General features: G+C 66.5%; 49 protein-coding genes. 18 read left to right on the top strand and 31 right to left on the bottom strand.

From position 1 onward, the window contains the following. Positions 1-272: 272 nt before the first annotated feature. From DU475_RS04925 to DU475_RS04915, 3 genes are all read right to left on the bottom strand, one after another. The gene (locus DU475_RS04925) at positions 273-1,877 is read right to left on the bottom strand and encodes a hypothetical protein (RefSeq protein WP_164630984.1); all 1,605 of its coding nucleotides are present in this window, start codon (positions 1,875-1,877) and stop codon (positions 273-275) included. 37 nt (positions 1,878-1,914) lie between these two features. Beyond that, on the bottom strand, positions 1,915-3,207 hold the full coding sequence (locus DU475_RS04920) for an adenylosuccinate synthase (RefSeq protein WP_013504161.1): 1,293 nt from the start codon (positions 3,205-3,207) through the stop codon (positions 1,915-1,917). 293 nt (positions 3,208-3,500) lie between these two features. Then, complete coding sequence (locus tag DU475_RS04915; protein ID WP_013504162.1) at positions 3,501-3,812, bottom strand: PilZ domain-containing protein; 312 nt, start codon at positions 3,810-3,812, stop codon at positions 3,501-3,503. Between the two features lie 390 nt (positions 3,813-4,202). On the opposite strand from DU475_RS04915, the gene DU475_RS04910 reads away from it, so the two are divergent. From DU475_RS04910 to DU475_RS04900, 3 genes are all read left to right on the top strand, one after another. Continuing rightward, the gene (locus DU475_RS04910) at positions 4,203-5,027 is read left to right on the top strand and encodes an aldo/keto reductase (protein ID WP_164630982.1); all 825 of its coding nucleotides are present in this window, start codon (positions 4,203-4,205) and stop codon (positions 5,025-5,027) included. 444 nt (positions 5,028-5,471) lie between these two features. Then, the gene (gene ybaK / locus DU475_RS04905) at positions 5,472-5,948 is read left to right on the top strand and encodes a Cys-tRNA(Pro) deacylase (RefSeq protein WP_164630980.1); all 477 of its coding nucleotides are present in this window, start codon (positions 5,472-5,474) and stop codon (positions 5,946-5,948) included. A 156-nt stretch (positions 5,949-6,104) separates the two neighbouring features. Next, on the top strand, positions 6,105-7,034 hold the full coding sequence (locus tag DU475_RS04900; protein WP_013504165.1) for a DMT family transporter: 930 nt from the start codon (positions 6,105-6,107) through the stop codon (positions 7,032-7,034). Positions 7,035-7,056: 22 nt separating this feature from the next. On the opposite strand, the gene DU475_RS04895 is transcribed toward DU475_RS04900, so the two are convergent. Next, positions 7,057-7,470 (bottom strand): DUF1330 domain-containing protein, encoded by a 414-nt coding sequence (locus DU475_RS04895; RefSeq protein ID WP_047308641.1) that lies wholly within the window; start codon positions 7,468-7,470, stop codon positions 7,057-7,059. Between the two features lie 234 nt (positions 7,471-7,704). Here DU475_RS04895 and DU475_RS04890 point away from each other — a divergent pair, with 234 nt between their 5' ends. Next, positions 7,705-8,610 carry a DMT family transporter gene (locus tag DU475_RS04890; protein ID WP_164630978.1) on the top strand — a complete coding sequence of 302 codons (906 nt, stop codon included), beginning with the start codon at positions 7,705-7,707 and terminating at the stop codon, positions 8,608-8,610. Positions 8,611-8,625: 15 nt separating this feature from the next. Here DU475_RS04890 and DU475_RS04885 read toward each other — a convergent pair whose 3' ends face one another. The 3 genes from DU475_RS04885 to mbfA form a co-directional block, all read right to left on the bottom strand. Further along, the gene (locus DU475_RS04885) at positions 8,626-10,722 is read right to left on the bottom strand and encodes a methyl-accepting chemotaxis protein (protein WP_164630976.1); all 2,097 of its coding nucleotides are present in this window, start codon (positions 10,720-10,722) and stop codon (positions 8,626-8,628) included. Positions 10,723-11,038: 316 nt separating this feature from the next. Then, complete coding sequence (locus DU475_RS04880) at positions 11,039-13,231, bottom strand: methyl-accepting chemotaxis protein (RefSeq protein ID WP_164630974.1); 2,193 nt, start codon at positions 13,229-13,231, stop codon at positions 11,039-11,041. A gap of 132 nt (positions 13,232-13,363) precedes the next feature. Beyond that, a complete protein-coding gene (gene mbfA / locus DU475_RS04875; protein ID WP_013504170.1) occupies positions 13,364-14,335 on the bottom strand; it encodes an iron exporter MbfA in 972 nt (323 codons plus the stop codon). A 174-nt stretch (positions 14,336-14,509) separates the two neighbouring features. Between mbfA and DU475_RS04870 the strand changes: the two genes are divergently transcribed. Next, positions 14,510-15,868: an esterase-like activity of phytase family protein gene (locus tag DU475_RS04870; protein ID WP_164630972.1), complete on the top strand. Its 1,359-nt coding sequence runs from the start codon at positions 14,510-14,512 to the stop codon at positions 15,866-15,868. 195 nt (positions 15,869-16,063) lie between these two features. Here DU475_RS04870 and DU475_RS04865 read toward each other — a convergent pair whose 3' ends face one another. The 14 genes from DU475_RS04865 to DU475_RS24035 form a co-directional block, all read right to left on the bottom strand. Continuing rightward, a complete protein-coding gene (locus DU475_RS04865) occupies positions 16,064-16,402 on the bottom strand; it encodes a hypothetical protein (RefSeq protein WP_164630970.1) in 339 nt (112 codons plus the stop codon). 83 nt (positions 16,403-16,485) lie between these two features. Then, on the bottom strand, positions 16,486-18,171 hold the full coding sequence (locus tag DU475_RS24040; protein ID WP_013504173.1) for a methyl-accepting chemotaxis protein: 1,686 nt from the start codon (positions 18,169-18,171) through the stop codon (positions 16,486-16,488). 244 nt (positions 18,172-18,415) lie between these two features. Further along, positions 18,416-20,101 (bottom strand): methyl-accepting chemotaxis protein, encoded by a 1,686-nt coding sequence (locus tag DU475_RS04850; RefSeq protein WP_013504174.1) that lies wholly within the window; start codon positions 20,099-20,101, stop codon positions 18,416-18,418. A 242-nt stretch (positions 20,102-20,343) separates the two neighbouring features. Next, complete coding sequence (gene serA, locus DU475_RS04845; protein ID WP_013504175.1) at positions 20,344-21,933, bottom strand: phosphoglycerate dehydrogenase; 1,590 nt, start codon at positions 21,931-21,933, stop codon at positions 20,344-20,346. A 201-nt stretch (positions 21,934-22,134) separates the two neighbouring features. Continuing rightward, positions 22,135-23,307 carry a phosphoserine transaminase gene (locus DU475_RS04840; RefSeq protein ID WP_164630968.1) on the bottom strand — a complete coding sequence of 391 codons (1,173 nt, stop codon included), beginning with the start codon at positions 23,305-23,307 and terminating at the stop codon, positions 22,135-22,137. A 248-nt stretch (positions 23,308-23,555) separates the two neighbouring features. Continuing rightward, on the bottom strand, positions 23,556-24,857 hold the full coding sequence (locus DU475_RS04835; protein WP_013504177.1) for a methyl-accepting chemotaxis protein: 1,302 nt from the start codon (positions 24,855-24,857) through the stop codon (positions 23,556-23,558). After that, a complete protein-coding gene (locus tag DU475_RS04830) occupies positions 24,835-25,359 on the bottom strand; it encodes a PAS domain-containing protein (protein WP_013504178.1) in 525 nt (174 codons plus the stop codon). Before DU475_RS04830 ends, DU475_RS04835 begins: the two co-directional genes overlap by 23 nt. A gap of 171 nt (positions 25,360-25,530) precedes the next feature. Beyond that, positions 25,531-26,001, bottom strand: coding sequence for a GNAT family N-acetyltransferase (locus DU475_RS04825; protein ID WP_164630966.1), 471 nt, complete (start codon positions 25,999-26,001; stop codon positions 25,531-25,533). A gap of 8 nt (positions 26,002-26,009) precedes the next feature. Further along, positions 26,010-26,609: a glutathione S-transferase family protein gene (locus DU475_RS04820; protein ID WP_164630964.1), complete on the bottom strand. Its 600-nt coding sequence runs from the start codon at positions 26,607-26,609 to the stop codon at positions 26,010-26,012. A 47-nt stretch (positions 26,610-26,656) separates the two neighbouring features. Next, complete coding sequence (locus DU475_RS04815) at positions 26,657-27,448, bottom strand: outer membrane protein (protein ID WP_047308668.1); 792 nt, start codon at positions 27,446-27,448, stop codon at positions 26,657-26,659. 145 nt (positions 27,449-27,593) lie between these two features. Next, the gene (locus DU475_RS04810; protein ID WP_013504182.1) at positions 27,594-28,439 is read right to left on the bottom strand and encodes an outer membrane protein; all 846 of its coding nucleotides are present in this window, start codon (positions 28,437-28,439) and stop codon (positions 27,594-27,596) included. Between the two features lie 318 nt (positions 28,440-28,757). After that, on the bottom strand, positions 28,758-30,023 hold the full coding sequence (locus tag DU475_RS04805; protein WP_142883472.1) for an MFS transporter: 1,266 nt from the start codon (positions 30,021-30,023) through the stop codon (positions 28,758-28,760). A gap of 170 nt (positions 30,024-30,193) precedes the next feature. Then, entirely contained in the window at positions 30,194-31,546 is a 1,353-nt protein-coding gene (glmM, locus tag DU475_RS04800) for a phosphoglucosamine mutase (protein WP_013504184.1), read from the bottom strand. Positions 31,547-31,748: 202 nt separating this feature from the next. Continuing rightward, entirely contained in the window at positions 31,749-31,910 is a 162-nt protein-coding gene (locus DU475_RS24035) for a hypothetical protein (RefSeq protein ID WP_185966153.1), read from the bottom strand. A 163-nt stretch (positions 31,911-32,073) separates the two neighbouring features. On the opposite strand from DU475_RS24035, the gene DU475_RS04795 reads away from it, so the two are divergent. The 3 genes from DU475_RS04795 (at position 32,074) to DU475_RS04785 (ending at position 34,872) form a co-directional block, all read left to right on the top strand. After that, positions 32,074-33,213, top strand: a complete 1,140-nt coding sequence (locus DU475_RS04795) for an alpha-hydroxy acid oxidase (RefSeq protein WP_142883473.1) — start codon at positions 32,074-32,076, stop codon at positions 33,211-33,213. Between the two features lie 186 nt (positions 33,214-33,399). Next, complete coding sequence (locus DU475_RS04790) at positions 33,400-34,215, top strand: enoyl-CoA hydratase/isomerase family protein (protein WP_142883474.1); 816 nt, start codon at positions 33,400-33,402, stop codon at positions 34,213-34,215. Between the two features lie 27 nt (positions 34,216-34,242). Continuing rightward, entirely contained in the window at positions 34,243-34,872 is a 630-nt protein-coding gene (locus DU475_RS04785) for a trimeric intracellular cation channel family protein (RefSeq protein ID WP_164630962.1), read from the top strand. 31 nt (positions 34,873-34,903) lie between these two features. Here the strand turns inward: DU475_RS04785 and DU475_RS04780 are convergent, their stop codons facing one another. From DU475_RS04780 to DU475_RS04750, 7 genes are all read right to left on the bottom strand, one after another. Then, complete coding sequence (locus DU475_RS04780) at positions 34,904-35,743, bottom strand: shikimate dehydrogenase (RefSeq protein ID WP_164630960.1); 840 nt, start codon at positions 35,741-35,743, stop codon at positions 34,904-34,906. 99 nt (positions 35,744-35,842) lie between these two features. Next, positions 35,843-37,594 carry a SulP family inorganic anion transporter gene (locus DU475_RS04775; protein ID WP_164630958.1) on the bottom strand — a complete coding sequence of 584 codons (1,752 nt, stop codon included), beginning with the start codon at positions 37,592-37,594 and terminating at the stop codon, positions 35,843-35,845. Positions 37,595-37,634: 40 nt separating this feature from the next. Continuing rightward, the gene (locus tag DU475_RS04770) at positions 37,635-37,904 is read right to left on the bottom strand and encodes a helix-turn-helix domain-containing protein (protein WP_013504191.1); all 270 of its coding nucleotides are present in this window, start codon (positions 37,902-37,904) and stop codon (positions 37,635-37,637) included. A 170-nt stretch (positions 37,905-38,074) separates the two neighbouring features. Further along, positions 38,075-40,126, bottom strand: coding sequence for an elongation factor G (locus DU475_RS04765; protein ID WP_164630956.1), 2,052 nt, complete (start codon positions 40,124-40,126; stop codon positions 38,075-38,077). A 213-nt stretch (positions 40,127-40,339) separates the two neighbouring features. Next, the gene (locus DU475_RS04760; RefSeq protein ID WP_164630954.1) at positions 40,340-40,813 is read right to left on the bottom strand and encodes a DUF992 domain-containing protein; all 474 of its coding nucleotides are present in this window, start codon (positions 40,811-40,813) and stop codon (positions 40,340-40,342) included. 243 nt (positions 40,814-41,056) lie between these two features. Then, entirely contained in the window at positions 41,057-41,578 is a 522-nt protein-coding gene (locus DU475_RS04755; RefSeq protein ID WP_164630952.1) for a DUF992 domain-containing protein, read from the bottom strand. 126 nt (positions 41,579-41,704) lie between these two features. Continuing rightward, the gene (locus tag DU475_RS04750) at positions 41,705-42,907 is read right to left on the bottom strand and encodes a pyridoxal phosphate-dependent aminotransferase (protein WP_164630988.1); all 1,203 of its coding nucleotides are present in this window, start codon (positions 42,905-42,907) and stop codon (positions 41,705-41,707) included. 400 nt (positions 42,908-43,307) lie between these two features. Between DU475_RS04750 and DU475_RS04745 the strand changes: the two genes are divergently transcribed. From DU475_RS04745 to DU475_RS04720, 7 genes are all read left to right on the top strand, one after another. Further along, positions 43,308-43,961, top strand: a complete 654-nt coding sequence (locus DU475_RS04745) for a glutathione S-transferase family protein (protein WP_164630950.1) — start codon at positions 43,308-43,310, stop codon at positions 43,959-43,961. Positions 43,962-44,099: 138 nt separating this feature from the next. Beyond that, positions 44,100-44,252: an HtrA2 peptidase gene (locus DU475_RS04740; RefSeq protein WP_246700240.1), complete on the top strand. Its 153-nt coding sequence runs from the start codon at positions 44,100-44,102 to the stop codon at positions 44,250-44,252. Between the two features lie 110 nt (positions 44,253-44,362). Then, a complete protein-coding gene (locus DU475_RS04735; protein WP_164630949.1) occupies positions 44,363-45,526 on the top strand; it encodes a PQQ-dependent sugar dehydrogenase in 1,164 nt (387 codons plus the stop codon). Between the two features lie 221 nt (positions 45,527-45,747). Beyond that, positions 45,748-46,596, top strand: coding sequence for a lyso-ornithine lipid O-acyltransferase (gene olsA / locus DU475_RS04730; protein ID WP_164630946.1), 849 nt, complete (start codon positions 45,748-45,750; stop codon positions 46,594-46,596). A gap of 320 nt (positions 46,597-46,916) precedes the next feature. Further along, positions 46,917-47,858: an aldo/keto reductase gene (locus DU475_RS04725; protein ID WP_013504201.1), complete on the top strand. Its 942-nt coding sequence runs from the start codon at positions 46,917-46,919 to the stop codon at positions 47,856-47,858. Positions 47,859-48,150: 292 nt separating this feature from the next. After that, on the top strand, positions 48,151-48,360 hold the full coding sequence (locus tag DU475_RS24030) for a cysteine-rich CWC family protein (protein ID WP_080964199.1): 210 nt from the start codon (positions 48,151-48,153) through the stop codon (positions 48,358-48,360). Continuing rightward, entirely contained in the window at positions 48,357-49,064 is a 708-nt protein-coding gene (locus tag DU475_RS04720; RefSeq protein WP_164630944.1) for an HAD family hydrolase, read from the top strand. The genes DU475_RS24030 and DU475_RS04720 overlap by 4 nt, the downstream gene beginning before the upstream one ends. Here DU475_RS04720 and DU475_RS04715 read toward each other — a convergent pair. Further along, positions 48,991-49,674 carry a TetR/AcrR family transcriptional regulator gene (locus tag DU475_RS04715; RefSeq protein WP_502706839.1) on the bottom strand — a complete coding sequence of 228 codons (684 nt, stop codon included), beginning with the start codon at positions 49,672-49,674 and terminating at the stop codon, positions 48,991-48,993. The two genes, DU475_RS04720 and DU475_RS04715, sit on opposite strands and share 74 nt — an antisense overlap. An 81-nt stretch (positions 49,675-49,755) precedes the next feature. Here DU475_RS04715 and DU475_RS04710 point away from each other — a divergent pair, with 81 nt between their 5' ends. Beyond that, positions 49,756-50,547, top strand: a complete 792-nt coding sequence (locus DU475_RS04710) for a crotonase/enoyl-CoA hydratase family protein (RefSeq protein ID WP_164630940.1) — start codon at positions 49,756-49,758, stop codon at positions 50,545-50,547. Here the strand turns inward: DU475_RS04710 and DU475_RS04705 are convergent. Then, positions 50,535-51,230 (bottom strand): glutathione S-transferase family protein, encoded by a 696-nt coding sequence (locus tag DU475_RS04705; protein ID WP_164630937.1) that lies wholly within the window; start codon positions 51,228-51,230, stop codon positions 50,535-50,537. The two genes, DU475_RS04710 and DU475_RS04705, sit on opposite strands and share 13 nt — an antisense overlap. 297 nt (positions 51,231-51,527) lie before the next feature. Then, positions 51,528-53,513, bottom strand: a complete 1,986-nt coding sequence (locus DU475_RS04700) for an alkyl/aryl-sulfatase (RefSeq protein WP_164630935.1) — start codon at positions 53,511-53,513, stop codon at positions 51,528-51,530. A gap of 215 nt (positions 53,514-53,728) precedes the next feature. Between DU475_RS04700 and DU475_RS04695 the strand changes: the two genes are divergently transcribed. Together DU475_RS04695 and uvrB are read left to right on the top strand one after the other, a co-directional pair. Next, positions 53,729-54,781, top strand: coding sequence for a hypothetical protein (locus DU475_RS04695; RefSeq protein WP_164630933.1), 1,053 nt, complete (start codon positions 53,729-53,731; stop codon positions 54,779-54,781). Positions 54,782-54,840: 59 nt separating this feature from the next. Beyond that, on the top strand, positions 54,841-57,671 hold a 2,831-nt coding region (uvrB, locus tag DU475_RS04690; protein WP_246700239.1), incomplete at its 3' end, for an excinuclease ABC subunit UvrB.

Genomic DNA, 57,671 nt, shown 5'->3' with positions numbered 1-57,671 from the left:
GCCCGAGCAGTGAACGAACGCCACGCGCGCCCCTCTCCACCCGCCGTCATTCCGGGATGCGTGCGAGAGCACGCAGACCCGGAATCTGGAGATTGTAGCGAAGGAAGATGCAGCGGGCGCGCGGCCAGCGCCGCGCGATGCGACCTCAAGATTTCCGGGTTCGCTCGCTAACGCGAGCGCCCCGGAATGACTCTGTAGGTCGAACCGCAACTTGAAGGAATGGAAGCACGCAGGCCCCGCGCAAAAAGGCGCGGGCGCCCTACCCTTGCTAACTACTCGCCCCACGCCTTGAACGCGTCGTTGAAGGCGCGTTCGCCGGGGCCGCCTTTTTCGATCGCGATGATGGCGCGACGGCCGTTGCCATAGACGATCGGCACGTCGAACCAGGAGCGCTCCTTGAGGAGTTGCAGGTTGCGCGAGCGATCGGCTTCGACGTTGCTGAGGCCGACCAGGAAGAAGCCGTCGGTGACCTTGACGGCGAGGCCGGCGAGCGGCGTGCCGCGCGACTGCTCGTTGGACTTCATCAGGATGCCCGGCACGTTGGACACCCCGCCGCCCTGGAAATCGGCCGGCAGGATGAAGGTCAATTCCGCCGTGTGGCTGGCAGGCAGCGACGTGTCGGTATTGCGGCGGAACGACATCGTCATCTTGAACTGCCGCTCCGGCACCTCGATGTCGGCGCGCACCGCGATGTCGCCGCCGCCCTTGGCGCTGGCGCCCTTGACCTGCTCGGTCTTCCACACCACCGAGCCGACATACTGCTTGCCCTTCGGATCGTTCGGATCCTCGTCGTACAGCACCACACGCTGCGCCACCGGCGCGGCCTGCTCGGTCGACGGCTGGCCGACCCGATCGGTGATCTTCGGCCGCTCGGTCGACGGCGCCGGGGTGGCGGGCGCCGCGGTCTGGGTCGAGGGCGAGCGCATCAGCGACATCAGACTCGACACCACGCCCGGTCCCCAGACCAGACCGGCACCGATCAGCATCGCCACTACACCGATCACCAGCGCACTGCGGACCGGGAATTTCCATGGCGCGCGGGCCGGCTTGCGCTTGGGCTCGGCCGGCGGCCGCATCCCGGCCGGCGGCGGCGCATAGCGCGCGGCTTCGTCGATCGATTCGTCGTAGGCGTAGGGCGCGTCCGGATCGGAGCGGTTCTCCATCGTCGGCTCGAGCCGATCGAATTCCGGCGACGGCGCGACGTTGGCGTAGGTCTTCCGCGCCGCTCGATTGGCCTGAGCCGCTGCGTTGCCGAGGCCGTCGAGATCGGCAGTGACGTCGCGGAAGCCGCGCAGGCCGGGCGAATTGGCCGGCGGCGGCGGCTGGTTCGGCGGCGCACCGCGGCGCGGCGGCGTGGCGGGAGCACGGCCGGACAGCGGCGGCTCCGGCGGAATCGGCGGCGGATCGACCCGGAGGGTGCGCGACGGACGCTGCTCGGCGGGCTCTTCCGAAATCGGCTCATCGTCCGGCGCACGCGGGCGCACCGACGACGGCAACTCCGGCTCCGGCATCGAATTCGGCGCGGCGCCGCGATTGACCTGCGGCGGCGGATCACCGGGACGGCCGAGCGGCCGGCTGGAGGCACGCAGCGCATCGCCCGGGCGCGGCGCATCGCCGGGACGGCCGCGGCCCTTCAACTCGGCGCGGGCGGCATCGCGGGCGCGCTGCGCGGCTTCGGACTCGACCTTGCGCACCGCCTCTTCGAGCGCCAGACGCTCGCGGGTGATTTCCGATTCGGTCAGCGGAGGCTGCACGCCGCGCAACTGGGCGATCAGCGCCGCACGCGCGCGTTCGTAGATCGCACGCCGCTGCTCGCCCGGAGCACTCGGGTCCAGGCTCGAAATAGCGCGTGCGATCAGCGGATAGTAATCAGCCATCTCGACTCAATTTACGATGTCTTTCGGTAACACCTTATTAAGCCTCGAACGGATTCTGCACCAGAATTGTATCTTCGCGCTCCGGGCTGGTGGACAACAAAGCCACCGGACAGCCGACCAGTTCCTCGATGCGGCGGACGTATTTGATCGCCTGCGCCGGCAGCTCGGCCCACGAACGGGCGCCCGCGGTCGGCTCCTTCCAGCCTTCGATGGTCTCGTAGATCGGCTCGACCCGGGCCTGGGCGCCCTCGCCGGCCGGCAGATGGTCGATCTCCTTGCCGTCGAGACGATAGCCGACACAGACCTCGACGCTGTCGAAGCCGTCGAGAATGTCGAGCTTGGTCAGCGCCAGACCATGGATGCCGCAGGTCCGCACCGTCTGCCGCACCAGCACCGCGTCGAACCAGCCGCAGCGCCGCTTGCGCCCGGTGTTGACGCCGAACTCCTTGCCGCGGCGGCCGATCTCCTCGCCGATCTCGTTGAGGAGCTCGGTCGGGAACGGGCCGGCGCCGACGCGGGTGGTGTAGGCCTTGCAGATGCCGAGCACATAGCCGACCGCACCCGGGCCCATGCCGGTGCCGGTCGCCGCCTGCGCCGCCACCGTGTTGGACGAGGTGACGTAAGGATAGGTGCCGTGGTCGACGTCGAGCAGCGCGCCCTGTGCGCCCTCGAACAGGATACGCTTGCCCTCGCGGCGCTTGATGTCGAGCAGCCGCCACACCGTCTCGGCGTAAGGCAGAAGCTGCGGCGCCATCGCCATCAGGTCTTTCAGGATCGCGGCGCCGTCGAATTCCGGCAGATTGAAGCCGCGGCGCAGCGCGTTGTGGTGCGCCAGCAGGCGGTCGATCTTTTGCGGCAGCGTGTCCGGATCGGCGAGGTCCATCAGCCGGATCGCGCGGCGACCGACCTTGTCCTCATAGGCCGGGCCGATGCCGCGCTGGGTGGTGCCGATCGCACCGGCCTTGGCGGCGTTTTCGCGCAACGAATCGAGCTCGCGGTGCAGCGGCAGAATCAGCGTGACGTTCTCGGCGATGCGCAGATTGTCCGGCGAGATCGAAACGCCCTGACCCTGCAGCTTCTTGACCTCGTCGAGAAACGCCTGCGGATCGAACACCACGCCGTTGCCGATCACGCCGAGCTTCGACGGCCGCAGCACGCCCGACGGCAGCAGCGCCAGCTTGTAGGTCTCGCCGTTGATCACCAGCGTGTGGCCGGCATTGTGGCCGCCCTGGAAGCGGGCGACGATGTCCGCCTGCTCGGAGAGCCAATCGACGATCTTTCCCTTGCCTTCGTCGCCCCACTGGGCGCCGACCACGACGACATTGGCCATTTCGAGAAGGTTCCCCTGCCACTCTACCGGATGAAGCACGATCGCGGCGCGCCGGTGGCGACGATGACCGATCGGGCTCGCGCGCCCTGGCAATCGCGACCGCGGCCGCTCGCACGCGAGGCACGGCACCGGATATCGGAAGCCGGCCTACGACGCAAGCGAAAGGCCCACGCTACGCCACTGCAACACATTGTATCCCCTCTGAAATCCGCCGCCGTCTGGGATGAGGGCAGCACCCGGCACGCTGCGGCGCAGCGGCCGTCCCTGACCCAGGACAAGATACCGCTACGACTTCAAACGTGTGCCCGCAAACCTGGTGCCCGTCTGGCACCTTTGTGGACGGCGATGAAGCGTACCCCGATGGTATCGCCCTCCACCCGGACCAGCTCGCAGCGCCGATACGCCTTGCCGTTCGGCGTCAGCACCAGGAAGAATTCGCGCAGGTTGAGCCCGGCCATCGAGGTCTTCAGAATCAGCTTCGCGCCGGTCTGGGAGATGTCGGCAATGGCGCATTCGCGATGCCAGGTGCCATCGACGCCGATCATCACCGAATCGAGCGCGGCTTCGAACTTCACGCGCGGGTCTTTGCGGTCGCCATAGGTCACGCTCGGCTCCGTGCAATTCTTGGCGCCGCGACAACGTCGTCGCGGCCAATCGTCTTGCTTTGAAATCCTCGAACCGACGGACCGACGAGCCGCCCAGGGACTCGGGCTCGACAACCGACGACCGGCTCCTGGAACAACTACCCCCATCAGTTGTGGCGGATCGTATTTCACAACCACTTCTGATTGGTAAAATCCAATGCAGATGTCGGGCATTCGCATTCACGATGCGTTGACCTTATCTCCGGCGCCGGGCGCCTTTCCTCCGGGTGACGAGGCCGACCGGTCGCGCCGTCCGATCAAATCAGGACCGGCTCGGCGCACCTTGGGATTTGACGCGGTTCTTCAAGCGGGCTGGAGTCGCATTCACGCCAAGACGCTCCAGGAGACGACATGGACGGCATCAAGACCCAGGGACTCGACGTGCCCAAGCTCGGGCTCGGCACTTTCAAGCTGCAGGGCAAGGACTGCCACGATGCGGTGCTGACCGCGCTCGGCCTCGGCTATCGCCACATCGACACCGCCGAGATGTACGCCAACGAGGATTTCGTCGGTGACGCGCTGGAAGACACCGACGTGCCGCGCGACCAGATCCATCTCACCACCAAGGTGTGGTGGACCAATCTCGCGCCCGACGCGATCCGCAAGGCGTTCGACCAGAGCCTGCGCAAGCTGAAGACCGACTATGTCGACTTCTATCTGATCCACTGGCCGGCACCGGAGATGAATCTCGGCGCCGCGCTGGAGACGCTGCTGAAGATCAAGGACGAAGGCGGCGCCCGCGCGATCGGCGTCTGCAACTTCCCGGTGGCGCTGATGAAGCAGGCGGTGGACGAGATCGGCGCGCCGATCGCCTGCAACCAGGTCGAGTATCACGTGCTGCTCGGCCAGACCAAGCTGCTGCCCTATCTGCAGAGCAAACACATTCCGCTCACCGCCTACGCGCCGCTGGCGCAGGGCCGGCTGGCGTCCTATCCGGAATTGCAGCAGATCGCCGACAAGCACGGCGCCACCGCGGCGCAGGTGGCGCTGGCCTGGCTGCTGGAGCAGGACGGCGTGATGGCGATCCCGAAGGCGCGCAGCGAAGCCAGCCAGCGCAGCAATCTCGGCGCGCTGAAGATCAAGCTCGACTTCGACGACAAGGCGGTGATCGCCAAACTGCCGAAGAACCAGCGCTTCGTCACCCCGGCGTTCTCGCCGAAATGGGATGCGGAGTAACAGGCTTTCGCCGCGGCGCGCGTCGTCACCACACGCTCGTCATTCCGGGGCGCTCGCGGCCAGCGAGCGAGCCTAGAATCCGGAGGTGCTGGCCGACCCGCGGTGCTCCATAGCCGCGAGATTCCGGGTTCACGCGCTGACGCGCGTGCCCCGGAATGACGGCTAGTGGCCAGCACGAAGTAACAGCAGCCGCGCGCGTCTTCACCACACACCCGTCATTCCGGGGCGCGCGTCAGCGCGAACCCGGAATCCGGAGGTGCTGGCCGACCCGCGGTGCTCCATGGCCGCGAGATTCCGGGTTCGCTCGCTGGCGCGAGCGCCCCGGAATGACGGCGTGAGGAGACATGATGGCGTTGCATTGCGTCGGCTTGCGTGCAGTGACAATGTGCGCGCGGCGCGCGAGGCCTCTCCGCGCTGTCCTGCTAACTCCCCCGAGTCCTCACCATGTCGAAATCCACCCGCGCCACCCAGATGCTCGACAAGCTCGGCGTCGCGTTCAAGCTGCACAGCTACGACTATGACCCGAACGCCGAGGCGATCGGGCTGGCGGCTGCGGCAGCAGTGGGCGTCGAGCCGAAGCGGATGCTGAAGACGCTGATGGCCGAACTCGACGGCAAACCGGTGTGCGCGGTGATCGCCTCGGACAAGGAAGTCAGCATGAAGAAGCTGGCGGCCGCGCTCGGCGGCAAGAGTGCCAAGATGATGAAGCCGGCCGATGCCGAGCGGCTGACCGGCTATCATGTCGGCGGCATCTCGCCGTTCGGCCAGAAGAAACGCGTGCCGGTGGCGATCGACGAAGCCGCGCTCGCCGAGACTACGGTGTATCTGAATGGCGGCCAACGCGGCCTACAGATCGAACTCGATCCGAACGCCGCCGTCACCGCGCTCGGCGCCGTGGCCCGCCCGATCGCGGCGGATTGAGGCGCCATCCAATCGCCCCCGCATGCGCGCAATGCGTGCAGCCGGCTTGTGATCGGCGCGAAAACACGTATTGCTGTCGCAAACTCAAAGGGAGGCGGCGTTCGGCTCGTGCGGACACGGCGTGGCGTGCGCCGCCCTCAACCACCGAGCCGACCGATGACCACCACGACGCCCCCTGCCGAAACGCACCGCTTCGGCTGGATCTCCGACCAGCCCTATCTGCTGCTCAGCCTGACCTCGCTGTTCTGGGCCGGCAATGCCATTGTCGGCCGCGCCGTCGCCGGACATTTTCCGCCGGTGACGCTGTCGTTCCTGCGCTGGGCCGTCGCGTTCATGATCGTCGCGCCGTTCGCCTGGCGGCACCTGATCGCCGACTGGAAGGTGATCCGCCGCCATCTGCCGCTGATGGTGACGGTGTCGATCATCGGCATCTCGACCTTCAACACCCTGCAATACACCGCCCTGCAATACACCACGGCGCTCAACGTACTGCTGCTGCAATCCACCGCGCCGCTGTTCGTGGCGCTGTGGGCACTGATCGTGCTGCGCGCGCGGCTGACCGCGACGCAGGCGCTCGGCATCGCCGCCTCGATGATCGGCGTCGTGGTGATCATCCTGCACGGCAATATCGCCGAACTCGCCGCGATCGAACTCAACCTCGGCGACCTTTTGTTCATCGGGGCGCTCGCCACCTTCGGGCTGTACACCGCGCTGACGCAGAAGCGCCCGCAGATGCACGCGCTGTCGTTTCTCTCCTTCACCTTCGGCTGCGGCGCGCTGTTCCTGATCCCGCTTCAAATCTGGGAGCTGACCACCAGGCCGCTCCCGGCGTTCGACTGGTCCAATGTCGGCGCGCTGCTGTATGTCGCGGTGTTTCCATCGATCCTGGCCTATCTCTGTTACAACCGCGGCGTCCGGCTGATCGGCGCCAACCGTTCGGCGCCGTTCTTCCATCTGATTCCGGTGTTCGGCTCGGCGATGGCGATCGTGTTTCTCGGCGAACAGCCGCATCTCTACCACGCGGTCGGCTACGCCCTGGTGCTGACCGGCGTCATCGTCGCGGCGCGCAAGCCGAAAGCGAGCTGAGCGGACGCCCGTCTCTCCTGGCTCACTTGGCGGGAATGTGAAACTTGCTGAAGGCTTCGCGGGTGCAGATGATCAGATGGTCGGCGCAGGCGTTGCGGCGATGCGGCTCGCACTGGCTGAGATAGTCCGGGGACTGCATCATCGTCACGAAGGCTTCGACCGAGGGATAGTAGACCAGCGAAACGTAGTCCCAGGCCGCCCGGTCGCCGCCGCCGAGCGCCAGGCCCTTGGCGTTGCCGTTCCACAGCAGCATGCCGCCGTGGGTCTTGATCAGCGCCACCTTCTGCGAACTGTAGCGCAGATAGGCGTCCCAGCCGGTGCCCTCGCCGTCGGCGGACTGCTCGTGAAACCGCATCAGGTTCACCATCACCACCGGCCCGGGATCGTCGCGCTCCAGCGCCGTCAACCCTTCGATGTTCAGTTCGTCGATCTTCATGTCCGCCCCGTTCGATCTCCAACGCCAGCATGCGCAGATCGCCGGCGACGTGGTAGCCGATTCTCTGCCGCGGCAGGCCGCGCCGCAGCAACGCTCGCACCCCCGCAGCGCATGGAACTCACTTCGGGGCGCAAAGCTCCACCGCGCATGCCAGCAATCCGCCGCGCGCCTCTTTTGCGCCGACGTGAATTGAGGCACCAAAGCCGAAATGGTTCCCTCGCGCCGGCTCTCGATTTGATCGCCTGGTCCCGCTCCACTTTCGGCTGGCTCGCCCACCAGCCCTATCTGCTGCTCAGCCTGACCTCGCTGTTCTGGGCCGGCAACATCGTGCTCGGCCGCGCGGTCGCCGGCCACGTGCCGCCGGTGACGCTGAGCTGCGCGCGCTGGGTCGGCGCGATGGTGCTGCTGCTGCCGTTCGCCTGGCCGCATCTGCGGCACGATTGGCGCAAGCTGCGGGCGCATTGGAAGCTGATGATCGTGCTGTCGGCGACCGGCTTCGCGATCAACAACGCGTTGTCGTATTGGGGACTGCAATACACCCAGGCGCTCAACGCGCTGCTGATGCAATCCTCCGGGCCGCTGTTCGTGGCGCTGTGGTCGCTCTTGCTGTTCGGCGTGCGGCTGACCTGGATGCAGGCGGCCGGCATCGCGCTGTCGCTGCTCGGCGTGCTGACCATCATCCTGCGCGGCGACTTCGCGGCGCTGACCGCGATCGAACTCAACCGCGGCGACCTGATGGTGGCCGGCGCGCTGTGCGCGTTCGGGCTGTATTCGGCCCTGATGCCGAAGCGGCCGGCGACGCATCCGTTGTCGCTGATCGTGGTGACCACCGGCGGCGGCGCGCTGCTGCTGCTGCCGTTCGCGGCCTGGGAATACGCCAGCGGCGTGCGGCCGAGCGCCGACTGGCTGACGGCCGTCACCCTCGCCTATGTGGTGATCTTCCCGTCGATGCTGGCGTATCTGTGCTTCAACCGCGGCGTGGCGCTGATCGGGCCGAACCGCTCGGCGCCGTTTCTGCATCTGATGCCGGTGTTCGGCTCGGTGATGGCGATCGTGCTGCTCGGCGAAAAGCCGGAGCTGTTCCACCTCGCCGGCTACGCCATGGTGGTGGCCGGCGTGTTCATCGCCGCCCGCCGGTGACGAAACGCGCAGCCGTCAGGCCGCGCGCACCGTGTGCAGCAGCTTGCCGACTTCCAGCTTGAGCCGGTTGCTCTCGCCGGCGAGCGACTGCGCGGCATGCAGCACCTCGCCGGCCGCAGCGCCGGTGCCGCTGGCGCCGTGCTCGACTTCGACGATGTTCGACGACACCGCGTGGGTGCCTTCGGCCGCCTGCTGGATGTTGCGCGAAATCTCCCGCGTCGCCGCGCCCTGCTCTTCCACCGCCGAGGCGATGGTCGAGGCGATCTCCGACATCTTCTCGATGGTGCCGCCGATTCCCTTGATGGCTTCGACCGACTCGTGCGTCGCCGACTGGATGCTGGCGATCTGCTGACCGATCTCGCCGGTCGCCTTCGAGGTCTGCTCGGCCAGCGCCTTCACTTCGGCGGCCACTACGGCGAAGCCGCGGCCCGCCTCGCCGGCCCGCGCCGCCTCGATCGTGGCGTTGAGCGCCAGTAGGTTGGTCTGCTGCGCGATGGTGTTGATCAGTTCGACGACGTCGCCGATCCGCGCCGCGGCCTGTGATAATTCTTCGACCCGATGGTTCGTATAAGCCGCCTGCTCCACCGCGTCGGAGGCGATCTTCGCGGAGGCCTGCACCTGGCGGCTGATCTCTTCGACCGACGCGGTCATCTCTTCTGAAGCGGACGCCACCGACTGGACGTTGGTGGAGGCTTCTTCCGACGCGCCGGCGACCGTGACGGTGAGATGCTGGGCGCGCTCGGCATTGGCGTTCAGCGTCCCGGCGGAGGCTTCCAGCTCCGTCGCGGCGGACGACACCGCCTCGATGATCTCGCCGATCGCACCTTCGAAATCGTCGGCGAGCTTGTGCATGTCGGCGCGGCGCTGCGCAGCGACGATCGCGTCCTGGCGGATGCGGGCATCGGCCTCCTCCCGGGCCTTGGCTGCGGCGTGGACCTTGAGATCCTCGATCGCCTTCGCCATGTCGCCGATCTCGTCCTTGCGGTCGAGCCCCGGCAGGGTCAGATCGAGCTGCCCCTGCGCCAGCTTGTGCAGCGCGCCGCCGAGTTCGGCGAGCGGGCGCAGCACGCGGCGGAAGGTGATCCACAAGCTGATCACCACCAGTGCGCCGGCGGCGCCGAGCGCGGCCAGCGCCTGGATCAGCCGCGAACTGCTGCGGGCGGAATCCGCGGCAGCTTCGGCATCGGCCGCCCGGCCGATCGCGCCGGCGAGCTTGAGGATGGTCTCGACGCCGTCGGTGGCGCGCGCGATGTAGTCGCTGCCGCCGAGCGGATAGGCGCCGCTGTCGCCGGCAGCGAGCACGCTGCTGCGAACCTGCACATAGGTTCCGAAGTAATCAGTTTCGACGCCCCGGATCGCGTCGATCACCCCGGCCGGGGCGTCGCTGCGCTGCTTCAATGCGGCGATCATCGGCCAGGCCAGATCGATCTGTCCGCGGAACGCAGAGATCTCACCGATCTCCGCGGCCGTGAACTTGGACCGCGCGCTGATTTTGGCACCAAGATAGGCGCGCTCGCGCCCGGCATTCTCGGCCATTATCGCCGCCAGGTGCCGGAGCCGGATCATCTGCGCCAGCGCCACCGACGGCGGATCGGTCAGCGTCTCCAGCGTGCTGCGCAGCGACGTGCCGGCCGCATCAATGGCGCGGGTGATGATGCCGAAGGTTCCGCTCACCACCGCCGGATCGCGTGCGGACGCCGGCTTGGCGATCGCCTCATCCACACGCCGGCGCAGGGCGACATGGTCCTGCTGCGTGCGCTGAGCCTCGGCGATCGCAACGGCACCGGCCTTCATCTGCGGCACCTCGCCGATCAGCCGCAGCGCTTCCACAAAGGCGGTGTCGCCGGAATGCCGCGCCTTGGCGATGTCGGCGCGGCGCTCCGGGTCCGCGGGCTCCGGTCCGTTGAGCGCCGCGTTGCTGAGGCCACGCTCCAGAGCCCAACGGCCGGCGCTCTTCAACAACAATTGCGAGATGCGATTGACCTCGACGAAGGCTTCGGACTGGTGGCGGCGGACGACCGCGTCGCGGGCTTCGAAACCGGCGAGCGTTATGGCGGTGGCCGCCAGCGCGAGAACGATCAACGGCAGCAATACACGGATCTTGAGAGACATCGCTGGCTCCTGGTTGGCGCATTTCAAACGAGCGACGGCGACACGCGCCTGTTCCGGACATGGAACAGGCCGCGGGAAATCTCAGGGTCCGATTTCGATGGTGGGGTTCGCCGTTGAACGCCGGGCATCACGCCAATCGCGGCGGATCGATACTACCTGTGCGCGTATCAATCTTCGTTAATCGCGGGCTACGTATGAGTCCTCAGCGACGAAAGACGAAGGCCCTGTCGCTTGTTACTTACACCCTCAAAATACGGCGGCGCCGCCGTGCGAGACGGCGGCGCCGGGGTCGCTACCGCGACTGACGACAGCCAGGTCAGGCGGCGCGGATCGTGTCGAGGAAGCGGGCGACTTCGCGTCGGAGCAGATTGCTGTCGCCGGCGAGCGATTGCGCCGCCGCCAGCACCTGCGCCGACGCACTACCGGTCTCGCTGGCGCCGCGTTGCACGTCGGAGATGTTGCCGGTGACCTGGTTGGTGCCGCGCGAAGCCTGCTGGATGTTGCGCGAAATCTCCCGTGTGGCGGCGCCCTGCTGCTCGACCGCCGAGGCGATCGAGGCGGCGATCTCCGAGATGTGCCCGATGGTGTCGGTGATCTCCTTGATCGCCGTCACCGACTCGCCGGTGGCCGACTGGATGCCGCTGATCTGGGCGCTGATCTCGCCGGTGGCCTTGGCCGTCTGTTCGGCGAGCTGCTTGACCTCGGCGGCCACCACGGCGAAGCCGCGGCCGGCCTCGCCGGCGCGCGCCGCCTCGATCGTGGCGTTCAGCGCCAACAGGTTGGTCTGGCCGGCGATGGTGTTGATCAGCTCGACCACGTCGCCGATCCGCGTCGCGGCCCTGGCGAGCTCGCCGACCCGATCGTTGGTGGTCTGGGCCTGATGCACGGCTTCGGACGCGATCCGCGACGACTCCTGCACCTGCCGGCTGATCTCGTCGACCGACGCCGACATCTCCTCGGTGGCGGTGGCGACGGACTGCACGTTCGACGAGGCCTCTTCGGACGCCGAGGCGACCATCGAGGTCAATTGCTGCGAACGTTCGGCGGTGGACGTCAGTTTGCCGGCCGAGACTTCGAGTTCGGTCGAAGCGGACGACACCGTTTCGACGATCTTGCCGACCGCGGATTCGAACTTGTCGGCCATGTCGTTCATGTCGCGCCGGCGCGCCAGATCGGCGCTGGCCTGATCCTCCGCACGCTGCGCGATACTGCGCTTGAGCTCGCCCTGCATGGTGCGCAGCGAGGATGCGAGCACGCCGACCTCGTCGGCCTGTTCGATCGCCAGCTTCTGGTCGAGCTCGCCCTTGGCGATGCCGTCGGCGAAAGTGGCGCAGTCGCCGATCGGCCGGGCGATGCTGCGGGCCGCGAAAGCGATCACCGTGATGGCGAGCACCACCACCAGGATGCCAGTGCCGAGCTGCCAGAACATCGCCGAGTTGGCGCGGTCGTTCAGCGCGGTGTCGAGTTCATGGGCCGAGGCCAGCACCACGCTGCGCGGCACCGAGATCAGCACCGACCACGGCGTCCCGGTGCGCCCCACGGAGATCGGCGAGTAGATCTCGACGTTCTCCCACTTCGGATCGTCGAGCACCACTCCCTTGCCGTCCTTGACGATCGCCTGGCTCTCCGACCAGCGCGGATCGGCGTTCGACGCCGCCTTGCCGATCGATTCCGGATTGGCGCTGTTGGCGACGATCAGGCCGGTGTCATTGAGGATCGCGACCTTGCCCTTGCCGCCGAACAGCGAGCGGTTGGCCTGGGCGGCGAGCTTCTGCACGAAGTCGAGATTGTAGTCGGCGCCGGCAACGCCGACGAACTTGCCGTCGATCTTGATCGGCACCGACATGGTGGCCAGGAACACCGCCTTGCCTTGCACGATGTAGGGCAGCGGCCCGAGGATGTTCTCCTTGCCGGTCGCCTTCGGATTGATGAACCAGGCGCCCTTCACCAGACCGTTCGGATGCCGTTCCTGGCTGTCGTATTCGACCAGCGGCTGCAGCGCGATCGAGCCGCTGGCGCTGCGGGTCCAGTAGGGAAGGAAGCGGCCGGTGTTGTCCGACCCCATGGTCTGGCGGCCCTTGAACGCGACGTCGTTGCCGTCGAGAGCGTTCGGCTCCCAGGCCGAGTAAGTGCCGTTGAAGCCCGGGTTCTGCTCCAGCGTGTTCTTGAGCACCGCGTTGAGCTGAAGCCGGCGGTTGCCGTCGGTGGTGCCGGCGTTGTTGGGATCGGCCAGCACTTCGAACGCGTGCGCCATGTTCCGCGCGGAATCGAGTCCGAGGTCGAGTTCGGCCTTGATCACCGCGGCTTCGGAATTGGCACGATTGAGCAGGCTTTCCTTGGTCTGCTGATCGACCAGCTTCATCACTTCGGCGGCAACGTAGCGATGGGTGCTTTGCGCCGACAGCACGCTGTAGCCGATCAGGATCAGGCTGGCGCCGGTCAGGCAGAGGCCGGCGACCAATGCGATCTTGACCTGAATTTTGCGGATGGACTTGAACGAGAACGACATGAGGAACTCCTGGGAGAGCCTCAGACTGATCGCCGGCTGTTTGGAATTGCTTAAGCAAACGCCTCGTGCGGCTACGAGGAAAGCCGGGGTTCAGACCACGACTTAGGTCCAAGACCGCAGGTAGCAGCTCGACTACGCGCCGCCGATCAGGATGCCGACGCCGAGCACGATGACGCCGCCCAGCACGATCTGGAACACCGCGTGCAGGAACGGCGTGTCCATGTAGCGGGCGCGGACGTAGGCGATCACCCACAATTCGACGAACACCACCAGCGCGGCGATGCCGGTCGCGATCCAGAACGCGTTGGCCCAGCTATCGGGGACGAGATACGGCAGCGTGTGGCCGAGGCCGCCGAGCGTGGTCATCAATCCGCAGATGCTGCCGCGCAGCCAGGGCGAGCCGCGACCGGTCATCGAGCCGTCGTCGGACAGCGCTTCGGCGAACCCCATCGAGATCCCGGCGCCGATCGAGGCGGCAAGACCGACCAGGAAGGTCGGCCAGTTCTGGTGGGTGGCGAAGGCGGCGGCGAACAGCGGCGCCAGCGTCGACACCGAGCCGTCCATCAGGCCGGCCAGACCGGGCTGAACATATTGCAGCACGAACATCCGCCGCGCCGCGTGGTCCTCGGCGCTGCGGGCATCGGGGGTGAGAATCTTGTCGGTGAGCTGCACCGCGCGCTGCTCGTGGCGCTTTTCGAACTCGGCGAGATCGGTGAGCAGCTTGCGGATGTGGACGTCGGTGGCGCGTTCGGCGGCGCGCTCGTAGAAGCGCTGCGCCTCGAACTCCATCGTCTCGGCCTCTTTGCGGATGCGATCGAGCGGCAGGTTGCGAGTCAGCCAGATCGGGCGGCGGCGGATGAAGCCCTTGACGTCCTGGCGGCGGATCGGCGGCAGGTTGGGACCGAACCGCTCCTCGTACATCCGCAGCAGCATGTGGCGGTGGCCCTTTTCCTGCTGGGCCATCTCGGTGAACACCCGCGCCGAATCCGGATAACGCTCGGCCAGATCCTCGGCGAAGGCGAGATAGATCCGGCTGTCCTCCTCCTCGCTGGCAATCGCCACCGCCAGGATTTCGCGTTCGGTCAGCTCGGAAAACGCCTTCATCGCACTGCTTTTCAATTTAGAACGCTTCTAAATAGGCTCACGCCCCTCGACTGTCAAAGCCGCGGCGTCGACCCGCTCGCAAATCCCCGACAGTCATCGCTGCTTCATCGATCCGTCAGGCCACTGTGACCTCGCGCGGCCACAAGACCGCTTTCCATCACAGGAGGCTGTTTCATGCGAAAACTACTGCTCGGTTCGGTCGCGGTCTTTGCGCTGGCGACGTCCGCCGCGCTGGCGCAATCCGAAGGCGAATTCCCCGCGACCCTCGCCGGTCACGCGATGCTGCCGGCGGCGTCGTTCATCGACGCGCCGCAGGACGCCCCGGACGATCTGAAGACGTCGGGCAAGTACACCACCGGCAAGCGCATCGAAGCGCTCGGCAGCATCGAGGGCAAGTCCAACGGCCGACCGACCGGCGTGTCGCTGCCGTTCAAGGGCCAACCGCTGCAGGGCCACTCCGGCATCAAGAAGATGGATGACGGCAGCTTCTGGGTGCTGACCGACAACGGCTTCGGCTCGCGCTACAATTCGGCCGACACCATGCTGTTTCTCAGCCATCTCAAGATCGACTGGGCCGGCGGCAAGGTCGACCGCGTCGCCACCGTGTTCCTGCACGATCCCGACAAGAAGGTGCCGTTCCGGATCGTTCACGAGAACACCGACAAGCGCTACCTGACCGGTGCCGACTTCGACCCCGAGGGCTTTCAGATCATCGGCGACCGCATCTGGATCGGCGAGGAATTCGGCCCGCATTTGATCGAGGCCGACATGGCCGGCAAGGTGCTCGGCGTGTACGAGACCACCGCGGACGGCAAGCCGGTGAAGTCGCCGGATCATTGGTCGGTGCAGTCGCCCGGCGCGCCCGGCGCCAGCTACAACGCCGCCGTCAACCTGAAGCGCTCCAAGGGCTATGAAGGCTTCGCCGCCTCCAAGGACGGCAAGTACCTGTACGGCCTGCTCGAAGGCCCGCTGTGGGACGCCGACAAGAAGGACTGGGAGAAGGTCGACGGCAAGGAAGCCGCGCGGATCCTCGAATTCGACGTCGCGCAGAAGAAGTTCACCGGCCGCTCCTGGAGCTACGTGTTCGAGCAGAACGGCAACGCGATCGGCGACTTCAACATGATCGACGACAGCCACGGCCTCGTCATCGAGCGTGATAACGGCGAAGGCACCAAGGACAAGGCCTGCCCCGAAGGCAAGCCGGGCACCGACTGCTTCGCCGATCTCGCCAAGTTCAAGCGGGTCTACAAGATCGAGCTGACCGAGGCGAACGCCGGCAAGCCGGTGAAGAAGATCGGCTTCATCGACCTGATGAAGATCCGCGATCCGGACAAGAAGGCGAAGAAGCCGCTGACCGACGGCGTACTGGCGTTCCCGTTCTTCACGATCGAGAACGTCGACAAGGTCGACGACCGCCACATCATCGTCGGCAACGACAACAACCTGCCGTTCTCGACCAGCCGCGAACCGAACAAGGCCGACGACAACGAGTTTATCCTGCTCGAAGTCGCCGACTTCCTCAAGGCGAAGTAAGCGTCACAGCCGACATAACCACTGCGTCGTTCCGGGGCACGCGCATCAGCGCGTGAACCCGGAACCTCGCGGTGATGATCCGAAGCGTTACTTCAACATCTCCAGATTCCGGGTTCGCTCGCTAACGCGAGCGCCCCGGAATGACTTTTGCGATGGGAGGCGCCGCTTCGGCACTCGGAGCAGCGCCAGTCGCCCTCAGGCCGGCGGCGACATCCAGCGCGTCAGCCGCGCGAACACGCCTTTCGGCGGCAGCGCCGGCGGGGTGTCGTCGGCGGATTCGAGGCGGCCCAGAAACTGTTCGAGAAACAGCGCATCAGAGGTTTCGATCACGACGAAATCACCATCGCCGGTCGAGACCGTGTAGACGTAGCGCAGGCTTGCTGCGCGCGGCATCGCGCCTGCGCCGGCCAGATCCTTGGCGATGCTGACCCCGTCCGGATCGATGTCGCGGGCGATCAGCGCGCGCGTCAGCCACGCCAGATTGCCGACGAATTCAGGTTCGAAAGCGACGGTGCCTTGCAACATCATGGGCATGCGCTGCCTCTCGTCCTTCACGCATCCCCCCCAGCAGAGAATTGTCGGCGCTGGAGGCCAAAAGGTTCAAGCCCGCCGCACGATCAGGCGGCGCGGATCTTGCGCAGGAAGTCGTCGACTGCCGATTGCAGCGCACCCGACTGGCTGTCGAGCGCCCGGGCATGCGACAGCACGTCTGAAGCCGCGTCACCGGTCGCCTGAGCGGCTGAACTGACGCCGCCGATATGTTCGCTGATCTCGCTGGAGCCGGCCGCCACCGACTGGATGTTTCGCGCGATCTCCTGGGTTGCAGCGCCCTGCTGCTCGACCGCCGTCGCAATCGCCACGGTGATCTTGTTGATCTCGCCGATCGTCGCGGTAATGCCCCCGATCGACTCCACCGCGCTCGCGGTCGAGGACTGCATCGCCGCGACCTGCGCGGAAATCTCTTCGGTCGCTTTCGCGGTCTGGCTCGCCAGCGCCTTCACCTCGCTCGCCACCACCGCGAAGCCGCGGCCGGACTCGCCGGCCCGCGCCGCCTCGATAGTGGCGTTGAGAGCCAGCAGATTGGTCTGCGACGCGATCGAATGGATGAGCTGCACCACCTCGCCGATCTTCTCGGCGCCGACCGAGAGCTGCATCACCGTCTCGTTGGTCTGTTCGGCATCGCTCACGGCCTTGCCGGCGACCGAGCGCGACTGATCGACCTGACGGGAGATTTCTTGCACCGAACTCGAGAGCTGCTCGGAGGCCGATGCCACGGTGCCGACCATTTCGGATGCGGAATCGGACGCGGCACCGACCGCCGCCGCACGCGTCGAGGCGTCCGCCGCGGTCGAGGTCATCGACTGTGCGGTCGTTTGCATCTGCCGGGTGGCGTCAGCGACGTTGCGTACCACGCCATGAAGGCTGCGCTCGAAATCGTCGGCAATGCTCTGCATCAGTGCGCTGCGCTCGGCCGCGGCGCGGCGCTGCGCTTCCTGCTCCTGCTGCTCGAGGCCGCGGATGCGGATCGCGTTGTCCTTGAACACCTGCACGGTCTTGGCCATCTCGCCGATTTCGTCGCGGCGATCGACGCCCGGGATCGGCGCGTCGAGCTGGCCGTCCGCCAGCGCCGTCATCCGGGTGCCGAGCGCGCCGAGCGGCTGGGTGATGCTGCGGCTGATCAGCCAGGCGACCAGGGCACAGACCACGCCGATGCCGACAGTGACGATACCGAGCCAGGTCAGGATCGGCTGCAGCTTGGCGTTGATGTCCTGCAAATACACGCCGGTGCCGACGAACATATCCCAACCGGGAATCGCGGCCGCGTAGGAGATTTTGCGCAGCAGTTCGGTGCTGCCCGGCTTCATGAATTCGTAGATCAGCGTCACGTCGCCCTTGGCGGCGACGCCGTCGCGCAGCTCACGGACGATCTTGCGACCGGCGGTCTCGACGTCGATACGGTTGGTGCCGATCATCTTCGGATCGGCCATCAGCACGGTGGTGCCGTCCATCTTATAGGCGAAGAAGTAACCGTTGGCACCGTCGTAGGTCATGTTCTGACTGCGCTGCTGGAACTCGGCGATCGCCTGCTCCTTGGTGAGCTTGCCGGCCGCAACCTGCTTCTGCAGCCCGATCGCCATGTTCAGCGCGGTCTCGACCAGCGCCTTGGTCTGCTCGAACCGCTCGTTGCGCATTTCCCGCTGCAGCATCGACGCGGCGAACAGACCGGACGCCAGGAGGCCGAGCATTGCGACGGCGACCAGGATCCCGAGCTTCGGCGTGATCCGCAGATTGGTGAACTTCACAGCAAAGGACTCCCGCGCATTCAGAACGATGTGCAGGGAGTGTTACGGCCACAGAGTCTCCAATCAGTTTATAAGTTCCCCAGTAGGAACCCGAGGGTCGGACGCCGGCCTGCTTGTTGGAATGAGCGCCGCGCTCCGAAGGCGCTCGGTCGATGAGCGCGCTCTTCACAGATACAAACGCATAGCCCCGGGCAGACCGTCGGATCTGCCCGGGGCTATGTGATCAGCCGAAGCGGCCGGCGGCTCAGGCGGCGCGGACCTTGCCGAGGAAGTCGTCGACCGCACGGCGCAGCTCGCCGGACTGGGCGTCGAGTTCACGGGCATTCGCCAGCACCTGGCCGGCAGCCGAGCCGGTGGCGGTCGCCGCTTCGGTGACACCGCCGATATGCGTGCTGATCTCGCTCGAACCGGCCGCCACCGACTGGATGTTGCGGGCGATCTCGCGGGTTGCGGCGCCCTGCTGCTCCACCGCGGTCGAGATCGCCATGGTGATCTCGCTCATTTGCGCAATCGTCGCGGTGATGCCGCCGATCGACTGCACCGCATCGTTGGTGGAGGATTGCATCGCCGCGACCTGCGCCGAGATCTCCTCGGTCGCCTTGGCGGTCTGGCTGGCCAGCGCCTTCACTTCGCTGGCCACCACCGCGAAGCCGCGGCCGGATTCGCCGGCGCGGGCGGCTTCGATGGTGGCGTTGAGCGCCAAGAGATTGGTCTGCGACGCGATCGAGTGGATCAGTTGCACCACCTCGCCGATCTTCTCGGCACCGGTCGCCAGCAGCTTGACGGTCTGGTTGGTGAGCGCGGCGTCGTCGACCGCCTTGCCGGCGATCTCGCGGGACTGTTCGACCTGGCGCGAAATCTCGGTCACCGATGCCGACAGCTCTTCGGCGGCGGACGCCACCGTGCCGACATTGTTGGAGGCGTTGGCCGACGCCGACGACACCGTCGCGGCGCGGGCGCTGGCGTCGGTGGCGGTCGCGGTCATCGACTGCGCGGTCTGCTGCATGCCGGCGGTGGCGGTGGCGACCGACTGCACCACGCCGTTGACGCTGTGTTCGAACTCGTCGGCGAGCCGCTCCATCGCAGCGCGGCGTTCGGCTTCGGCGCGCTCCTTGACGGCCTCCTCGGCCCGTTCGAGGTCGCGGATGCGCAGCGCGTTGTCCTTGAACACCTGCACGGTCTTGGCCATCTCGCCGACTTCGTCGCCGCGCTCGATGCCGGGAATCGGCTGCTCCAACTGGCCGTCGGCGAGCGAGGCCATCCGGGCGCCGAGCCGACCGAGCGGGCGGGTGATGCTGCGGGCGATCATCACGGCGAACAGACCGGCGACGATCGCGATCGCGAAGATCGCGCCGCCGAGAGTCCAGAAGATCGGCTTCAGCTTGGCATCGATGTCGTCCAGATAGGCGCCGGTGCCGACGAACATGTTCCAGCCGGGGATCGCCAGACCGTACGACACCTTGCGGACGTTCTCCTCGGTGCCGGGGCGGCGGAAGTCGTAGTACAGCGTGACGTCGCCTTTGGCGGCGACGCCGTCGCGCAGCTCGCGCACCAGGTAACGGTCGCCGGTCGGGGTGTTCATCCGGTTGGTCCCGATCGCCTTCTTGTCCGGGGTGGCGATGGTCACGCCGTCCATGGTGTAGGCGAACAGATAGCCCTGGCCGTTGTCGTAGGTCGCCATCGCGGCGGCGCTGGCGAACTGGGCCTGGGCGGCCTCCTTGGTCAGCTCGCCGGCATCGACCTTCTTCTGCAGGCCGACCGCGAGATTGCGGCCCATTTCGGTGACCGCCTTGACCTGCTCGAACCGCGCATTGTGCATCTCGCGCTGCATCATCACGCCGGCGAGGATACCGGCCAGGCACAGGCCGATTAGGGTACCAGCGACCAGGAGGCCGAGCTTAGGCGTGATACGAAGATTGCTGAATTTCACGAACAGTCTCCCCGGGAGGTAACACCGCATGCGAGAACCATGCGCCAGTACAACTACGAGGAAAGTGTTCCCGGACTATTACCGCAGTGCACGCAATTACCGAAATCGTGTACTTGCCGGGGGGGCGCCGAAAATCAAAACCCTCCCCCGGAGGGGGAGGGTTCAATCGCTCGAAAGCGCTCATCGCCCCGGCGCCTCCCGGCAGCAAGCCTGCCGGAATTCCGCCGGGTGATATTTGATGATCAGAAGGTCAGGGCCTTGACCTGCTTGACCGGCGGCAGCGCCTGAACCTTCTCGAGCACCTCCGCCGGGGCCGGGCCGTCGATTTCGACCAGCGCGATGGCGTCGCCGCCCTGGCTGTGGCGGCCGAGGTTGAAGGTCGCGATATTGACCTTGGCGTCGCCGAGCAGGCTGGCGAACTTGCCGATGAAGCCCGGCTTGTCCTCGTTGGTGACGTAGATCATCGAGGCGCCGAACTCGGCGTCGACGCGGATGCCCTTGATGTCGACCAGGCGCGGCTTGCCGTCGGCATAGACCGTGCCGGACACCGAACGCTCCTGCCGCTCGGTGGTGACGGTCAGGGTGATCAGGCTTTCGTAGTCGCTCTCGGCGGCGCGGACGACTTCGTCCACCACCATGCCGCGCTCCTTGGCGATCACCGGCGCCGAGACGACGTTGATGTCGCCCAGCATCGGCCGCAGCAGGCCCGACAGCACCGCCGAGGTCAGCGCCTTGATCTTCATCTCGGCGACCTGGCCCTCATAGGTGATGGTAACCTTGGTGATGCCGGTCTCGGTGAGCTGGCCGGCGAACGAGCCGAGTTTCTCGGCCAGCTCGATGAACGGCTTCAGCTTCGGCGCTTCTTCGGCGGTGATCGACGGGAAGTTGATCGCGTTGGTGATCGCGCCGGTCAGCAGATAGTCGCTCATCTGCTCGGCGACCTGCAGCGCGACGTTCTCCTGCGCTTCGGTGGTCGAGGCGCCGAGATGCGGGGTGCAGATCACGTTGGGCAGACCGAACAGCACGTTCTTGGTGGCCGGCTCTTCGGAGAACACGTCGAACGCCGCACCGGCGACCTGACCGGACTTCAGGGCTTCGGCGAGGGCATTCTCGTCGACCAGACCGCCGCGGGCGCAATTGATGATGCGGACGCCCTTCTTCATCTTGGCGATCGCAGCCGCGTCGATGATGTTCTTGGTCTTGTCGGTGAGCGGGGTGTGCAGCGTGATGAAGTCGGCGCGCTTGAAGATGTCCTCGAGCTCGACCTTCTCGACGCCGATGTCCTTGGCGCGCTCCGGCGACAGGAACGGATCGAACGCGATCACCTTCATCTTCAGGCCGAGGGCGCGGTCGGCGACGATCGAGCCGATGTTGCCGCAGCCGATCACGCCGAGGGTCTTGGCGGTGATCTCGACGCCCATGAAGCGGTTCTTTTCCCACTTGCCGGCCTGAGTCGAGGCGTCGGCGGCGGGGATCTCACGCGCCAGCGACAGCATCATGGTGATGGCGTGCTCGGCGGTGGTGATCGAATTGCCGAACGGGGTGTTCATCACGATGATGCCCTTGGCGGTCGCCGCGGGAATCTCGACGTTGTCGACGCCGATGCCGGCGCGGCCGATCACCTTGAGCCGGTTGGCCTTCTCCAGGATCTTCGCGGTCGCCTTGGTGGCCGAGCGGATCGCGAGGCCGTCGTAATTGCCGATGATCTCGGCCAGCTTGTCTTTGTCCTTGCCGAGGTTCGGCTGGAAATCGACGTCGATGCCGCGATCCTTGAAGATCTGCACGGCGGCTTCCGACAGCGCGTCGGAAATGAGGACTTTGGGAGCGGTCATGGGATGTGATCCTGATGAATCTTGAATAGGGGAAGCGGTCCAACGAGTCGCGGCGCGCTCCCTCGCCCCGCTCTTGCGGGGAGAGGGTTGGGGTGAGGGGCTACTGAATCCGCGATGTGCGGAAGCGCCCCCTCACCCGACCCAGCTACGCTGCGCTCCGCCGGGTCGACCTCTCCCCGCAAGCGGGGAGAGGTGAAAGGCTCAAGCGGCTTGCGCGAGGCCGGCCTTGGTGGTCTCGAACGCGTAGTCGAGCCACTGCGTCAGGGTGGCGACATCGGCGGTTTCCACCGTGGCGCCGCACCAGATCCGCAAGCCCGCCGGGGCATCGCGATAGGCGCCGAGATCGTAGCCGGCGCCTTCCTTCTCGACCACCGCGACCAGCTTCTTGGCGAAGTCGGCCTGGGCTTCCGGAGACAGCGCGGTGATCGCGGGATCCACCACCTTGAGGCAGACCGAGGTGTTGGAGCGGATCGCCGGATCGGCCGCCAGGAAGTCGGCCCACTTGGCCTTCGCCTGCCAGTCGGTCAGCACCTTGGTGTTGGCGTCGGCCCGGGCGATCAGACCCTTGAGGCCGCCCACCGACTTCGCCCACTCGAGCGCGTCGATGTAGTCCTCGACGCACAGCATCGACGGGGTGTTGATGGTCTCGCCCTGGAAGATACCCTCGATCAGCTTGCCGCCCTTGGTGAGGCGGAAGATCTTCGGCATCGGCCAGGTCGGGGTGTAGCTCTCGAGACGGGCCACGGCGCGCGGGCTGAGGATCAGCATGCCGTGCGCGGCTTCGCCGCCGAGCGCCTTCTGCCAGGAGAAGGTGACGACATCGAGCTTGGCCCAGTCCAGGGCTTGCGCGAACGCAGCCGAGGTGGCGTCGCAGATGGTCAGACCTTCACGATCGGCCTTGATCCAGTCGGCGTTCGGGACGCGGACGCCCGAGGTGGTGCCGTTCCAGGTGAAGACGACGTCGGTGTTGCAATCGACCTTGGTGAGGTCGGGAATTTCGCCGTAACCAGCCTTGAGCTTGGTGACGTTGGGGAGCTTCAGCTCCTTGGTGACGTCGCCGACCCAGCCGTCGCCGAACGATTCCCAGGCCAGCGTGGTGACCGGGCGCGGCCCGAGCAGCGACCACAGCGCCATTTCGACGGCGCCGGTGTCGGACGCCGGAACGATGCCGATCTTGTAGTCGGCCGGCACTTCCAAGACTTCGCGGGTCAGGTCGATCGCGAGCTTGAGCTTGGCCTTGCCGACCTTCGCGCGATGCGAGCGGCCGAGCGGGGCGTCCTTGAGATTTTCGGGAGACCAGCCGGGGCGCTTGGCGCAGGGGCCGGAAGAGAAATTAGGCGTCGTGGGCCGCAATGCGGGCTTCGTAGCAGTCATCATCTATCCTTCCAGATAGCTGCCTCTCGGTGGGGAGAGGTTTCCCGTCGCTGGGGATAGTCCTTTGGCTTCCAATGTCAAGGAACTTCGCGATCCGGAAGATCACGGACAACTACGACTTTCGGAACCGCCGGGTTCCGTTCCGCCGGGCCGTGACGCGGCGATGACGGTCGACCACGACCAACAGCGACGCCGACGTGTCCCGCCGGCGCCGCATCAGATCGGCCGCGCGATGTCCGCGCTCCGGCTCAGGCGACCTTGGCGACGAATCTGTGCACCTCGGCGCGCAACTTATCGACCTGGCCGGCGATCTCGCCGGAGACGCCGTTGACCCGCATCGCGATCTTGCCGGTGTCTTCGGCGGCGTGACTGATACCAACGACGTTCGACGTCACCAGCGCGGTGCCGGACGAAGCCTGCTGCACGTTGCTGGCGATCTCGCGCGTCGCCGCGCCCTGCTGCTCGACCGCGGAGGCGATCGAAGTGCTGACTTCGTTGATCTCGCTGATCCGCCGGCTGATCGCCTCGACGGCCCCGACCGATTCCTCGGTGATCGACTGCATCTCGCCGATCCGCGCGGTGATCTCTTCGGTGGCCTTGGCGGTCTGGCTGGCGAGCGCCTTCACTTCCGCCGCCACCACCGCGAAGCCGCGGCCGGACTCGCCGGCGCGTGCCGCCTCGATCGTGGCGTTGAGCGCCAGCAGATTGGTCTGCGCCGCGACCGCGTTGATCAGCTTGACGACGTCGCCGATCCGCTGCGCCGCGTCGGCGAGGCGCCTGATCTTGTCGGTGGTCTGGGCCGCCTCGTCCACCGCCTGATGGGTGCTGGTGGTGGAATGCTGGATCTGCCGCGAGATCTCGGCGATCGACGCGGTGAGCTGTTCCGCCGCGCTGGCCACCGTCTGCACGTTCGCCGAGGCCTGCTCGGCGCCCGACGCTACGCTGACCGATTGACGACTGGTTTCCTCGGCCGCCTCGGCCATCGCACCGGCATCGGACTTCAACCCGGTGGAAGCCGTCGTCAGCAGTCCTGCGACGTCGTCCATGCCGGCCGCGAAGCACTGCGCTTCCTTGGCCACCTCGCGCACCCGGCGGTCCATCGAGTCGGAAGCGCTGTTGATCACCACCGAGGCGTTCTTGAACGAGCCCGGCAGGCCGCGGGTCAGCACCTTGCGGAAGGTCTTGCCCTGGCTGACATACTCCATCGACGCCGACGCCTCGCGAACGAAGGCGTCGACGATGTCGAGCATGTTGTTGACCTCGGCCTGCGCCCGCCCGATCTCGCCCCCGTCGCGGCGGCCCTGGACACGCGCCTCCAGATTGCCGTGCGCGGCCTCGACGCAAACCGCGGCGATCTCGTTCATCGCCGCGGAGGTTCGGCGCAGCAGCCACACCGCGTAGCCGAGCAAAGAAAGGCCGATGCCCATCGCAACCAACTCGACGACATAGCCGAGCGACCCGATCACCATGCCGATGGCGCTCAGCCCCACCATCACCACCGCGGCGGCGACGAGGGCGACGATCGCCTTAGACAGAGAAGATGAATTCATCGTACTCCACTCCCCGCTCTTTGATCGTGCTCATCAGCAACGCATAGCCCGCCAACATGCCGTCCTTGGCGTTGCGATGCCGGTTCTCCTCGTCGCGCAACTGGCGATACAGCGCCTCGATTCGGGTGACCTGTTCGCGATCGGGTTTGCGGCGGTTGGAATGGAAGCCGGTGACGTTGCGGTTGGCGTCGAGCGTCGGCGTGACGTGGGCGAACACCCAGTAGTGATCGCCGTCGCGCGCCATGTTCACCACATAGGCGAAGATCTCCTTCTTGGCCTGGATGGTGTCCCACAGCAGCTTGAAGATCGAGCGCGGCATGTCCGGGTGGCGCACCAGCGAATGCGGCGCGCCGATTACTTCCGAGCGGGGGAATTTTGCCAGCCGGACGAACACGTCGTTGGCGTAAGTAATATGTCCCTTGAGGTCGGTCTTGGATACGATCAACTCATCTTCGTCGAACGGGCATTCGATACCCGTCGGCTTCACCTGCGGCCGAGCCATCGGTCGTGCGCTCCTGGTTGATTCCGCCTGAATGACGGTCTCAGACGGGTTTTCCCCCTGAGACAACGACGCGTCTTCTACCGCACAGATTCTGATCGACCGGCTTACTGCTGCGTTAAACTGCCACTCAGTAGCAATACCTGGGTATGATGGTATTGTGGAACAATCGATTCAAAACCGCATCGTCATCCCGACATGGGACGGCTGAAAGCCGAGCCGGGCATAGAACCGCTGGGCGTCGACGCGGCTCTGATGGGTGAATAATTCGGCGAGCCGGCAGCCCTGGTCGCGCGCCTGCCCGATCGCCCAGCGCACCAGCACCTCGCCGATGCCGCGGCTGCGGCAGTCGCGGGCGACGCGCACATCCTCGATGATCGCCCGCGAGGCGCCTTGCGAACTGAGGCCGGGCAGTACCGCGAGCTGCAGGCAGCCGACCACGCGGCCGTCGCGATCTTCCGCCACCACCATCCGGATCTGCGGCGACCGTTGCAGCGCGTCGAACGCCGCGTAGTAGGAGTCCGGCAGCGGGTCTTCGAGCCGCTCGCGCCCCGCGCCCAGATGATCGTCGGCGAGCATCGCGACGATCGCAAACACATCCGCGCGGCGGGCCGAACGAATGGCGACGGCGGGATCGGCACTCATCGAGGCGATCAGGTCGCGGGGGCGAACGCAGGCAGGCCGAGGCCGGCCTCGGCGCGGCCGATCCAGTCCCGAACGGCCGGATAGTCCTGCAGTGCGAAGCCGCCCTGCTCGGCCATCCGCGTATACGCCAGCAGCGCCACGTCGGCGAGCGACAGCCGATCGCCGACGAGAACGGCGGACGCCGCCAGATGCTGCTCCATCCGCTTCAGCGCCACGTGCCCGCGGCGTACCCTGTCCGGGTCGAGTTCGTCGGCCGGCATACCGAGATAGACCATCTGGAATCGGCACACCGCGATATACGGCTCATGGCTGTACTGCTCCCAGAACAGCCACTCGTCCATCTTGGCCGCGAGCCACGGATCAGTCGGGATCAGATCGCTGCCGCGGGCCAGATAGCGAATGATGGCATTGGACTGCGCCAGCGTGCGGCCATCGTCGAAGCCGACCACCGGAACCTGCCCGGCCGGGTTCAGCGCCAGAAACGCCGGCGTCCGGGACTCGCCCTTCATCGTATCGACGGCGATCCAGTCATAGGGCAGCCCCAGCCGATCGCAGGTCCACTTCACCTTCAGGCAGTTGCCGGAATTGAGATCGCCGTAGATCTTCATGCGAAGAGGGCCCTCGCGTCTGCCGTCGGGCTTGTATCAATGCCCGCTTAGAATTTGTAGCCGAGGCCGGCGCGCACGGTGGAGACGCTGGTGTCGACCGGTGCCGCGAACTTCAGGTACTCCCATTCGGCGCGCAGAAACAGGCCGCGATACAGCATCATGTCCATGCCGAGACCGCCCGCGTATCCGTAGATGAAGTGCCCGTTCTGCACTCTGGTGGCGGACAAGGGCATGACCGTGCTGCCGCCCTGCGTTCCGGTGATGGTAGCGGTGCGGACGATGTCAGCCTGTCCGAGGGAAGCGCCGATGAAGGCGTAAGGCAGAAAACTGCCAAATGCATAGCCTGCCCGAAGCCGCGCCGACCCGATATCGTTGACGTTAATGGCCGCACTGCTGGTGTAGGTCGCGCTGTAGTTGACGTTGTTATAGGTGATCTGCCGACCCATCGACCCGATCGCGGAGCCACCGAATCTGCCGTGCATGTAGTTGGCTTCGACGCCGAGCACAACGTCGTCCCATTGCGCGTTGTAGCCGGCGAAGGCGCCCCAACCTTGCCCGTGCGATGACGTCTTGCCCAATACGGGCCAGGACGACACGCCCATCTGACTTTCGATGACAGTATTGGCTAGAAGGTTCGATGCAATGTCACTGGTCGAGTTGGTGAAATTCATGTCTGACGTGCCGTAGCCGGCCTGGCCACCAACGTAGAAGCCTTCCCAATTGACCACCCGGGCAGTCTCTACCAGCGCGCCGCGGAGCGGGCCGTAGTCCGGCATGTCGGCCGCATACGCCGTCTGTGCCATCACGCCGACCGCCGCGGCCACCACAACTCTACGCATCGCCACACTCCCCGACGAAACCTTTCCACGCTGCTGATCATGCGGCGTTAACCTTAATTCTTCGTTGTCGGAGCAACTCCGCAGACAACAAAAACGGCGCGGGAAGCTCCCGCGCCGTTAACACTCGTAAACGAATGGAGGGCGGTCAGCCCTTGCGCATCAGCACCGGCGCGGCGGGGTAGATGGGACCGGAATCGAGATTCCAGCGCACGCCGAGCTTCACGTCGTGCGAAGTGATGTCCTTGAACTTGAAGCTGTTGTTGGTGGTCAAGCCGGTGTAGGTCGAGAGCGAACCGGTATAGCCATCGCCCAGGTTGAGATAGCTGTATGCCAGTTCGAGGGTCAGGTTGGGATTGACCTTGTAGGCCAGACCGGTGTGCACGGCCCAGGCCAAGTTCCACTTCGACGCAGTCGGTGCGCTGGCGAAGCTCGTCGTCGAGAACGGAATCGTATTGGTTCCGGTATCGGTGAAGTTTGCCATCGTCACCCGCGCGGCGCCGACGCCGGCGCCGACGAACGGGGTAATGCACCACCAGGTGCCGAGGTCGACATAGGCGTTCGCCATCACCAGCCATTCGGACTTGGAGGCGCCGTAGTTGTCGATGCCGCTGTAGGGCGCGCCGCTGGCGGTGCCCGTGAAGCGGTCGGTGCCCTTGAAGTTCGAATTGCCGCGGTACTGGCCGATCAAGTCCGCGCGCAGCCACGGATTGAACTGATAGCCGACGCCGAGGCCGTAGATGCCGGCCGAATCGAACGAGGTCTGCTGGTCGAACGAAGTAAGCTGCGAGTACGCCGATTCACGCCCGTAGCGCAGATCCTTGACCTGCTGGTTGCTGAACCCGATGTCGCCGCGCAGATACCAGCCGCCGAAATCCTCGGCCGGGGGCGGCGCATAAGCGGGCGGCGGGGCGATCGGCATGTCGGCCGCCATCGCGGCCGAGGCAATCAGCGAAGCCGCTCCGGCGGCCATCATCATCTTCACGCTACGCATTGGCTTCGTCCTTTGGTCCAATGATCAATTACGAAGGCCCCACACCCGGAAACCTATGAGATCGGACGATGCCACCAATTCCTTAAGCGCAACTTAACCCTAATTTTTAAGGTTGATATTTGATGACCCCAACTACCTGACTGATAACCACGCGGGCGGCAGCGAACCGGCACGTCTGGTCTTGATTGCTAACAAATCGTTGACGACGCCCGCGCAGAGCGCTGTGCCAAACGACGACGGCCCCGGTTCCCGAACGGAACCGGAGCCGTGGATCGACCGAGGCTGCGGCCGACGCGTACCGACTGCGGACGGCCCAAATCAGTGCATGTGACGCGGCATCTTCGGCAGCAGCACCGCCAGCAGCCCGAGCGCCGGCAGGAACGAGCAGACCTGGTAGACGAAATCGATGCCGCGGATGTCGGCGAGCTCGCCGAGCGCCGCCGCTCCGAGGCCGCCGATGCCGAAGGCGAAGCCGAAGAACACCCCGGAGATCATGCCGAACCGGTGCGGCATCAGCTCCTGGGCGAACACGATGATGGCCGGCGTCGCCGACGCCAGGATGAAGCCGATGAACACCGTGAGCACCGCGCTGCCGTACAGCCCGGCGTAGGGCAGCGCCAGGGTGAACGGCAGGATGCCGAGGATCGAGAACCAGATCACGTAGCGGCGGCCGAACCGGTCGCCGAGCGGCCCGCCGAAGAACACCCCGGCCGCAGTGGCGGCCAGGAAGATGAACAGGAAGATCTGCGCGGTCTGGGTCGAGACCTGGAACTTCTCGATCAGATAGAACGTGTAGTAGCTCGACAGGCTCGACAGATAGAGCTGCTTGGAGAACAGCAGCGCCACCAGCACCACCAGCGCGACCATCACCCGGCGCCGGCTCGGAGCGTGCGGATGCGGCTGCACTACCATCTTCTTCTTGCCGGCGACCTGCGGCTTGTACCACACGCCGATCCGCCACAGCACGATGATGGCCAGGAACGCGATCGACGAGAACCAGGCGATCGAAGGCTGGCCGAACGGCACCACGATCAGCGCCGCCAGGATCGGGCCCAGCGCGGTGCCGGCGTTGCCGCCGACCTGAAACACCGACTGCGCCATGCCGTGGCGGCCGCCGGAGGCGAGCCGCGCGATCCGCGCCGACTCGGGATGAAACACCGCCGAGCCGAGCCCGATCATCGCCGCGGCGATCAGGATCACCGCGTAGGAATGCGCGACGCTGAGCAGCAGCAGGCCCAGAAAGGTCGAGCCCATGCCGATCGCCAGCGAGAACGGCTGCGCCTTCTTGTCGGTGATGTGCCCGACGACCGGCTGCAACAGCGAGGCGGTGAACTGGAACGCCAGCGTGATCATGCCGATCTGGCCGAAGTCGAGCGCGTAGTTCGCCTTCAGGATCGGATACACCGACGGAATCAGCGACTGCATGGTGTCGTTGAGGAAATGCGAGAAACTGATCCCCCCGAGCACGACATAGGCCGGCCCGGCCGCGGCCGGCGCCGCCGGCTTGGTGAGTTCGGGGAGCGGCAGCTCGGCCGGATTGACCGGAGCAGCGATATCCGCATCGACGATGACAGGCTTGTTCACGGCGTTTCCTGAAATGGGCTTGCTGGCGCCGGCTGAATTTCGCGGCGCAATAACGACGAACGGCCGGCACATTGGCCGACCGCCGTCAAATTAGTAGCAGGTAGCGCGGGTGTGTAGCGCGGATTCGCGATGGCAGCGTTGCAACGCGCCGCCGATCGCAGATGCCCCGCTCAGGCGGCGGCCGACGCCGCATTGCCGAGCGCGTCGACGATGCTGTCGACCACTTCCTCGACGACGTCGTGATCGTCGCCCTCGCCCATCACCCGGATCACCGGCTCGGTGCCCGACGGGCGGATCAGCAGCCGGCCGTGGCCGTTCAGCCGCTTCTCGCCGTCCTCGATCGCCGCGATCACGCCGCTGTCGTCGAGCGGACGGCCGCTGCGATAGCGCACGTTCTTCAGGATCTGCGGCAGCGGATCGAAGCGGTGGCAGACCTCCGACACCGGACGGCCGAGCTTCTGCACCATCGCCAGCACCTGCAGCGCCGCGACGAAACCGTCGCCGGTGGTGTTGAAGTCCGACAGGATGATGTGGCCGGAGGACTCGCCGCCGACATTGTAGCCGTCCTTCAGCATCTGCTCGAGCACGTAGCGGTCGCCGACCGGGGTGCGCAGCAGCGCGATGCCTTCGCTCGCCAGGAAGCGCTCCAGCCCGAGATTGGACATCACGGTGGCGACCACGCCCGGCTTGGCGAGCCGGCCGTCTTCCTTCCAGCTCTGGCCGATCACCGCCAGGAGCTGATCGCCGTCGACCACGTGGCCGCGCTCGTCGACCAGGATCACGCGGTCGGCATCGCCGTCGAGCGCGATGCCGATGTCGGCGCGCATCTCGCGGACCTTGGCGCACAGCGCCTGCGGCGCGGTGGAGCCGCATTCCTTGTTGATGTTGAAGCCGTCGGGCTCGACCCCGATCGAGATCACGTCGGCGCCGAGCTCCCACAGCGCCTCCGGCACCACCCGGTAGGCGGCGCCGTTGGCGCAATCGATCACCACGCGCAGCCCTTCGAGGCTCAGTTCGCGCGGCAGCGTCCGCTTGGCGAATTCGATGTAGCGGTCGTGGACGCCGTCGATGCGGCGGGCGCGGCCGAGGCTCGCGCTCTGCGCCAGCTTCTTGTCGAGCGAATCGTCGAGCATCAGCTCGATCTGCTTTTCGACGTCGTCGCTGAGCTTGTAGCCGAGTGGGCCGAACAGCTTGATGCCGTTGTCCTCGAACAGATTATGCGACGCCGAGATCATCACGCCGAGGTCGGCGCGCATCGACTTGGTCAGCATCGCGACCGCCGGCGTCGGCATCGGGCCGACCAGCAGCACGTCCATCCCGACCGAAGTGAAGCCCGCGACCAGCGCGTTCTCGATCATATAGCCGGACAGGCGGGTGTCCTTGCCGATCACCACCCGATGGCGGTGCTCGCCGCGCTGAAACGCGAGGCCGGCGGCCTGACCGACCTTCAACGCCAATTCCGGCGTGATCAGACCATTGGCGCGGCCCCGGATTCCGTCCGTCCCGAAATATCTGCGGCTCATCCAATCATCCCCCGCCCTTGCCGGTCACGATCAAAAAAACCCCGATTCGTCCGGGGCTTGCCGTGCGGCGAAACGGCCTTATAGGCCCAAAATGGTTGCGGGGACTTCAAAAAATGTAATCAAAGATTACGCCACCGACCTGGGCCAGCGGCGTAATCCTTTGAAATACCGAGTTTATCCGGCAATGCTCAGGGTTGGGTGATTAACCCTTCCGGCGCTTATCCCCATCCGGCTTCGACGGTGCCGGCTGGGTGACGCTGACCGGATCGGAGCCCGGAAACGACTCTTCAAGGCCCTCGTTGAGCTGCTCTTCCAACTCCTTCTTGTCCTTGGTCGGGGTATCGGCGGTCTTGGCGTCGGTCATCACGTCCTCCTGCTCCACCTTTGCGAACTGGAATGGAAAACGCGCTGCGATGCAGCGAGTTCCCGGACCTCACCGGGCCCCTGACGCGACGATTTTGCACATTGCGTCCGCGTGCTACAGGACGGACCGCGCACCCCAACGGCAACAGGCAGACGGCAATTCCATGAAAGAGATCACCTGCATCGAAGACCTTCGCCAGATTCACAAGCGGCGGGTGCCGAAGATGTTCTTCGATTACGTCGACCACGGCTCCTACGCCGAGGAGACGCTGCGGGCGAATGTGGACGACCTCAAGCGGATCAAGTTCCGTCAGCGCATCCTGGTCGACATCTCCAAGCGCGAACTGTCGACCACCATCCTGGGCGACACCTATGCGATGCCGCTGATTCTGGCGCCGGTCGGCTCGACCGGGATGCAGCATGCCGACGGCGAGATCCTCGCCTGCCGCGCCGCGCAGGCCGCCGGCATCCCCTACACGCTGTCGACGATGTCGATCTGTTCGATCGAGGACGTCGCCGCCAATGTCGACAAGCCGTTCTGGTTCCAGCTCTACGTGATGCGCGACCGCGGCTTCGTCAAAGCGCTGATCGAGCGCGCGATCGCGGCGAAATGCAGCGCGCTGGTGCTGACGGTCGATCTGCAGGTGATCGGCCAGCGCCATCAGGACATCAAGAACGGCATGACGGTGCCGCCGCAACTGTTCAAGCTGAAGAACGTGCTCGACATCGCCACCAAGCCCGGCTGGGTGAAGGGCATTCTCGGCACGCCGCGGCGCAATTTCGGCAACATCGCCGGCCACCTGCCCGGCTCCAAGGATCTGGAATCGGTGTCGGCCTGGGTGGCGTCGCAGTTCGACGCCTCGCTGAACTGGCGCGACATCGACTGGATCCGCTCGATCTGGCCGGGCAAGCTGATCATCAAGGGCATTCTCGACGTCGAGGACGCCCGCGAGGCGGTGAAGGTCGGCGCCGAGGCGCTGGTGGTGTCGAACCACGGCGGCCGCCAGCTCGACGGCGCGCCGTCGTCGATCGAAGTGCTGCCGGAGATCGTCCACACCGTCGGCTCGCACATCGAGGTGATGTTCGACGGCGGCATCCGCTCCGGCCAGGACGTGATGCGGGCGCTGGCGCTCGGCGCCAGGAGCTGCATGATCGGCCGCGCCTACATCTACGGCCTCGGCGCCTATGGCGGCCCGGGCGTCGCCAAGGCGATCGACATCATCGGCAAGGAACTGTCGACCACGATGGGCCTGTGCGGCGTCAATTCGATCCACGAGATCGACGAGAAGGTGCTGGCGGAGTAAGTCCGACCTGCACTCTCCGCGCGTCATTGCGAGCCAACGGGGCGGCACGAAATGCCGCCCGATGACAAGCTCCGCGAAGCAGTCCAGAGCCCGGTCTTCTGAGCTGGATTGCTTCGTCGGCTTGCCTCCTCGCAATGACGGGGAGAGAACTAACAAACAACGAACAACAACAACCGGAGGAAATCCATGACTGATACGCAACGCGCGCCGCAGACCGCTTCCAGCGAAGTGCTCTATGCGGTCGAGGATCACATCGCCACGATCACGCTGAACGCGCCGGAGCGGCTGAACACCATCTCCGGGCCGATGCTCAACACGCTGGCGGCGCTGCTCACCAAGGCGAATGAAGACCCGGACGTCCGCTGCGTCATTCTCACCGGCAACGGCCGGGCGTTCTGCGCCGGGCTCGACCTCACCAAGGAGCGCGGCGACGAAGGCCTCAGCGCTGCGTCGTCGCCGACCACGCTCGACCTGCGCAACACCCCGCCGACCGTGCTGCAGGCGATGGACAAGCCGACCATCTGCGCGGTCAATGGCGGCGCGGCCGGCTACGGCATGGATACCGCACTCGGCTGCGACATCCGGATCATGGCGGAATCCGCCAAGCTGGCTGCCGCGTTCGTCAAACGCGGCGTGGTGCCGGAGAGCGGCGGCACCTGGTTTCTGCCGCGAATGATCGGCTGGGCCAAGGCAGCCGAGCTGATCTTCACCGGGCGTACTTTAAGCGCGCGCGAGAGCCTGGAATGGGGCCTCGCCAACGAAGTCGTGCCCGACGCCGAGCTGATGGGCCGCGCCCGCGCGGTCGCCAGGGAGATCGCCGGCAACGCGCCGCTGGCGGTGCAGGCGGCCAAGCGGATGATGCGGATGGGGCTGAACGAAACCTTCCCGGATCACGTCCATCACGTGTACTTGCAGCTCCTTCCGCTGTTCAAGACGCAGGACATGAAGGAAGGCATCGCGGCCTTCATGGAGAAGCGCGAGGCGAAGTTCGTCGGCCGCTGAGGACCGGCGACTGATCGGAGACACACGATGTTCGAGACCGTCACGACGCTGCTCGACTGGCTCGGCGTGGTGGTGTTCGCCGTCACCGGCGCGCTGGTGGCGTCGCGCAAGGAAATGGACATCGTCGGCTTCGCATTGCTCGGCACCGCGACCGGAATCGGCGGCGGCACGCTGCGCGACGTGCTGCTCGACCAGCCGGTGTTCTGGATCCGCGAGCCCGCCTATCTGGTGGCCTGCGTGCTGGTTTCCGGAATCGTGTTCTTCACCGCGCACATCCCGCATTCGCGCTACAAAATGCTGCTGTGGCTCGACGCCATCGGCATGGCGCTGTTTGCGGTCAGCGGGGCCGAGCGCGCCGCGCTGGCCGGCGCCAACGGCATCGTCGCGGTGGCGATGGGCGTCGTCACGGCGACCTTCGGCGGCATCATCCGCGATCTGCTCGGCGGCGAAATTCCGGTCATCCTCCGCCGCGAGATCTACGTCATCGCCGCGCTGGTCGGCGCTGCGACCTACGAGGCGTCCACCGCTCTGGGCGCGAGCCGCGAACTCGGCACGATCGCCGGCTTTACGCTGGCGCTGCTGATCCGTGCCGCGGCGCTGCAGCGCGGCTGGTCGCTGCCGCGCTATCGATCCCGGCCCGGCGCCCGGGACGAATGACACGCGTGCAGGCCGGCGGCAGGCGTCCGCCTCATGTGTGTCCGAGCAGATCCGCCTCGACCAGCGCCCGCAGCTCCGCGGTGACGTGGGGCCGCGCGCCGAACCACAGATCGAAACCGCGCACCGCCTGGTGCAGCAGCATGCCGAGGCCGTCCGCAGTGCGCAGGCCGCGCGCCCTGGCGGCGGCGAGCAGATCGGTTTCCAGCGGCACGTAGACCAGATCGGCCACCACCGCGTCGGCCGGCAGCGCCGACAGGTCGATCTGAAGCGGCGGCTGCCCCTTCATCCCGAGCGAGGTGGTGTTGACCAGGAGCCCGGCGCCCGGCAGCGCCACCGGAATGTCCTGCCAGGCGATCGGCACCACCCGGTCGCCGAACAGATCGCGCAGCGCCTGGGCACGCTCGATCGAGCGGTTGGCGAGCGCGATGCGCTGCACGCCGCGCTCCAGCAGGCCATACACCACCGCCCGCGACGAGCCGCCGGCGCCCAGCACCAGCGCATGCGCGGTACGGTCCCAGCCCGGCGCCGAGGCGTCGAGATTACCGATGAAGCCTTCGATGTCGGTGTTGGTCGAGCGCAGCAGGTCACCATCGTAGTACAGCGTATTGGCGGCGCCGACCGCGCGGGCGCGCGCGTCCGGCTCGGTGAGCTGCAGCGCGCGCTCCTTGTGCGGGATGGTGACGTTGGCGCCGACATAGCCGTGCGACTTCAGATGCAGCACGAATTCGGCGAAGCCTTCCGGCGGCACCGCCTCGATCGAATAGCCACCCTCGATGCCGAGCTGGCGCAGCCAGTAGTGATGGATCAGCGGCGAGCGCGAATGCGCCGCCGGCCAGCCGATCAGACACGCGGCGCGCTTGGTCGCAGCCATTTCGTCCTCCAACAGACGCGAGACCTCCGAAGCCTGTGAAAATCAGGCCGCCGCGCCAGCGTCAACGCAAAACACGCCGGCCCGACGGAAGTCGTGGCCTCACGCCGAGACGGGCTGTTGTGACACCGCGTCCTCGGGGGCCGCGGTCTTGCCCTTGATCTCGTCGACCGCGCTGGCGATGTCGGCGCGGTAGTGCGCCAGCGGCGGCTTGACGCCATGGGTGAGCAGCGCGCGGCGCACCGTCGGCGAGGCGCCGGTGATGATCAGCTTGATGCGCTTGCGCTGCGCCGACAACGCGACCCGGTAGATCGCATTCGCGGCGGTGGAATCCAGCAGCGGCACCGCGGCGAAATCGACCACGAACACCTTGTGGCGATCGGCGATGTTGTTGAGCACCGAAGAGACCGTCGCGGCGGCGCCGAAGAAGAACGCCCCGGTGATACGATAGACGACGACATCCGGATCGGTGACCAGCGCCAGGTCGGCGGCGGTGCCACGGCGCTTGCCGCTCTCGTCGGCGCGGTCTTCCTGCGCCAGACCGGAATACGCCTCGACGCCGGTGACTTCGGACATGCGGTGGATGAACAGCACCGCGCCGAGCGCGAAGCCGACCACGATGCCCTCGGTGAGATCGCGGAACACGGTGAGCAGGAAGGTCGCCAGCACCACCACCGCGTCGCCGCGCGAGGACCGAACCAGCGTGGCGAATTCGTGCTTCTCGGCCATGTTCCAGGCGACGATCGCCAGCACCGCGGCGAGCGTGGCGAGCGGGATGTAGCTCGCCAGCGGCGCCGCCACCAGCATGAACACCAGCAGGAAAACGGAGTGCAGCATTCCGGCGATCGGCGAGCGCGCGCCGGTGCGGATGTTGGTGGCGGTGCGGGCGATCGCGCCGGTGACGCAGATGCCGCCGAACAGTGCCGAGCCCATATTGGCGACGCCCTGCGCCACCAGTTCGCAGTTCGAGCGATGCCGCCGCCCGGTCATGCCGTCGGCGACCACCGCCGAGAGCAGCGACTCGATGGCGCCGAGCAGCGCAAACGCGATCGCGTCGGGCAGCACCTCGATCACCTTGGCGACCGAGAACACCGGCCAGGACGGCAGCGGAAAACTCTCCGGAATGCCGCCGAACTTGGTGCCGATGGTGGCGACCGGCAGCGAGAAGCCCCACACCAGCGCCGCGGTGACGGCGACTGCGATCAGCAGCCCCGGCCAGTTCGGGCGCAGCTTCTTCAAGCCCACGATCAGCACGATCGCGGTGACGGCGATGCCGAGCGCGTAGACGTTCATGGTCGGCAGCGCCTGCGCCAGCGCCTCGAGTTTGGGAATGAACGGCCCCGGCTCGTGCGCCAGATCGATGCCGAGCAGATCCTTGAGTTGGCTGGCGAAGATGATCACCGCGATGCCGGCGGTGAAACCGACCGTGACCGGATAGGGAATGAATTTGACGTAGGTGCCGATCTGCAGGAAGCCGGCGATCACCAGCATGATGCCGGCCAGGAAGGTGGCGAGCAGCACGCCGTCGATGCCGTGACGCTGCACGCTGAGCATCACCAGCACGATGAACGCGCCGGCCGGCCCGCCGATCTGGAAGCGGGAGCCGCCGAGCAGCGAGACCAGGAAACCGCCGACCACCGCGGCGTACAGCCCGCGATCCGGCGTGACGCCGGAGGCGATCGCGATCGCGGTCGACAGCGGCAGCGCCACGATCGCCACGGTGAGGCCGGCGATCAGGTCGGCGCGGAAATCGCCGAGGCCGTAGCCCTCGCGCAGCACGGTGATCAGCTTGGGCGTGAACAGCTCGCGGAAGCTCGGTTTGGCCGCAGATACAAGTCGCCGGGAGGTGTCCATGCCGTTTCTCCTGGTCCGCCCCGCTGCTGCACCGAAACCGTCAGGCCTCGTTGCGGGGCGGCGCCGGCTCTTTGAACCGGACGCCGCGGCCGCCGCCTTCGCTGCGGGAATTGTCTCCGATCAGGGTCACGCCGCAGCGGTCGAGCGCCTCGACGACCTTGGTGAGGGATTCCACCACACCGCGGACGTTGCCTTCGCTCGCCTCCATCCGCTGGATGGTCGGCAGCGACACGCCGGACAATTCGGCCAGCGTGCGCTGGTCGATGCCAAGCAGCGCGCGCGCGGCGCGCAATTGGGCTGCGGTCATCATGGGTGAGGCATGAACTCTGATGTCTGAAGGCTGTAATATGATGCCTTGAGCAGCACCATGCAAATAAAAAGTGGCTGGAGTGATGTTTAAAACATCAATCCAGCCGCTCCAGAGCAGTCATATTTTAGTGAGCGCCGGGCCGGAGCCTTCCCGCCCGGCGCTGGTCTGGGTCAGGCCGCCGCCTGACGGCGGGCAGCGACGATCTGGTCGGCGGTGCGTCCGGTGACCTCGGCCATATGGTCGAAGCCGCGGGTGAAGCTGCCGGCGCCGGCAGTGGCCGAGCGCAGCTCGACGATCAGGTCGCCGATCTCGGCCTCCGGCATGGTGGCCCGCACCGTGTCCCAACCCGGCCAGCCCTCGCGGGTATCGAAGCCGAGAATCTGGCCGCGCCGCCCGGACAGGATGGCGTTGACCTTGGCGGTGGCCTCGGTCGGGCAGACGATCTCGACGGTGTGGATCGGCTCCAGCAGCACCGGCTGGCACTGCGGCAGCGCCTCGGTGATGCCGATCCGCGCCGCGGTGCGGAATGCCTGATCCGAAGAATCGACGCTGTGGTACGAGCCATCCGTCAGTGTGACGTGGACATCGACCACCGGGAAGCCGAGCGGGCCGGCGCGCAGGCCGTCGATCACGCCCTCCTCCACCGCACCCATGTAGTTGCGCGGCACCGCACCGCCGACCACGGTCTCGGCGAAGGCGAAGCCCTCGCCGCGCGGCAGCGGCTTGATGTCGAGCACGACGTCGCCGAACTGGCCGTGGCCGCCGGACTGCTTCTTGTGCCGGCCGCGCTGGGTCACAGGCTTGCGGATGGTCTCGCGGTAGCCGATCGCCGGGGCATGCGACTTCACGGTGACGCCGTAACGGTCGTGCAGCCGCTCCAGCGTCACGCGCAGATGCATCTCGCCCTGACCCCACAGCACCATCTCGTGGCTCTGCGGATCGTGCACGACGGTCAGCGAGGGATCTTCCTCGTTCAGGCGCTGCAGCGCCTGGCCGAGCTTGACGTCGTCCTTGCGGTCGGCGGCGGCCAGTGCCATCGCCAGCACCGGCGGGACGGCGGAGACCTCGACCAGCGCGGCGGGTGCGGCCTTGCCGTTGGCGAAAGTGTCGCCGGTTTTGATCGCGTCGAGCTTGCCGAGCGCGACGACGTCGCCGGCCGAGGCCGACGAGCGCTTGCTGTCATGGCCGCCGCCGACCGCCTGAATGCCGGAGACACGTGCGGACTCGCCGGCCGACGACTGTACATTGTCGCCGTCGGCAAGCGTGCCGGACAGCACCCGGGCCAGCGACAGCTTGCCGCCGTGCTGCAGATGCTGAGTCTTGAAGACGTAGCCGACCGCTTCCTTGCCGGCGGTGACGCCGAGGCGCGCCGCGGTTTCGGTGACGTCCGGCGCCTCGTGGCGCAGCGCTTTCAACAGACGGAGCACGCCGTTCTCGCGCAGCGCCGAGCCGAGCAGCACCGGACAGATCACGCCTTCGCGCAGCTCGCGGGCAAGATCGTCGAATACCGAGTCGCGCGGCGGCTGGATGTCGTCGAGGAGTTGCTCCATCAGCGCGTCGTCGTGATCGGCGAGTTTCTCGAGCATCGAGAACCGCGCTTCCTTCTCGCGGTCGAGGTCGCCGCCTGCGAGATCGATCACTTCGGAGGGTTTGTGCTCCCGATAGACGAAGGCGCGCTCCAGGGCGAGGTCGACATAGCCGGCGATCAGCTCGCCGTTCCAGATCGGAATCTGGCGCAGCACCAGCGGGATGCGGGATGCCGGCTGCAGACTGTCGAGTACTTCGCGAATGCGTTTGTTGGCGCGATCGATCTTGTTCAGGAACAGGAATCTGGGAATGCCGAGATCTTCGAGTTCGCGCAGGATCAGCTGCAACTGCGGCAGCTTGCGCTCGTCGGCTTCGCACACCACCACGGCGGCGTCGACGGCGGGAAGCGCCGCGCGCATGTCGTGCGCGAATTCGACGGAGCCGGGACAATCGAGGAAGGTGTAGGTCTCACCCATGAACTGGGTGGTGACGGCGGTGAGGCTGAGGCCCATTTTGTGCTGGCGGGCCTCGGGGCTGGAATCGCCGTGCGAGGTGCCGGCATCGACCGAGCCGGCTCGTGGGATGGCGCCGGTCCGCGCCATGATCGCTTCAAGTAGTGTGGTTTTTCCGCTTTGGAATGGGCCCACCAGTGCAATGCACCGGGGACCACGGGGACTTCTGACGTCTTGTCCCATCGCCGCCTCCTGACTTTGGAGCTCGGCCCGTGATTGGGTCGGCAAGACGTGATGCTTTCGCAACACACGACACTTGGCAAGCGCGAAAAATTACGACGACACCATGTCGACCTTGAGCAGGATCAAGGACACTTAAAAAATAAGCGCTGCGACGCGTTTGCATCGCAGCGCAATGTTGCAAAGCTGGAATTGAACCGCAGCGGCCGCTGTTAGTTAGCGGCCGGGACGCAGCTCGAGTTCCTGCAGACCGACCGCGACGTTGACGCCGGTCTGGCCCTGCAGGCTGACCGGCTGCAGCGCGATCGAATTCGCCGAGCCGCCGATCAGGACGTTGGCGCCGACGCCGACGCCGACCGAGGCCGAGCCCTGCGCACCGGCGTAGTTACCAGCGAGATCGCCGGGGCCGAAACGCTCGACCGGCGCCAAGACCACCCAGCTCAGCGCGGTTTCCGGCGTGATACCGATGTCGAGCCCGACCTTGCGGATCGTGGCGACGTAAGGCGTATCCGGGCGGCCGTCGCTGCGCAGCACGCAGCCGAGATTAGTCACCGAGCCGACGATGAAGCCCATGCTGGCGCCGCCGCGGCATTCGAGCATGCCGACCCGCACCCGGTTCTGCTGTGCATCAGCAGCGGTGGCGGTCAATGCGGCGACGGCGAGTCCGACGAAAAGCGAGAGGCGGCGCATGGCAAAAATCTCCGGCGTAGGAAGGTGATGCGGAAGACGACTCGATTCGTTCGAACACCATCGAACAATCGCCGTCATCTAGTCACAGCAATGGCAAATCTTCAATGACAGCCGGCTCCGGCAAGCGCGGCGATGTGTCCGAGCGTGCGGCATTCGATTACAGAACGTATCTAAAACGCAAGAAGGGCCCGCGGATGCGGGCCCTTCTGCAAACGATATCGAGTGCGCCGTAAGCGCCGTCAATTAGTGATGACGATGATGGCGGCGATGCTTGCGGTAGTGCTTCTTGGCGATCGGCGCCGGCAGCAGCTGCACGTCGACGATACCCGCGGTGGCGTTCAGGCCGGTCTGGCCCTGCAGGCTGAGCGGCTGCAGCGCGAAGGCGTTGTTGGAGCCGCCGACCAGCAGGTTGCCGCCGACGCCGAAGCCGAACGACGCGTTGGCGCCGACGCCGCCGTAGCTGCCGCCGAGATCACCGCGGCCGATGCGACGGGTCGGAGCGTACACCGCCCAGGCCAGACCGGTGGTCTGGGTGAAGCCGAGGTCGACGCCGATGCGCTGCACATTCGCGATGTACGGCTCGGGACGACGGCCGTCGGTCCGGAACAGGCACTCAAGCTGGGTGGTCGAGCCGACCACATAACCGACGTTCGGACCGCCGGCGCATTCGATCACGCCGACCTGCACGCGCTGCTGCGCGCTCGCGCTCGCGACCGACGCGATCAGCGCGACCGCAGCGATGCCGAACTGTCTGAGGGTAAACATAGAAGCACACTCCAGATGTGGATTGAGATTGCGGGGGCGACAAAAAGGAAGCGTCTTGTCCAAAACAAGGCGCCTTCGCAGTTTTGGAACGAATCCTGTGAACCTTGCGGATTGTTAATGAAATATTTACCGCAAGTTTCCGCAGAACCGCTGGATGCGCTTGCAGGCGTCTTCCAGGTCCGAGGTTTTAGTCGCGTAGGAGATGCGGAAGGCCGGGCCGAGGCCGAACGCCGAACCCTGCACCACCGCGACGCCTTCCGCTTCCAGAAGCTCGGTGACGAAGTCCTGGTCGGTCTCGATCTTCTTGCCCGACGGCGCGGTCTTGCCGATGGTGCCGGCGCAGGACGGGTAGACGTAGAACGCCCCCTCCGGACGCGGGCAGTCGATCCCCGCCGCCTGGTTCAGCATCGACACCACCAGGTCGCGGCGCTCCTTGAACACCTTGTTGTGGGCGTCGATGAAGTCCTGCGGACCGTTGAGCGCCTCGACGGCGGCCCACTGGGCGATCGAGCACGGGTTCGAGGTCGACTGCGACTGGATCGTCGCCATCGCCTTGATCAGCTCGGCGGGGCCGCCGGCATAGCCGATCCGCCAGCCGGTCATGCAATACGCCTTCGACACGCCGTTCACCGTCAGGGTGCGATCGAACAGCTTCGGCTCGATCTGCGCCGGAGTGGTGAATTCGAAGTCGTCGTAGACCAGGTGCTCGTACATGTCGTCGGTCATCACCCAGACATGCGGGTGCTTGACCAGGACGTCGGTGAGCGCCTTCAGCTCGGCACGGGTATAGGCCGCGCCGGTCGGGTTCGACGGCGAGTTGAGGATGATCCACTTGGTCTTCGGCGTGATCGCCGCTTCCAGCGCCGCCGGCTGCAGCTTGAAGCCGAACTCGGCAGTGCACACCACCGGCACGCTTTCGCCGCCGGCGAGCGCGACCATCTCCGGATAGCTGACCCAATACGGCGCCGGGATGATCACCTCGTCGCCGGGATTCATGGTCGCGATCAGCGCGTTGTACAGCACCTGCTTGCCGCCGGTGCCGACGATGATCTGGTTCGGCTTGTAGGTCAGGCCGTTCTCGCGCTGAAACTTGTCGATGATCGCCTGCTTCAGCTCCGGAATGCCGTCGACCGCGGTGTACTTGGTCTTGCCGGCCTCGACCGCATGGATCGCCGCCAGCTTGATGTTGGCGGGAGTATCGAAGTCCGGCTCGCCGGAGCCCAGTCCGATGACGTTGCGCCCGGCCGCTTTCAGCTCACGCGCTTTGTCCGACACCGCGATGGTCGCGGAGGGCTTCACACGATCGAGCGCGGTGGCGAGGAACGGCATCGTCATCTCCTTGCAGCCGTCATGAGTCGGCATTTGGCGCGACTCTTCCATTTCTGACGGGAATGCTTCCACACTAAGCGTCGGCCCGTTGCATCGCAAGAAGCTTGCGGGAATGGTGGCATTGCCCGAACGCCGTACAACCGCCGGGATATGGGCCCGACAGCCGCTGTTGCCAGTCATGCGCGGCAGACCACCCTCACCGCCGATTTCGCATAGCGAAAGGACCAAATCGGTCGCAGCCGCGCGGTTTTCGGACCGCAGTCGCCGCCTTCGCAACGCGGCATGGGATTTCGATGCTTTCCAGCGCTTGGGGCTTGCGACGCCTGCCGGGGGGCATCATTGTTTAGCCGCGTTAGGCGCGGCAGATGCCGGCGGCAGGGAGAGCGAAGCGACCTTCAGGATGTACAAGCTCTATTCGATGCAGCGATCGGGAAACAGCTACAAGGTCCGCCTTGCGCTGGCGTTTCTCGATGCCCCCTACCGCGCGATCGAAGTCGATATCCTGCGCGGCGAAAGCCGCACGCCCGACTTCCTCGCCAAGAATCCGAGCGGCCAGGTGCCGCTGCTGGAAACCGCGCCGGGCCGTTACCTCGCCGAGTCCAACGCGATCCTGTGGTATCTGGCCGTCGGCACATCGCTGGCGCCGGACACGCGGATGGACCGCGCCGAAGCGCTGCAATGGATGTTCTTCGAACAGCACGCGCTGGAGCCGAACATCGGCTCGGCGTATTTCTGGCTGTGTCTGGTCAAGGGCGGCCGCGACCTGCAGACCCACGCGCTGGAGGATTGGCTGGAGCGCGGCTACGCGGCGCTGCAGGTGATGGAAAATCACCTCAAGACCAACGATTACTTCGCCGCCGGCCAGCTCACCATCGCCGACATCGCGCTGTACGGCTACACCCACGTCGCCGACCAGTGCGACTTCGACCTGTCGATGTTCCCGGCGGTCAACGCCTGGCTGCGCCGGGTCGAGCAGACGCCGGGGTTCATCACCATGGACTGGACCCCGGAAACCGAGGCCGCCGACGCGGCGAACTTCGCCGCCGAGGCTTGACGCCGGGCGGCTTGCTCGAATTCCGCCGCGATTTGGACATGTTTGGCGCGCCTCGGCGCCGCACAAGCGCCCGTGATTGCAGGAGAATCCAACTGCCTGCGGTGATTCGCGGGCGTTTTGGTTCGAGGATTTCGAGTCATGCATTCGTCGCCCGGCTTCATCCGGCCCGTCGCGCACGTCACCTCCGCCCGCCTGCTGCGCGCCGTAGCCGCGTCGCTGTTGATCGCGGTCGCCTCGCTCGGCGCCATCCTGGCGCTGACGCTGCTGTCGCCGCAGCTCGTTGCGGCATGACGACGCCTTTCGCGCGGCAATCACCTCGGTCACGATCTTTTCCCATCACCGCGCGTTGAACCACGCGCCGACCCGCAGCCGCGACGGCCATCCTGCGACAAGGCATTGCGATGAAGGCACCGATCGTCTGGGTTTCCGGCACGCTGACCGCCGCCACCGCGCTGGTCGGCTCGCTGCTGATCATCACCGCCAGCCGCGGCGCCGGCGCCACGTTCGAATCCTCCGCCGGTCCCCTGGCGGTGCAGACGGTGGCGGAGGATCTGGTGCATCCGTGGGGACTGGCGTTCCTGCCCGACGGCCGGATGCTGGTGACCGAGCGCCCAGGCCGGCTGCGGCTGGTGACGCAGCAGGGCCAGGTGTCGAAGCCGCTGCCGGGCGTGCCGGAGGTATGGGCCTCGGGCCAGGGCGGACTGCTCGACGTCGCCACCGACAAGGACATCGCCACCAACCGCACGATCTACCTGTGCTACGCCGAACGCGACGGCCGCGGCGGCCGCACGGCGGTGGCACGCGCTCGGTTGAGCGACGGCGATGCGCCGCGGCTCGACGACGTCAAAGTGATCTTCCGCCAGCAAGGGCCGCTATCGTCCGGCAATCATTACGGCTGCCGGATTGCGCAAGCCGCCGACGGCAATCTGTTCGTCACTCTCGGCGAGCACTACGCCTATCGCGATCAGGCGCAGAGCCTGTCCAACCATCTCGGCAAGATCGTCCGGATTGCGCCGGACGGCAGCGTGCCGGCCGGCAATCCGTTCGCCGACCGCGACGGCGCCAAGCCGGAGATCTGGAGCCTCGGGCACCGCAATCCGCAGGGCCTCGCCTTCAATCCCGCCGACGGCAGCCTGTGGGAGGTCGAGCACGGCCCGCGCGGCGGCGACGAGGTCAACATCATCCGCAAGGGCGAGAACTACGGCTGGCCGGTGATCGGCTACGGCATCGACTATAGCGGCGCCAAGATCCACGAGGCGACGGCCAAGCCCGGGATGCAGCAGCCGATCAAATACTGGGTGCCGTCGATCTCGCCGAGCGGCATGGCGTTCTACACCGGCAAGCTGTTTCCGACCTGGAAAGGAAGCCTGTTCCTCGGTGCGCTGTCGGGGCAGATGCTGGTGCGGCTGTCGCTGCAGGGTGACAAGGTCACCGGCGAAGAGCGGCTGCTGCAGGCGCTGAACGAGCGGATCCGCGATGTCCGCCAGGGTCCCGACGGTGCGCTGTGGCTGCTCACCGACAGCGACGCGGGCCGGATTCTGCGGGTAGCGCCGGCAAGCGAGTGAACCGCAGTCTCGGCCGGCAAATCCGCTCGCCTCGGTCACTTTTACACGTCAACGACTCGTTAAGATGTAGTTGACGCGTCACTGCCGTGTAACAAACTACCGCTAGGGTCCGCTCGCGTCTGATCGAGGCCCCCCGTCGCCGATCAACGTCCCCAGCGGTCCCCGTCAGTCGCCGCGTCTGACCGGGGCCGCACCTTTTTGAGCGGCCCAAAGTCATTGCCATGCTGCGATTTATCCTGGTCATCGCCGCCGTTGTCCCGCTGACGCTGACGCTGCTGCCGGTCCATCTGCTGGCGAAGCGGTTCGGCTGGCGCGCGCAGCGCACGATTCCGCAATTGTATCACCGCATCGTCTGCGTGCTGATCGGCGTCCGCATTCATCAGGTCGGCCGCCGCTGCGACGGGCCGGTGCTGATCCTGTCCAATCACGTCTCCTGGCTCGACATCTGCGTGATTTCCGCGGTGGCGCCGGTGTCGTTCATCGCCAAGAGCGAAGTCGCGACCTGGCCGGTGTTCGGCGCGCTGGCGCGCTGGCAGCGCACCGTGTTCATCGACCGTCAGGCGCGGCATCGCACCGGCGAGGCGACGCGCGAAATCGGCGCGCGGCTGCAGGACGGCGACGCCATGGTGCTGTTCGCCGAGGGCACCTCGTCCGACGGCAGCCGGGTGCTGCCGTTCCGCTCGGCGCTGGTCGGCGCGGTGCATCACGCGATCGGCGAACAGACCGGCACCGTCGTCGCGGTGCAGCCGATGGCGGTGACCTATACGGGTCTCAGCGGCCTGCCGATCGGCCGCGAACTGCGCGACCGGGTCGCTTGGTACGGCGATGCCGACCTGATCCCGCATTTCGTCGCGCTGCTGACCGCGGGCGCGATCGATGTCACCGTGAGCTGGGGCGATGCGGTCGCAACCTCGACGACCGCCGACCGCAAGCAGATCACCCGCGACGCCGAACAATCGGTGCGGCGGATGTGCGAAGCCGCCCGCCGCGCCGGCATGCGCGGCGCCATCGCGCCGCGCCCCACTGCTGCCCCGGTGACGACGCCCGACGTGCAGCCGGAAGCGGCGTAGCGCGCGCTGCACTCGGCACTGCCGCAAGCCGTCATTCCGGGGCGATCGCGCAAGCGAGCGAACCCGGAATCCCGAAGATGTAGGCCGCCCGCCGTGCCCCAAACTGCGTGATTCCGGGTTCACGCGCTGACGCGCGTGCCCCGGAATGACACCCGGGTTAGGCATGAGTAACAGGTCAGATGGCGCGCCGAGAACGGCTTTCGCATCCGTGATGCCGTCACGACGCACGGCCTGACGCGGCTGTGATCGGGGCGCTGCCTTGCGGCGCTGCGGGGCGCGCGCCACAATGCACCGCTTCAAGCATCTCTCAAGGACACTTCATGGACATTCGCAATCTCGGCGGCAGCGGCCTGCGGGTCTCGGTCGTCGGCCTCGGCTGCAACAATTTCGGCCAGCGCACCGATCCCGAGACCTCGAAGCAGGTGATCCACAAGGCGATCGACCTCGGCGTCACGCTGTTCGACACCGCCGACATCTATGCCGGCATGGGCGGCTCGGAGACCGTGCTCGGCAATGTGCTCGGCGACCGCCGCAAGGACATCGTGCTGGCGACCAAGTTCTGCAAGCCGATGGCGACCGACGGCACCAAGCAGGGCGCCTCGCGGCGCTACATCGTCGAGGCGGTCGAGGCCAGCCTGAAGCGGCTGAAGACCGACTGGATCGACCTGTATCAGCAGCACGACTACGATCCGCTGACGCCGATCGACGAGACGCTGCGTGCGCTCGACGACCTGATCCGCGCCGGCAAGGTGCGCTACATCGGCAATTCGAATTTCCCGGCGTGGCGGATCGCCGAGGCCGAATACGTCGCCCGCGCGCTCGGCACCCATCGCTTCATCTCGTGCCAGGACGAATACAGCCTCGTCGTCCGCGACATCGAGAAAGACCTGCTGCCGGCCGCGCAGGAATACAAGCTCGGCCTGCTGCCGTTCTTCCCGCTGGCCAGCGGGCTTCTCACCGGCAAATATCAGCGCGGCACGGAAGCGCCGGCACACACCCGCTTCGCCAAGATGCCGGCGATCCGCGACCGCTACTTCACCGAGGTCAATCTCAACGTCGTCGATCAGCTCAAGGCGTTCGCCGAAGCACGCGGCCATTCGCTGCTCGAACTGGCGTTCTCCTGGCTCGCCTGCCGGCCGCAGGTCTCCAGCGTGATCGCCGGCGCCACCACGCCGGAGCAGATCGAGCAGAACGTCAAGGCCGCGAGCTGGAAGCTGACGGCCGAGGAGATGGCGGAGGTCGACGCGATTACGAAGGGGTAGCTGGCGGTTACGCCCCGTCCGCCTTCACGCGGTCATTCCGGGGCGCGCCTGAAAGGGCGCGAAACCGAAATCTCGAGGTGTTCTGCATTGAGGCCCTTCGCCCTGCACAGCGGGATTCCGGGTTCGCTCGCTGCGCGAGCGCCCCGGAATGACAGGTGGAGAGATCGCGCCCGTTCTCCGGATCCTGACTGCCGCCGCCCCCCTCGCGTCCGCGACCTTCCGCGTATTGCTTCGCGGCCCAGGCGGAGTACGCTGCGAGCGTGTTTCAACCAGTGTTCACCGATCCTTGCTCATGCCGCTCCGCCCGACCTCGTCCGCCACACCTTCGCCGCCGCCGCGGCGGTTGATCTGCGCCGGCTGCGGCGCAGAGTTTTCGTGCACGATGGATAGCGGCTGCTGGTGCTCGGCGGAGCCGGCGCATCTGCCGCTGCCGTCGGACGCGGTCGATTGCCTGTGCCCGGACTGTCTGCGCGAGGCCGCAAAGGCGAGCCGCAAATCGTGAGGGCCGTGCAGGACTGGCTGATCGCAGCGGTGCTGCTCGATATGGACGGCACGCTGGTCGATACCGAACGGGTCTATCTGGAAAGCCTGACCGAGGTGCTGAACGGGTTCGGCCTGCCGGATGCGATCGAAACCTGCGAGTCGATGATCGGGCTGCCCGGGCCGGAGTGCCAGGCGCTGCTGGTCGCGCGCTACGGCGAGGCGCTGCCGCTGCCCGACATCAACCGCGCCTTCGTCCAGAAGCGCGACGCCCGGTTCGCGCCAGGCCTGCCGGTGAAGCCCGGCACCTGCGAACTGCTCGATGCGCTCGACGAGGCGCGCTGCCCGGTGGCGGTGGTGACGTCGTCGTCGCGCAAGACCGCCGACCTGCACCTGACGCTCGCCGGCATCCGCGCGCGGTTTGGTACCATCCTCACTCGGGACGACGTCGCCCACGGCAAGCCGGCACCGGATCTGTATCTGCTCGCCGCCGACCGGCTCGGCGTGCCGCCGGCGAATTGCATCGCGGTGGAGGATTCCAGCGTCGGCGTCACCGCGGCGGCCGCCGCAGGCGCCATCACCCTGATGGTGCCGGACCTGCTGCAACCCGATGCCACGACCCGCGGCAGATGCGCCGCGGTGCTACCGGATCTCAACGCGGTGCGGAGTTTGCTCGAGATCCGCGGCCGGTTCGCGACATCGGACGCGTTGGCCGCGACGCGGTGACCCGGCGCGGCAGCGCCGCCGCCACCAGCCTGGCCGCCGCCGCGCCCGCGGTCTCCATGTAGCTCGCATCGCGATGCAGCAGCACCACGGCGAACGAGCCGTCGAGCAAGAGCAGCATCTGCCGCGCCAGCTCGTCTGCCTCGCCGATGCCCGCCTCCGCGAACGTATCGCGCAGCCAGCGCTCGAATTTCTTCTTGTGCGCGGCGCCGATCTTGATCGCCGGATGGCCCGGCAGATTGGCAAGCTCCGCCGAGGTGCGCAGGAAGCCGCAGCCCTTCCATTTCGGATGCCGCGCGGCGCGGGCAAGATTCCTGAAGATGCCCTCGACCTTGGCCGGCAGCGCGCCCGGCGTGTCCTCGAACCACTGCCGGAACAGCGCCAAGTTCGGCTGGTCGCGCCCCTCAAGATAGGCGGCGACCAGATCGTCCTTGCTGCGGAAGTGATAATACAGCGTCCGCTTGGTGACGCCGGCCTTCTCGGCCACCGCGTCGACCCCGACGGCGCGGATGCCCTCGGCATAGAACAGCTTGGCGGCTGCGGCGACGATGCGCTCGCGCGTGGTATTGCTCTCGCGGGTCTTCGGAGCTGCTGCGGACATTCGGACGGTCATCTCGCCAATGTATACCGCCCAGTGAATATACACAACGCGATGCCCGCGGTAGCGATCGGACGACCCGATGGAGACCCGGACATGACCGAGCTGATACCGATGGAGCTGCGCGACGGCGTTGCGCTGCTGACCCTGAACCGCCCCGACAAACTGAACGCGCTGAACTACGCGCTGATCGACCGGCTGATGCAGCGGCTCGACGCGATCGAGGTCGATGACGCGATCCGCGCCGTGATCCTCACCGGCGCCGGCGAGCTGGCGTTTTCAGCCGGCGCCGACATCGCCGAGTTCTCCGGCAGCGTCGCGCGCGGCGCTGATCATGCGGTGCGCGATTTCGTCCGCCGCGGCCAGACCATGACGGCGCGGCTGGAGAGCTTTTCCAAGCCGGTGATCGCGGCGGTGAACGGCCTTGCTTACGGCGGCGGCTGCGAGATCACCGAGGCGGTGCATCTGGCGGTCGCCAGCGAACGCGCCCGGTTCGCCAAACCGGAGATCAAGCTGGCGATGCCGCCGACCTTCGGCGGCACCCAGCGGCTGCCGCGCCTCGCCGGCCGCAAGCGCGCCCTGGAGCTGTTACTCACCGGCGAGCCGTTTTCACCCGCGCATGCGCTGGCGATCGGCCTGGTCAATCGCGTGGTGCCGCATGGCGACCTGCTCTCTGCGGCCGACGCGCTGGCACGGCAGATCATCCGGCATCCGCCGGGCGCGGTTGCGGCGGTGATCACCGCTGCAACGCGCGGGCTCAATCTGTCGATCGACGAGGGCCTGCTGGTCGAGCGCGCGCAATTCGCCGCGCTGGCCGGCGGCGAGGAGCTGGCACGCGGCCTCGCCGACTGGCGCAATCGGGCACGCGGCCCGGCTCAGACCGGATAGCCCGGCGTGGCGCGCGCCAGGCCGCCGAACGCATCGAGCAGCCGCTCGCGCCAGGCATAGACCGGGTCATCGTTCTTCAGCAGTTGGAAATCGCTGACGATGCGCGCCCATTGGAAGCCGCCGAACACGCTGTAGTCGGCGTAGTTCGGCGCCGCGCCGCCGATGAAGGCTTGCGTCTTCAGCGTCAGCCGCAGCGGATCGAGCGACTTACGGAAGCCCTCCACCGCCTTGTCTCGGCCGGCCGACACCTCTTCGAGCGACCTGTTGAACCGCGCTTCGCGCGATGCGCGGAAATAGGCCGCGTCCTCGGGGCGCAGATGGCCGACGATGTCGGCGACGATCAACGGGAAGATGCCGCCGACGATCGCAAGATCGCCCCACCAGTTCAGCATCCGCGCCATCGCCCGGCCGCCGTCGCCGCCGAACAGCGACGGCCGGTCCGGATAGGCGTCTTCGAGATAGTTGGCGATCGCCCAGGAGTCGGAGACCGTCTTGTCGCCGTCGAGCAGCACCGGCACTTTCTCGGAGCCGTACGGCGCGATCGCCGCCTTATCGGTGAAGCGCCACGGAATCGTCTCCGCTTGCAGCCCCTTGTGCGCCAGCGCCATCCGCGTCCGCCACACGAACGGCGAAAACGGCCGGCCCACATCGGCCCCGACCAGTTCGAACAGTTTGAGAGTCATGTCGCGCGTCCTCGGGTCTCGCGTTGGTCGCGGGCGCTCGCCGAACATTCCGGCGCCGGGCGCTCGCCACACACGTCACGTCATCGCCGGACTTGATCCGGCGATCCATTTCTTCAAGATGATGGATGCGCGGGTCAAGCCCGCGCATGACGGGATTTTTGATGCATCGACCGTCATACCGGGGCGCCGCGCAGCGGCAAACCCGGAATCTCATTGGACTACCTGCCGAACCAACTTCTGGATTCCGGGTTCGCGCCTGAAAGGCGCGCCCCGGAATGACGTGCGCGAGAGGCGCCCCTACTCCAGCTTCGCCCTGACCGGCTCGATCACTTCGAAGTTCGGCGAGAACTCCTCGAACAGGCCGAACAGTTCGCGCAGCTTCAGCGGGTTGCCGCTGACCCAGAGGTCGCCGCTCAGCACGGCGCCGAGGAAGCCGCGCTGTTTCAGCGAGATCGCGTCGAAGGTGGCGCGGTTCAGCGTGACGCTGACGTCGGCATTGTCGGACAGCTTGCCGGCCACGTGAGTCAGCGCCGAATTCTCCAGGTTCATGGTGTAGGTCTCCTTCAGGTCGGTGAAGGTCCAGTTCACCACGATGTGCTTGCCTTCGGCCTTGGCCGCGTTCAGCCGCACCGCGAGGAAATCGAACGCCAGATCGATCGACACGCCCTTGAGCAGATCCGGATTGGCGGTGCTGACCGGCATCGGGGTGAGGCCGCTGCGCAGTTCCTGCGCGCCGAGCAGATAGGCGTTGCGCCAAGTCGCCGCCTCGGCCTGATAGCCGAGCTGCTCCAGCGCGTCGGCGCCGAGCGCGCGGGCTTCGGTGTTGGACGGATCGGCGAACACCAGCTTGCTGGCGACGCTCGCGACCCAGCGATACTGCCCGGCCTTGTAGTCGTCGCGGGCGCGCGCCAGCACCGCAGCGGCGCCGCCCATATAGTCGATCTCCTTCCTGGCCTGCTCGGCGCGCGGCAGCGGATCGAGATCGGCCGGGTTGGCGTCGTACCAGCCGAGATAGAACTGATACACCGCCTTGGCGTTGTGACTGACCGAACCGTAATAGCCGCGCGCTGCGAATTCGCCGGCGAGCGAGGGCGGCAGTTTCAACCGTTCGGCGATCTCGGTCGGCGTCAGTCCGTGATTGAGCAGCCGCACGCTCTGGTCGTGGATGAATTTGTAGACGTCGCGCTGCTTCTTCAGATAGCCGACGACGCGGTCGCGGCCCCACACCGGCCAATGGTGCTGCGCGATCACCACCTCGGTCCTGTCGCCGTAGCGGGCTATCGCCTCGCCGATATATTTCGACCACAGCCGGCCGTCGCGGATCGCGGCGCCGCGCAGGGTGTAGAGGTTGTGCAGCGTGTGGGTGGTGTCCTCCGCCATGTTCAGCACTCTGAACTGCGGATAGTACGAGATCATCTCGGACGGTGCCTCCGACTCCGGCACCAGATGGAATTCGATCTCGACGCCGTCGATCGTCCGCGTCTCGTAAGGCTGCTTGATCACATCGTTCGGTGCGATCAGCGACACCGCGCCGTTCGCCAGCGCCTTGCCGAGGCCGGCATCGACCTGGCCGCGGTCGCCGACCGGCAGGGCGATGCCGAACTGGAACTGAGCGCGGCGGCTCATGGCGTTGCCGGCGATGACATTCTCCGCCACCGCATGTTCCATGAAGCCGGTCGGCGCGATCACCTTGACCTTGCCGCTGGCGGCGTCGGCCTCGTCGATCAGGCCGCGCGCGCCGCCGAAATGGTCGATGTGGCTGTGGGTGTAGATCAGCGCCACCACCGGCTTGTTCGGACGGTGCTGGTAGTACAGATCCAGCGCCGCCTTGGCGGTCGGTACCGTCAGCGTGGTATCGGTCACGATCAGACCGGTGTCGCCTTCGACGATGGTGACGTTGGCGATGTCCAGCCCGCGGACCTGATAGACCCGCTCGGCGACCTGAAACAGGCCATTGGCGAGATTGAGCTGCGCCTGCCGCCACAGGCTCGGGTTCACGGTCGGCGGCGATGCTCCGCCTTTCAGGAAATCGTAGGGCTTCAAATTCCACACCGGCGGCGCGCCCGCGGCACCGGCGACGACGCCGTCCGGCAGCGGCGCGATCAGGCCGCGCTGCGCATCCTCGAAGTCGGCGCGGTCGGCCAGCGGCAGCGCCTTCGCCACCGCATCGTTGGCGGCGCGGGTCGCCGGCTCCGCGTCGTTGGGCTGGGCGGCCAGCGGCGCGGCCAGCAGCGACATCGCGGCGGCAGCCGCCAATGCCAATGACGGTATAATTCGTGCCATGATCAATCTCCGAAAGGGCACGGATCATCGCCCGGTTCCCGTCGCGATGGCCATCGCAATCCTGCTCGCGACATTGAAATTTCCTCCCTCGGTTTCAGCTCTCCACAGCTCCTGTTTTTCCCGCACTGCAAAGTATTCCGTAACGCGAATTGAACATGATCACTCCTCACTGACACTACCGGCGGCCGCGAGCGGCCCGGTGGAGGGGAGCGACGATGCGCTATTCGGCCGAAGACCTGCAGGCGGCGACCCAGGCTGGCATCATCACGCCGGCACAGGAGGCGGCGCTCCGCACCTTCCTGGACGCCCGGCGACCGGCGGCCGCGAGCGACGGCCCGCGCTTCGATATCGTGCATCTGCTCTGGTACGCGGGCGCGCTGATCGTGATCAGTGCCATGGGGCTGTTCTCGACCATGGCGTTCGCCGGCCTCGGCGGCGCGGCGCTGACCGCCACCGCGCTGATCTACGCCGTCGCGTTCTGGTGGACCGGGCACTATCTGTGGCACGTGAAAGATCTGCGCACGCCGGGCGGGTTGTGCATCGCCGTGGCGGTCGGGATGATGCCGCTCGCGGTGTTCGGCGTGCAGGAGGCGTTCGGGCTGTGGTCCGAATTCGGCAAGCCAGACACCGTTCGCAGCTTCTACATCTGGGTCAAAGGCAGCTTCATCTTCATGGAGCTTGCCACCATCGTGGCGACGCTGGTGGCGCTGGCGTTCTACCGCTTTCCGTTCATCGTGTTTCTGATGGCGGTGGCGCTGTGGTTCCTGTCGATGGACCTGGTGCCGTGGATCACCGGCACGCCGCATGGCGACTTCGAAACCGCCCGCAAGGTCTCGATCGGCTTCGGCGCCGGCATGGTGATCGCCGCGGTGATCGTGCATCTGCGCCAGCGCAGCGGCGACTTCGCATTCTGGCTGTATCTGTTCGGCGTGATGACGTTCTGGGGCGGCATCACCGCGACCTCGAACGGGACCAACCTGGACAAGGCGCTGTACTGCGCCATGAACGTCGTCTTCCTCGGCTTTGCCGTGGTGCTGGGCCGGCGGGTGTTCGCGGTGTTCGGCGCGCTCGGGATCGCGATCTATCTCGGCGATCTCGCCGAAAAACTGTTCCGCGACTCGCTGCTGTTCCCGTTCGCGCTGTCGTTGATCGGCATCGCCATCATCGCGCTCGGGCTGTTCCTGCATCGCCGCCAGCCGGCAATCGAAGCGTGGTGCGACGCGCGGCTGCCGAAGGGGATGCGGCGTCTGCGGGTGGTGCCGGCCTAGGCGACACGAGTGGGCGGCGCACCCTTTATTCGCCCCCCGCTTCGCCCCATATTGCCGGCATGGCGAAGACTCCCGACAAGCCTGGCAAGCCGGCAAAAACCCCGAAATCCAAGGCCCACCGGCCCGACGTGAAGCCGATTGGGCCGGCGCTGGCCGAACTTCTGAATCCGGCGCTGAATCGCGGCGACGCGGGCCTCGGCTCCGGCACCGGCTTGCAGCCGCCGCCCGACAATTCGCACGACCGCCGCACCGGCGGCGAGGCCGCCGTGCATCGTGGCCGTGCTTCGACGGCGAAGGTCGGCGACGGCGTCACGCCGCGTCCGACGGCGCTGCAGCCTTATCCGCAGCCGCCCGGCGCGAGCCGAGGCGGCCTGAACGAGGCGCCGCAGGCGAATTACGGAACCGCCGCCACCATTCCGACGCTCGATCCGGAACTGGCGCGGCAGCTCGGGTTGCCGACCGAAGAGGACGACGCCGAGGCGCTGGCGCGGCCGCCGCGCAGCAAGATGGAAGCGCTCGGCGTCAAGGCCACCGCCGACGCGCTGGAAAACCTGATCCGAGACGGGCGCCCCGAGTTCAAGGGCGAGGACGGCAGCGTCAAGCTGTGGGTGCCGCACCGGCCGCCGCGGCCGGAGAAGTCCGAAGGCGGCGTCCGCTTCGTCATCAAGTCGGACTACGAGCCGAAGGGCGACCAGCCGACCGCGATCAAGGAGCTGGTCGAAGGCATCGATCGCAACGATCGCACCCAGGTGCTGCTCGGCGTCACCGGCTCGGGCAAGACCTACACCATGGCCAAGGTGATCGAGGCGACGCAGCGCCCGGCGATCATCCTGGCGCCGAACAAGACGCTGGCGGCGCAGCTCTACGGCGAGTTCAAGAACTTCTTCCCCGACAACGCGGTCGAGTATTTCGTCTCGTACTACGATTACTACCAGCCTGAAGCCTACGTTCCGCGCACCGACACCTATATCGAGAAGGATTCCTCGATCAACGAGCAGATCGACCGGATGCGCCACGCCGCGACCCGGGCGCTGCTGGAGCGCGACGACGTCATCATCGTCGCCTCGGTGTCGTGCATCTACGGTATCGGCTCGGTCGAAACCTATACGGCGATGACCTTCGCGCTGAAGCGCGGCGAACGCATCGACCAGCGCGCACTGATCGCCGATCTGGTAGCGCTGCAGTACAAGCGCACCCAGGCCGACTTCACCCGCGGCACTTTCCGGGTGCGCGGCGACGTCATCGACATCTTCCCGGCGCACTATGAGGATCGCGCCTGGCGGGTGAAGATGTTCGGCGATGAGATCGAGGGCATCGAGGAATTCGACCCGCTCACCGGCCACAAGCAGGACGAGCTGGAATTCGTCAAGATCTACGCCAATTCGCACTATGTGACGCCGCGGCCGACGCTGATCCAGGCGATCTCCTCGATCAAGACCGAGCTGAAATGGCGGCTTGATCAATTGCATGCGCAGGGCCGCCTGCTCGAAGCGCAGCGGCTGGAGCAGCGCACCACCTTCGACATCGAGATGATGGAAGCGACCGGCTCCTGCGCCGGCATCGAGAACTACTCGCGCTATCTCACCGGGCGCCGCCCCGGCGAGCCGCCGCCGACGCTGTTCGAATACGTGCCCGACAACGCCCTGGTGTTCGCCGACGAAAGCCACGTCTCGGTGCCGCAGATCGGCGCGATGTTCAAGGGCGACTTCCGCCGCAAGGCGACGCTGGCCGAATACGGCTTCCGGCTGCCGTCCTGCATGGACAACCGGCCGCTGCGGTTCGAGGAGTGGGACATGATGCGGCCGCAGACGGTCGCGGTGTCGGCAACGCCGGCGGCGTGGGAGCTGAACGAGAGCGGCGGCGTGTTCGTCGAGCAGGTCATCCGCCCCACCGGACTGATCGATCCGCCGGTCGACATCCGCCCGGCCCGCACCCAGGTCGACGATCTGGTCGGCGAAGTCCGCGCCACCGCGGCGCGCGGCTATCGCACGCTGATCACCGTGCTGACCAAGCGGATGGCCGAGGATCTCACCGAGTTCCTGCACGAGCAGGGCATCCGCGTGCGCTACATGCATTCGGACATCGACACCATCGAGCGCATCGAGATCATCCGCGACCTGCGGCTCGGCGCGTTCGACGCGCTGGTCGGCATCAACCTGCTGCGCGAAGGTCTCGACATTCCGGAATGCGCGCTGGTGGCGATCCTCGATGCCGACAAGGAAGGCTTTCTGCGCAGCGAGACGTCGCTGATCCAGACGATCGGCCGCGCCGCGCGTAACGTGGACGGCAAGGTGATCCTGTATGCCGACCAGATCACCGGCTCGATGCAGCGCTCGATCGACGAGACCAATCGCCGCCGCGAGAAGCAGATCGAATACAACACCGCGCACGGCATCACGCCGGAGAGCGTCAAGAAGTCGATCGGCGACATCCTCAACAGCGTGTACGAGCGCGACCATGTGCTGGTCGAAATCGGCGACGGCAAGGGCGCCGGCTTCACCGACGACGCCGCTGTGATCGGCCACAATTTCGAGGCGGTGCTGGCCGACCTCGAAACCAGGATGCGCGAAGCCGCCGCCGACCTGAACTTCGAGGAAGCCGCAAGGCTGCGCGACGAAGTCAAACGCCTCCGCGCCACCGAGCTCGCGGTGATCGACGATCCGACCGTGAAGCAGCGCAAGGTCGCCGACAAAGCCGGGGCTTACGCCGGCGCCAAGCGCTACGGCGCGGCCGCGAACCTGCCGGCCGAGGCAGGCAAAGGCGGACGCGGCAAGGCTGGAGCGCGCGGCGCCGCGTCGGGCGACAGTGTTTCGCGAGGCGGCGCCGTCTCGTCACCCTCCCCCTTGCGGGGAGGGTCGGCCGAAGGCCGGGGTGGGGGTGCCCCGAGCAC

This window comes from Rhodopseudomonas sp. WA056, assembly GCF_010906995.1.
GTDB classification, from domain to species: Bacteria; Pseudomonadota; Alphaproteobacteria; order Rhizobiales; family Xanthobacteraceae; genus Rhodopseudomonas; species Rhodopseudomonas palustris_G.
The sequence above is the reverse complement of the archived record's forward strand: the minus strand, read 5'-3'. Positions and strand labels throughout refer to the sequence as shown.

What these genes read in the sequence shown, in the direction of transcription:
- DU475_RS04925 (WP_164630984.1), bottom strand. Translation starts at nt 1,877, where the DNA reads ATGGCTGATTACTATCCGCTGATCGCACGCGCTATTTCGAGCCTGGAC.
- DU475_RS04920 (WP_013504161.1), bottom strand. Translation starts at nt 3,207, where the DNA reads ATGGCCAATGTCGTCGTGGTCGGCGCCCAGTGGGGCGACGAAGGCAAG.
- DU475_RS04910 (WP_164630982.1), top strand. Translation starts at nt 4,203, where the DNA reads ATGGACGGCATCAAGACCCAGGGACTCGACGTGCCCAAGCTCGGGCTC.
- ybaK (WP_164630980.1), top strand. Translation starts at nt 5,472, where the DNA reads ATGTCGAAATCCACCCGCGCCACCCAGATGCTCGACAAGCTCGGCGTC.
- DU475_RS04900 (WP_013504165.1), top strand. Translation starts at nt 6,105, where the DNA reads ATGACCACCACGACGCCCCCTGCCGAAACGCACCGCTTCGGCTGGATC.
- DU475_RS04895 (WP_047308641.1), bottom strand. Translation starts at nt 7,470, where the DNA reads ATGAAGATCGACGAACTGAACATCGAAGGGTTGACGGCGCTGGAGCGC.
- DU475_RS04885 (WP_164630976.1), bottom strand. Translation starts at nt 10,722, where the DNA reads ATGTCTCTCAAGATCCGTGTATTGCTGCCGTTGATCGTTCTCGCGCTG.
- DU475_RS04880 (WP_164630974.1), bottom strand. Translation starts at nt 13,231, where the DNA reads ATGTCGTTCTCGTTCAAGTCCATCCGCAAAATTCAGGTCAAGATCGCA.
- mbfA (WP_013504170.1), bottom strand. Translation starts at nt 14,335, where the DNA reads ATGAAGGCGTTTTCCGAGCTGACCGAACGCGAAATCCTGGCGGTGGCG.
- DU475_RS04870 (WP_164630972.1), top strand. Translation starts at nt 14,510, where the DNA reads ATGCGAAAACTACTGCTCGGTTCGGTCGCGGTCTTTGCGCTGGCGACG.
- DU475_RS04865 (WP_164630970.1), bottom strand. Translation starts at nt 16,402, where the DNA reads ATGCCCATGATGTTGCAAGGCACCGTCGCTTTCGAACCTGAATTCGTC.
- serA (WP_013504175.1), bottom strand. Translation starts at nt 21,933, where the DNA reads ATGACCGCTCCCAAAGTCCTCATTTCCGACGCGCTGTCGGAAGCCGCC.
- DU475_RS04840 (WP_164630968.1), bottom strand. Translation starts at nt 23,307, where the DNA reads ATGACTGCTACGAAGCCCGCATTGCGGCCCACGACGCCTAATTTCTCT.
- DU475_RS04835 (WP_013504177.1), bottom strand. Translation starts at nt 24,857, where the DNA reads ATGAATTCATCTTCTCTGTCTAAGGCGATCGTCGCCCTCGTCGCCGCC.
- DU475_RS04830 (WP_013504178.1), bottom strand. Translation starts at nt 25,359, where the DNA reads ATGGCTCGGCCGCAGGTGAAGCCGACGGGTATCGAATGCCCGTTCGAC.
- DU475_RS04825 (WP_164630966.1), bottom strand. Translation starts at nt 26,001, where the DNA reads ATGAGTGCCGATCCCGCCGTCGCCATTCGTTCGGCCCGCCGCGCGGAT.
- DU475_RS04820 (WP_164630964.1), bottom strand. Translation starts at nt 26,609, where the DNA reads ATGAAGATCTACGGCGATCTCAATTCCGGCAACTGCCTGAAGGTGAAG.
- DU475_RS04815 (WP_047308668.1), bottom strand. Translation starts at nt 27,448, where the DNA reads ATGCGTAGAGTTGTGGTGGCCGCGGCGGTCGGCGTGATGGCACAGACG.
- DU475_RS04810 (WP_013504182.1), bottom strand. Translation starts at nt 28,439, where the DNA reads ATGCGTAGCGTGAAGATGATGATGGCCGCCGGAGCGGCTTCGCTGATT.
- glmM (WP_013504184.1), bottom strand. Translation starts at nt 31,546, where the DNA reads ATGAGCCGCAGATATTTCGGGACGGACGGAATCCGGGGCCGCGCCAAT.
- DU475_RS24035 (WP_185966153.1), bottom strand. Translation starts at nt 31,910, where the DNA reads ATGACCGACGCCAAGACCGCCGATACCCCGACCAAGGACAAGAAGGAG.
- DU475_RS04795 (WP_142883473.1), top strand. Translation starts at nt 32,074, where the DNA reads ATGAAAGAGATCACCTGCATCGAAGACCTTCGCCAGATTCACAAGCGG.
- DU475_RS04790 (WP_142883474.1), top strand. Translation starts at nt 33,400, where the DNA reads ATGACTGATACGCAACGCGCGCCGCAGACCGCTTCCAGCGAAGTGCTC.
- DU475_RS04785 (WP_164630962.1), top strand. Translation starts at nt 34,243, where the DNA reads ATGTTCGAGACCGTCACGACGCTGCTCGACTGGCTCGGCGTGGTGGTG.
- DU475_RS04780 (WP_164630960.1), bottom strand. Translation starts at nt 35,743, where the DNA reads ATGGCTGCGACCAAGCGCGCCGCGTGTCTGATCGGCTGGCCGGCGGCG.
- DU475_RS04775 (WP_164630958.1), bottom strand. Translation starts at nt 37,594, where the DNA reads ATGGACACCTCCCGGCGACTTGTATCTGCGGCCAAACCGAGCTTCCGC.
- DU475_RS04770 (WP_013504191.1), bottom strand. Translation starts at nt 37,904, where the DNA reads ATGATGACCGCAGCCCAATTGCGCGCCGCGCGCGCGCTGCTTGGCATC.
- DU475_RS04765 (WP_164630956.1), bottom strand. Translation starts at nt 40,126, where the DNA reads ATGGGACAAGACGTCAGAAGTCCCCGTGGTCCCCGGTGCATTGCACTG.
- DU475_RS04760 (WP_164630954.1), bottom strand. Translation starts at nt 40,813, where the DNA reads ATGCGCCGCCTCTCGCTTTTCGTCGGACTCGCCGTCGCCGCATTGACC.
- DU475_RS04755 (WP_164630952.1), bottom strand. Translation starts at nt 41,578, where the DNA reads ATGTTTACCCTCAGACAGTTCGGCATCGCTGCGGTCGCGCTGATCGCG.
- DU475_RS04750 (WP_164630988.1), bottom strand. Translation starts at nt 42,907, where the DNA reads ATGCCGTTCCTCGCCACCGCGCTCGATCGTGTGAAGCCCTCCGCGACC.
- DU475_RS04745 (WP_164630950.1), top strand. Translation starts at nt 43,308, where the DNA reads ATGTACAAGCTCTATTCGATGCAGCGATCGGGAAACAGCTACAAGGTC.
- DU475_RS04740 (WP_246700240.1), top strand. Translation starts at nt 44,100, where the DNA reads ATGCATTCGTCGCCCGGCTTCATCCGGCCCGTCGCGCACGTCACCTCC.
- DU475_RS04735 (WP_164630949.1), top strand. Translation starts at nt 44,363, where the DNA reads ATGAAGGCACCGATCGTCTGGGTTTCCGGCACGCTGACCGCCGCCACC.
- olsA (WP_164630946.1), top strand. Translation starts at nt 45,748, where the DNA reads ATGCTGCGATTTATCCTGGTCATCGCCGCCGTTGTCCCGCTGACGCTG.
- DU475_RS04725 (WP_013504201.1), top strand. Translation starts at nt 46,917, where the DNA reads ATGGACATTCGCAATCTCGGCGGCAGCGGCCTGCGGGTCTCGGTCGTC.
- DU475_RS24030 (WP_080964199.1), top strand. Translation starts at nt 48,151, where the DNA reads ATGCCGCTCCGCCCGACCTCGTCCGCCACACCTTCGCCGCCGCCGCGG.
- DU475_RS04715 (WP_502706839.1), bottom strand. Translation starts at nt 49,674, where the DNA reads ATGACCGTCCGAATGTCCGCAGCAGCTCCGAAGACCCGCGAGAGCAAT.
- DU475_RS04710 (WP_164630940.1), top strand. Translation starts at nt 49,756, where the DNA reads ATGACCGAGCTGATACCGATGGAGCTGCGCGACGGCGTTGCGCTGCTG.
- DU475_RS04705 (WP_164630937.1), bottom strand. Translation starts at nt 51,230, where the DNA reads ATGACTCTCAAACTGTTCGAACTGGTCGGGGCCGATGTGGGCCGGCCG.
- DU475_RS04700 (WP_164630935.1), bottom strand. Translation starts at nt 53,513, where the DNA reads ATGGCACGAATTATACCGTCATTGGCATTGGCGGCTGCCGCCGCGATG.
- DU475_RS04695 (WP_164630933.1), top strand. Translation starts at nt 53,729, where the DNA reads ATGCGCTATTCGGCCGAAGACCTGCAGGCGGCGACCCAGGCTGGCATC.